Origin of the sequence: Frondihabitans cladoniiphilus (assembly GCF_039544345.1) — a bacterium.
Taxonomy (GTDB): Bacteria; Actinomycetota; Actinomycetes; order Actinomycetales; family Microbacteriaceae; genus Frondihabitans; species Frondihabitans cladoniiphilus.
This window is the reverse complement of sequence record NZ_BAABLM010000001.1, coordinates 1,012,902-1,061,893: the sequence shown is the minus strand read 5'-3', so window position 1 is coordinate 1,061,893 and position 48,992 is coordinate 1,012,902. Positions and strand designations below refer to the sequence as shown.

38 protein-coding genes and 1 tRNA gene (1 of these 39 only partly in view) are annotated in these 48,992 nt (G+C 68.9%); 2 read left to right on the top strand and 37 right to left on the bottom strand.

Going from position 1 to position 48,992, the window contains the following annotated elements; translation table 11 throughout:
* Positions 1–333: 333 nt before the first annotated feature.
* From whiA to polA, 11 genes are all read right to left on the bottom strand, one after another.
* Complete coding sequence (gene whiA / locus ABEA39_RS05005) at positions 334–1,314, bottom strand: DNA-binding protein WhiA (protein WP_345373884.1); 981 nt, start codon at positions 1,312–1,314, stop codon at positions 334–336.
* 99 nt (positions 1,315–1,413) lie between these two features.
* Positions 1,414–2,295: an RNase adapter RapZ gene (gene rapZ, locus ABEA39_RS05000; protein WP_345373882.1), complete on the bottom strand. Its 882-nt coding sequence runs from the start codon at positions 2,293–2,295 to the stop codon at positions 1,414–1,416.
* A gap of 54 nt (positions 2,296–2,349) precedes the next feature.
* A complete protein-coding gene (gene uvrC / locus ABEA39_RS04995; RefSeq protein WP_345373880.1) occupies positions 2,350–4,326 on the bottom strand; it encodes an excinuclease ABC subunit UvrC in 1,977 nt (658 codons plus the stop codon).
* 6 nt (positions 4,327–4,332) lie between these two features.
* Complete coding sequence (uvrA, locus tag ABEA39_RS04990; RefSeq protein WP_345373878.1) at positions 4,333–7,317, bottom strand: excinuclease ABC subunit UvrA; 2,985 nt, start codon at positions 7,315–7,317, stop codon at positions 4,333–4,335.
* Between the two features lie 56 nt (positions 7,318–7,373).
* Positions 7,374–8,336, bottom strand: coding sequence for an SDR family NAD(P)-dependent oxidoreductase (locus tag ABEA39_RS04985; protein ID WP_345373876.1), 963 nt, complete (start codon positions 8,334–8,336; stop codon positions 7,374–7,376).
* A complete protein-coding gene (uvrB, locus tag ABEA39_RS04980; RefSeq protein ID WP_345373874.1) occupies positions 8,326–10,392 on the bottom strand; it encodes an excinuclease ABC subunit UvrB in 2,067 nt (688 codons plus the stop codon). Before uvrB ends, ABEA39_RS04985 begins: the two co-directional genes overlap by 11 nt.
* A 455-nt stretch (positions 10,393–10,847) precedes the next feature.
* Positions 10,848–11,462, bottom strand: coding sequence for a dephospho-CoA kinase (gene coaE / locus ABEA39_RS04975; protein WP_345373870.1), 615 nt, complete (start codon positions 11,460–11,462; stop codon positions 10,848–10,850).
* Between the two features lie 118 nt (positions 11,463–11,580).
* Positions 11,581–13,032, bottom strand: coding sequence for a 30S ribosomal protein S1 (gene rpsA, locus ABEA39_RS04970; protein ID WP_345373867.1), 1,452 nt, complete (start codon positions 13,030–13,032; stop codon positions 11,581–11,583).
* Between the two features lie 214 nt (positions 13,033–13,246).
* Positions 13,247–14,938: a DUF885 domain-containing protein gene (locus tag ABEA39_RS04965; protein ID WP_345373864.1), complete on the bottom strand. Its 1,692-nt coding sequence runs from the start codon at positions 14,936–14,938 to the stop codon at positions 13,247–13,249.
* Positions 14,939–15,030: 92 nt separating this feature from the next.
* Positions 15,031–15,342, bottom strand: a complete 312-nt coding sequence (locus tag ABEA39_RS04960; protein WP_345373861.1) for a PTS lactose transporter subunit IIB — start codon at positions 15,340–15,342, stop codon at positions 15,031–15,033.
* 89 nt (positions 15,343–15,431) lie between these two features.
* The gene (gene polA, locus ABEA39_RS04955) at positions 15,432–18,116 is read right to left on the bottom strand and encodes a DNA polymerase I (protein ID WP_345373859.1); all 2,685 of its coding nucleotides are present in this window, start codon (positions 18,114–18,116) and stop codon (positions 15,432–15,434) included.
* Between the two features lie 127 nt (positions 18,117–18,243).
* Here polA and ABEA39_RS04950 point away from each other — a divergent pair, with 127 nt between their 5' ends.
* Positions 18,244–18,621 carry a PaaI family thioesterase gene (locus ABEA39_RS04950; protein WP_345373956.1) on the top strand — a complete coding sequence of 126 codons (378 nt, stop codon included), beginning with the start codon at positions 18,244–18,246 and terminating at the stop codon, positions 18,619–18,621.
* 94 nt (positions 18,622–18,715) lie between these two features.
* Here ABEA39_RS04950 and ABEA39_RS04945 read toward each other — a convergent pair whose 3' ends face one another.
* Entirely contained in the window at positions 18,716–19,321 is a 606-nt protein-coding gene (locus tag ABEA39_RS04945; RefSeq protein ID WP_345373856.1) for an ANTAR domain-containing response regulator, read from the bottom strand.
* Positions 19,322–19,347: 26 nt separating this feature from the next.
* Positions 19,348–19,429 (bottom strand) — tRNA-Leu (locus tag ABEA39_RS04940).
* A 333-nt stretch (positions 19,430–19,762) separates the two neighbouring features.
* On the opposite strand from ABEA39_RS04940, the gene ABEA39_RS04935 reads away from it, so the two are divergent.
* Positions 19,763–19,966 (top strand): cold-shock protein, encoded by a 204-nt coding sequence (locus ABEA39_RS04935; RefSeq protein WP_123504568.1) that lies wholly within the window; start codon positions 19,763–19,765, stop codon positions 19,964–19,966.
* A gap of 192 nt (positions 19,967–20,158) precedes the next feature.
* Here ABEA39_RS04935 and ABEA39_RS04930 read toward each other — a convergent pair whose 3' ends face one another.
* The 24 genes from ABEA39_RS04930 to carB all read right to left on the bottom strand — a co-directional run.
* Positions 20,159–20,842, bottom strand: a complete 684-nt coding sequence (locus tag ABEA39_RS04930; RefSeq protein ID WP_345373850.1) for a hypothetical protein — start codon at positions 20,840–20,842, stop codon at positions 20,159–20,161.
* Between the two features lie 158 nt (positions 20,843–21,000).
* Complete coding sequence (pyk, locus tag ABEA39_RS04925) at positions 21,001–22,446, bottom strand: pyruvate kinase (RefSeq protein ID WP_345373848.1); 1,446 nt, start codon at positions 22,444–22,446, stop codon at positions 21,001–21,003.
* 147 nt (positions 22,447–22,593) lie between these two features.
* A complete protein-coding gene (locus tag ABEA39_RS04920) occupies positions 22,594–24,057 on the bottom strand; it encodes a glutamate synthase subunit beta (RefSeq protein ID WP_345373846.1) in 1,464 nt (487 codons plus the stop codon).
* 68 nt (positions 24,058–24,125) lie between these two features.
* On the bottom strand, positions 24,126–28,700 hold the full coding sequence (gene gltB, locus ABEA39_RS04915; protein WP_345373844.1) for a glutamate synthase large subunit: 4,575 nt from the start codon (positions 28,698–28,700) through the stop codon (positions 24,126–24,128).
* 282 nt (positions 28,701–28,982) lie between these two features.
* Positions 28,983–29,999 (bottom strand): prolipoprotein diacylglyceryl transferase, encoded by a 1,017-nt coding sequence (gene lgt / locus ABEA39_RS04910; RefSeq protein ID WP_345373842.1) that lies wholly within the window; start codon positions 29,997–29,999, stop codon positions 28,983–28,985.
* A gap of 68 nt (positions 30,000–30,067) precedes the next feature.
* On the bottom strand, positions 30,068–30,892 hold the full coding sequence (gene trpA / locus ABEA39_RS04905; protein ID WP_425556908.1) for a tryptophan synthase subunit alpha: 825 nt from the start codon (positions 30,890–30,892) through the stop codon (positions 30,068–30,070).
* Entirely contained in the window at positions 30,889–32,103 is a 1,215-nt protein-coding gene (gene trpB / locus ABEA39_RS04900) for a tryptophan synthase subunit beta (protein WP_345373840.1), read from the bottom strand. The genes trpA and trpB overlap by 4 nt, the downstream gene beginning before the upstream one ends.
* The gene (trpC, locus tag ABEA39_RS04895) at positions 32,103–32,876 is read right to left on the bottom strand and encodes an indole-3-glycerol phosphate synthase TrpC (RefSeq protein ID WP_345373837.1); all 774 of its coding nucleotides are present in this window, start codon (positions 32,874–32,876) and stop codon (positions 32,103–32,105) included. Before trpC ends, trpB begins: the two co-directional genes overlap by 1 nt.
* The gene (locus ABEA39_RS04890) at positions 32,877–33,125 is read right to left on the bottom strand and encodes a DUF6704 family protein (protein WP_345373949.1); all 249 of its coding nucleotides are present in this window, start codon (positions 33,123–33,125) and stop codon (positions 32,877–32,879) included.
* Positions 33,126–33,267: 142 nt separating this feature from the next.
* Positions 33,268–33,954 (bottom strand): Trp biosynthesis-associated membrane protein, encoded by a 687-nt coding sequence (locus tag ABEA39_RS04885; RefSeq protein ID WP_345373835.1) that lies wholly within the window; start codon positions 33,952–33,954, stop codon positions 33,268–33,270.
* Positions 33,951–35,501 (bottom strand): anthranilate synthase component I, encoded by a 1,551-nt coding sequence (locus ABEA39_RS04880; RefSeq protein ID WP_345373833.1) that lies wholly within the window; start codon positions 35,499–35,501, stop codon positions 33,951–33,953. Before ABEA39_RS04880 ends, ABEA39_RS04885 begins: the two co-directional genes overlap by 4 nt.
* Positions 35,494–35,901, bottom strand: coding sequence for a phosphoribosyl-AMP cyclohydrolase (hisI, locus tag ABEA39_RS04875; RefSeq protein WP_345373831.1), 408 nt, complete (start codon positions 35,899–35,901; stop codon positions 35,494–35,496). The genes ABEA39_RS04880 and hisI overlap by 8 nt, the downstream gene beginning before the upstream one ends.
* A gap of 39 nt (positions 35,902–35,940) precedes the next feature.
* Positions 35,941–36,714: an imidazole glycerol phosphate synthase subunit HisF gene (hisF, locus tag ABEA39_RS04870; RefSeq protein ID WP_345373829.1), complete on the bottom strand. Its 774-nt coding sequence runs from the start codon at positions 36,712–36,714 to the stop codon at positions 35,941–35,943.
* Between the two features lies 1 nt (position 36,715).
* Positions 36,716–37,555, bottom strand: coding sequence for an ATP phosphoribosyltransferase (gene hisG, locus ABEA39_RS04865; RefSeq protein WP_345373827.1), 840 nt, complete (start codon positions 37,553–37,555; stop codon positions 36,716–36,718).
* Between the two features lie 51 nt (positions 37,556–37,606).
* On the bottom strand, positions 37,607–37,870 hold the full coding sequence (locus ABEA39_RS04860) for a phosphoribosyl-ATP diphosphatase (RefSeq protein WP_345373825.1): 264 nt from the start codon (positions 37,868–37,870) through the stop codon (positions 37,607–37,609).
* 5 nt (positions 37,871–37,875) lie between these two features.
* On the bottom strand, positions 37,876–38,544 hold the full coding sequence (gene rpe / locus ABEA39_RS04855; protein WP_345373823.1) for a ribulose-phosphate 3-epimerase: 669 nt from the start codon (positions 38,542–38,544) through the stop codon (positions 37,876–37,878).
* A gap of 108 nt (positions 38,545–38,652) precedes the next feature.
* Complete coding sequence (locus tag ABEA39_RS04850; RefSeq protein WP_345373821.1) at positions 38,653–40,029, bottom strand: RsmB/NOP family class I SAM-dependent RNA methyltransferase; 1,377 nt, start codon at positions 40,027–40,029, stop codon at positions 38,653–38,655.
* The gene (fmt, locus tag ABEA39_RS04845; RefSeq protein ID WP_345373819.1) at positions 40,026–40,988 is read right to left on the bottom strand and encodes a methionyl-tRNA formyltransferase; all 963 of its coding nucleotides are present in this window, start codon (positions 40,986–40,988) and stop codon (positions 40,026–40,028) included. The genes ABEA39_RS04850 and fmt overlap by 4 nt, the downstream gene beginning before the upstream one ends.
* A 15-nt stretch (positions 40,989–41,003) precedes the next feature.
* On the bottom strand, positions 41,004–43,088 hold the full coding sequence (locus ABEA39_RS04840; RefSeq protein WP_345373817.1) for a primosomal protein N' family DNA-binding protein: 2,085 nt from the start codon (positions 43,086–43,088) through the stop codon (positions 41,004–41,006).
* Positions 43,089–43,099: 11 nt separating this feature from the next.
* Positions 43,100–44,314 carry a methionine adenosyltransferase gene (metK, locus tag ABEA39_RS04835; protein WP_345373815.1) on the bottom strand — a complete coding sequence of 405 codons (1,215 nt, stop codon included), beginning with the start codon at positions 44,312–44,314 and terminating at the stop codon, positions 43,100–43,102.
* 153 nt (positions 44,315–44,467) lie between these two features.
* Complete coding sequence (rpoZ, locus tag ABEA39_RS04830; RefSeq protein WP_345373813.1) at positions 44,468–44,734, bottom strand: DNA-directed RNA polymerase subunit omega; 267 nt, start codon at positions 44,732–44,734, stop codon at positions 44,468–44,470.
* 8 nt (positions 44,735–44,742) lie between these two features.
* The gene (gmk, locus tag ABEA39_RS04825) at positions 44,743–45,672 is read right to left on the bottom strand and encodes a guanylate kinase (RefSeq protein WP_345373810.1); all 930 of its coding nucleotides are present in this window, start codon (positions 45,670–45,672) and stop codon (positions 44,743–44,745) included.
* On the bottom strand, positions 45,660–46,583 hold the full coding sequence (gene pyrF / locus ABEA39_RS04820) for an orotidine-5'-phosphate decarboxylase (protein ID WP_345373946.1): 924 nt from the start codon (positions 46,581–46,583) through the stop codon (positions 45,660–45,662). Before pyrF ends, gmk begins: the two co-directional genes overlap by 13 nt.
* 77 nt (positions 46,584–46,660) lie before the next feature.
* Positions 46,661–48,992, bottom strand: partial view of a carbamoyl-phosphate synthase large subunit gene (gene carB / locus ABEA39_RS04815; protein WP_345373808.1) — the 3' portion only. It continues 944 nt past the right edge of the window; 2,332 of the gene's 3,276 nt are visible here — the last part of the coding sequence; the start codon falls outside the window, past its right edge — the gene reads right to left on this strand; the stop codon is at positions 46,661–46,663.

Here is a 48,992-nt window from a genome sequence, read left to right as displayed (position 1 = left end):
TTGCCGCTGATGCTGGGCTCCAAGGCCGAGTAGTCGTACGGAAGTTCGGGAAGGGTGTATTCAGCCATTGTCGCTCTCCTCGCTGACGCGGACCGGGATGATCGGAAGGGCACCACCTCGGGGGGACATGGTCAGTGTAGTGACGGCACAGCGGACTGGGATCGTTCACTTCATCAACGCTCAGGGAACGTCGGTGCCGGAGGTACCGTATTGCGGACGCGAGCCTTTGTTGTGGACCGGTCCGAGCATCCCCCGCTCTCGAAGCCCGCTCTCGAAGCCCGCTCTCGATGCCCACTAACGAACCCGGCTCGAGGGGCCCCGGTCGAGGGCGTGTCAGTCGAGGTCGAGGTCCGCCGGGAGACTGGCCTCGGTGCCGGGGACGCCGAGGTCGGCGGCCTTCTTGTCGGCCATGGCGAGAAGACGGCGGATGCGGCCGGCGACCGCGTCCTTGGTCATCGGCGGGTCGGCGTGGTGGCCGAGTTCGTCGAGGCTGGCGTCGCGGTGCGCGAGACGGAGCTCGCCGGCGTAGCGGAGGTGTTCGGGGATGTCGTCGCCGAGGAGCTCCATGGCGCGGTCCACCCGGGCGCAGGCGGCGACCGCGGCCTGGGCCGAGCGGCGCAGGTTGGCGTCGTCGAAGTTGACCAGGCGGTTGGCGGTCGCGCGGACCTCGCGCCGCTGCCGCATCTCCTCCCAGTCGGTGACGCTCTTCACGGCACCCATCTGCTTGAGCATGGCGCTGATGGCCTCGCCGTCGCGGATGACGACGCGGTGGATGCCGCGCACCTCGCGGGCCTTGGCCGGGATGCCGAGACGCCCGGCGGCGCCGACGAGCGCCATGGCGGCCTCGTTGCCCGGGCAGACGACTTCGAGGGCCGCTGAGCGACCGGGATCGGTGAGCGTGCCCTGGGCGAGGAAGGCGCCGCGCCAGATCGCGGCGAGGTCATCGCGGGAACCCGTGGTGAGACGGTTGGGGAGGCCGCGGACCGGTCGACGCCGTGCGTCCATGAGCCCCGTCTGACGCGCCAGGGTCTCGCCGGCCTCGTGGATGCGGACGAGGTAGTGGTTCGTGCGGCGGAGGCCGGTCGCAGCGATCGCCGAGACGTCGCTGCGGGCGCCGTAGAGCTCGGCCAGGTCTTTGCGGACGCGCCGCGCGAGGACGGCGCTGTCGAGCTCGGCCTCGACGGCGATGCGACCCGAGATGACGTGCAGGCCCCCGGCGAAGCGGAGGATCGTGGCGACCTCGGCGGCCCGGACGGTGGTCTTGGCCACTTCGACGTGGGCTAGTTCTTCTTTGACGTCGGCAGTCTGGGCCAAGACAGTTCCTTTGCGGGTTGAAAACGGTGGAGCGCGGGCTGGTCGGGCGCGCTGTTCAGACGCGCGATCGGCGAAGCGTCACAGCGGGACTCTCGTAAGTCACTCTCGACCGAGGTCGCGATGTTTGACGCTGACGGCCACCCCCGGGAGTCCACGGAGGTGAGCGGCCAATTCGCCGACGAGAGTCACCGAGCGGTGCTTTCCTCCCGTGCAGCCAATGGCGATCGTAGCGTGTCTCTTGTTCTCGCGCTGATAGCCGGCCATCACCGGCTCGAGGGCTGCGCCGAACGCGTCGATGAACTGACGGGCCCCGTTCTGGGCCATCACGTACTCGCTGACGGGGGTGTCGAGACCGTTCTGTGCCCGCAGTTCGGGCACCCAGAACGGGTTCGGCAGGAAGCGCGCGTCGCCCACCATGTCGGCGTCGGCCGGAAGACCGTACTTGAAGCCGAAGCTCAACACCGTGACCTGAACGCCCGCGGTCGAGGGGGCGGAGAACTTCTCGGTGATTGTCGAGGCGAGCTGGTGGATGTTCAGCTCGGACGTGTCGATGATGATGTCGCTGGTCTCGCGCAGCTCTTCCATCCGGCTCCGCTCGACCAGGATGCCGTCGAGAAGCGTGCCCGAGCCCTGCAGCGGATGCGGGCGGCGGACCTGCTCGAACCGTCGCACGAGCGCGGCGTCGGTGGCATCGAGGAAGAGCACGCGGACCTTCGTCGGCATGGACTCTTGAAGGGCGCGGACGGCCTCCTGAGCCTCGGAGAAGAGCCTCCCGCCTCGCACGTCGACGACGGCCGCGATCTTCGGCAGCGAGTCGCCCGCACGTTCGGCCAGGTCGATCAGAGGCCGGAGCATCTGCGCCGGGAGGTTGTCGACCACGTACCAGCCGAGGTCTTCGAGGGCGTTGCCGACCGTCGACCTTCCGGCCCCCGACATGCCCGTGACGATCAGGACGTCTTGCTGTTCGACTACGTCGTTCACGGCCGTCGCCCTCTGCTGTTGGTCATCTGCCCCTGCTCCTCGGCGCAACCGATCCTACTCGGCAGCCGACACGCCCGACGAGAGCGTGGGATGCACGGCCTCGGTCACGACGTCGGCCTCGGCTTCCGCCGCGGCTCCGGCTTCGGGTGCCGTTCCGAGCGTCTCCGTGATGCTGCGGGCCAGGGTCGGACCGATGCCCTTCACTTCGGCGATCTCGGCGGCGGTGGCCTTCTTGAGGCGGGTCACCGAGCCGAAGTGCTTGAGGAGCTCGTTCGTGCGGCTCTTGCCCAGCCCCGGGATGTCGGCGAGCTGAGTGGCGATGTCCCGCTTGCGCTTCTGCCGCTGGAACGTGATCGCGAACCGGTGGGCCTCGTCGCGGATCCGCTGGATCAGGAAGAGGGCGTCGGAGTTGCGCGGAAGGATGACCGGGAAGTCGTCGTCGGGGAGCCAGATCTCCTCGAGGCGCTTGGCGATGCCGCAGAGTTGGATGCCCGTCACGCCGAGGTCGTCCATGGCGCGCTGGGCCGCCGCGACCTGGGGCTGACCGCCGTCGACGATCAGGAGGTTGGGTCGGTAGGCGAAGCGCTTGCGCTGCTCCCCCACCTCCTCGACCGGGGCGAGCTCGTCGTCGAGGCGAGCGAGACGACGGGTCAGCGTCTGGTAGATCGACTCGGTGTCGTCGGTCGAGGCCGGGATGCTGAAGCGGCGGTACTGGTCTTTGCGTGGCAGGCCGTCTTCGAAGACGACCATGGAGGCGACGATGTTGGTGCCCTGGAGGTGCGAGACGTCGTAGCACTCCATGCGGAGGGGAGCCTCGCCCATGCCCAGCGCCTCCTGGATGTCGGCCAGGGCCGTCGAGCGAGTGGCGAAGTCGGCGCTGCGACGGGTCTTGTAGAGCATCAGCGACTGCGAGGCGTTCAGCGTGGCGGTCTGCATGAGATTGGCCTTGTCGCCGCGCTGAGGCGTGTGCAGCTGCACCCGCCCTCGCACGCGGCCGTCCGTGCTTCCGGACGACCGGACGTCGGAGAGCCAGGTCTCGAGGGCGTCGGCGTCGTCGGGCAGCGTGGGGACGACGATCTCTCGCGGCAGTTCGCCCCCGGCGGCGTAGACGTCTTGGATGGCCTGCTCGACGATGTCCCCCGTGGAGATGTCGATCTCCTTGTCGAGGACCCAGCCGCGGGCGCCTCGAACGCGTCCGCCTCGCACCGTGAAAAGTTGCACGGCTGCGGCCAGCTCGTCTTCGACGACGGCGAACAGGTCGAGGTCGACCGAGTCGCGCAGCACCACGGCCGACTTCTCCAGCACCGCCTCGAGAGCGCCGACCTGGTCGCGGTATTTGGCCGCGTCTTCATAGCGGAACTCGTCCGCGGCGACCTTCATCAGCTTCTGACGCTCGGCGATGACCTTGCGGTCGTAGCTGGCCATGAACCGGACGAATTCGTCGACGATCTTGCGGTGTTCCTCGACGGTGACCTTGCCGGAGCACGGCCCGCCGCAGCGCCCGATCTGCCCAGGGAAGCAGGGCTTGCCCGTCTGCATCGCCTTCTTGTAGCTGGAGTCGGAGCAGGTGCGGATCGGGAAGACCTTGATCATCAGGTCTATGGTGTCGTGGACCGCCCAGATCTTCGGGTACGGGCCGAAGTACTTCGCGCCCCGGATCTTCGTGTTGCGCGAGACCATGACGCGGGGTGCCTCGTCGGCGAGCGTGATCGCCATGAAGGGGTAGGTCTTGTCGTCGCGGAACTTGACGTTGAACGGCGGGTCGAATTCTTTGATCCACGTGTATTCGAGTTGCAGGGCCTCGATGTCGGTGCCGACGACCGTCCACTCGACGCTGCGCGCCGTGAGGACCATCCGGCGCGTGCGCTCGTGCAGCGACGGAAGCGGGGCGAAGTAGTTGCTCAGCCGTTGTCGGAGGTTTTTGGCCTTGCCGACGTAGAGCACCCGACCGCGCTCGTCGCGCCAGCGGTACACGCCGGGGTCGGTCGGGATGTCGCCCGCCTTGGGGCGCCAGGAAACGGTGTTGCTCATGGACCGCTACCTGGTCAGGGCTCGGGCCGTGGACTTCTTCGCGGCCGCCTTCTTCTTCGTCGGGCTCGCGGGAACCGCCTGAGCGCCTCGGGGTGCCGAGGGGCGCTTCTGAGCAGGCTTCTGCGCGAGGATCTCGGCGAGGAACAGGCCGGTGTGGCTCTCCGGCACGGTTGCGAGGTGTTCGGGGGTGCCGGTCGCGAGGACCTGCCCTCCCCCGGCACCGCCCTCGGGGCCCATGTCGATCAGCCAGTCGGCCGACTTGATGACGTCGAGGTTGTGCTCGATGACGATGACCGTGTTGCCCTTGTCGACGAGCCCGTTCAGCACCAGGAGGAGCTTGCGGACGTCTTCGAAGTGGAGGCCGGTGGTCGGTTCGTCGAGAACGTAGACGCTCCGGCCGTTCGAGCGCTTCTGCAGCTCGGTGGCGAGCTTGACGCGCTGGGCCTCGCCACCGGAGAGCGTGGTCGCGCTCTGCCCGAGACGGACGTAGCCCAGACCGACCTCGACCAGGGTGGTCATGAACCGGGAGATGGCGCTGATCGGCGCGAAGAACTCGGCCGCTTCGCTGATCGGCATCTCGAGCACCTCGGAGATGTTCTTGCCCTTGTAGTGCACCTGCAGGGTGTCGCGGTTGTAGCGTGCCCCGCCGCAGACCTCACAGGCGACGTAGACGTCGGGGAGGAAGTTCATCTCGATCTTGATCGTGCCGTCGCCGGCGCAGTTCTCGCAGCGACCGCCCTTGACGTTGAAGCTGAAGCGGCCGGGCAGGTACCCCCGGGCCTTCGCCTCGACGGTTTCGGCGAAGAGATTGCGGATCTTGTCGAAGACGCCGGTGTAGGTGGCCGGGTTCGAGCGCGGGGTGCGCCCGATCGGCGCCTGGTCGACGTGCACGACCTTGTCGAGGTTCTCGAGCCCGGTCACGCGCGTGTGCTTGCCGGGGATCTGGCGAGCACCGTTGAGAGTGTTGGCCATGACCTTGTAGAGGATGTCGTTGACGAGGCTCGACTTGCCCGACCCGCTGACGCCCGTCACGGCGACGAAGGCGCCGAGCGGGAAGTCGACCGTGACGTTGTCGAGATTGTTGGCTCGGGCGCCGACGACCGTGATCTTCCGGCTGAGGTCGATCGGGCGCCGTTCGGCCGGCGTCTCGATCGACCGACGACCAGCGAGATAGTCGCCCGTGTAGGACTCGGTGTTGGCGAGCAGCGCCTCGTAGCCCCCGGAGTGCACGACCCGGCCGCCGTTGACGCCGGCGCCGGGGCCGATGTCGACGATCCAGTCGGCGGTGCGGATGGTGTCCTCGTCGTGCTCGACGACGATGAGCGTGTTGCCGAGGTTCTTCAGCTTGACCAGGGTGTCGATCAAGCGTCGGTTGTCGCGCTGGTGAAGACCGATGGACGGCTCGTCGAGCACGTACAGGACACCGGTGAGGCCGGAACCGATCTGGGTCGCGAGGCGGATGCGCTGGGCCTCGCCGCCCGAGAGCGAGCCCGCGGATCGCGACAGGGACAGGTACGTGAGCCCGACCTCGAGAAGGAATTCGAGCCGGACGCGGATCTCGCGGAGCACCTGCGCGGCGATCCGCGCTTCGCGCTCGGTGAGCTCGACGTCGTTCATGAAGTCGAAGGCCTTCGCGAGGCTCAGTTCGGAGACATCGGCGATGCTGTTGCCGTGGATCATCACGGCGAGCACCTCGGGCTTGAGACGCTTGCCCTTGCAGACGACGCAGGGGATTTCGCGCAGATAGCTGGAGTAGCGCTGACGCTGCGTGTCGGTCTCCGCCTCGGCGTACTTGCGTTCGATGTACGGCATCACGCCTTCGAAGCCGGTGGAGTACTTCATCTCGCGGCCGAAGCGGTTCTTGTAGCGGACGGTGACCTCGAAGTCGTTGCCCTCGAGCACCGCCTTCCGGACCTCCGGCGAGAGGTCGCGCCACGGGGTCTTGAGCTTGAAGCCGAGGTCGCCGGCCAGACCTTCGAGAAGCTTCTGGAAGTAGTTGTAGAGGCCCTTACCGGAGTTGGTCCACGGGAGGATCACGCCGTCGGCGAGGCTCAGCTCGTCGTCGCCGAGAAGGAGGTCGCTGTCGACGCTCATCTTGGTGCCGAGGCCCGAGCACTCGGGGCAGGCGCCGAACGGAGCGTTGAACGAGAACGTGCGAGGTTCGATCTCGGTGAGCTGGAGCGGGTGCCCGTTGGGGCAGGAGAGCTTCTCGGAGAACGTGCGGAACGCGGCGGGCCCGGTCTCGTCGACGAAGTTGATGGTGACGAGGCCGTCCGTCAGGCGGAGAGCGGTCTCGAGCGAGTCGGTGAGGCGCGACAGGATGTCGTCGGAGGCGACCAGCCGGTCGATGACCACCGAGATGTCGTGTTTGATCTGCTTCTTGAGCAGCGGCGGCGAACTCAGCTGGATCATCTCGCCGTCGACGATGGCACGCGAATAGCCGGACGCGGCGAGCTCCTTGAAGAGGTCGACGAACTCGCCCTTCTTCTGGGACACCACGGGGCTCAGCACCTGGTAGCGACGACCGGTCTCGAGCTCCATGAGCTGGTCGGCGATCTGCTGGACCGTCTGCTTCATGATCTTCTCGCCGCAGACGGGGCAGTGAGGCACGCCGATGCGCGCCCAGAGCAGACGCATGTAGTCGTAGATCTCGGTGATCGTGCCCACCGTGGACCGCGGGTTGCGGTTCGTCGACTTCTGGTCGATCGAGACGGCCGGGCTCAGGCCCTCGATGAAGTCCACGTCGGGTCGATCCACCTGGCCCAGGAACTGACGGGCATAGGCCGAGAGGGACTCGACGTATCGACGCTGCCCCTCGGCGAAGATCGTGTCGAAGGCCAGCGACGACTTGCCGGAGCCGCTCAGGCCGGTGAAGACGACGAGGGAATCGCGCGGGATCTCGATGTCGACGTTCTGGAGATTGTGCACGCGGGCACCTCGAACGCTGAGCTTCGAAAGGGAGTTGACGGGTGAAATCGACACTCTGTCCATTCTACGGAGAGCAGGACATCGGGATGGGCGACGTCGGTGGGCAAGGAGGCGACCGCCTAGCGGCGGGCCGGGCTGGATTCGATCACGGGTTGGACGCGAGTCAGACGACTGGAGAGGTTCCAGAGGCGGGCAGCGGTCTTGGTGGCACGGGCGTGTTTCTTGGCCTTCACGAGGGCGGGCGCACCGGTCAACTGGAACCAGCCGTCAGGGCCCCAGTATTCCCCGCTCTGTACCTCGGGGGCCGTCGCCGCATAGCTGAGAGGCCTGGCGCCCTGGTCTTTTCCTTGGGAGAAGGTGCGGAGGAAGCCCACGGCGGGCGCCGGCAGCCAGCGACGTCGGACGATGCCGGGCCGCTTCTCGGTCAGGTTCTCGAGAGCGAATCCGGGGTGAGCGACGATGCTTCGGACTCGGGAGCCGCTGGCACGGAGCCGCCGGTCGAGTTCGAAGCCGAAGCTCATCACCGCCAGCTTCGACCTCGAGTACGCGCGATAACTGTGATACCCCGAGACCAGCATCGGATCGTCGAGATCGAGGCGCGCCCAGCGATGGCTGATGCTGCCGAGATGGACGATCCGGCCGGCTTCGGACTCGGTAAGGGCCGGTAGCAGATGCGAGATCAGGGCGAAATGGCCCAGGTGGTTCGTGCCGAACTGCAACTCGAAACCGTCTCGGGTCTTCTGACGCTTGCGGGATCCGACGACCCCGGCGTTCGCCACCAGCCCGTCGACAGGACCGCCCGCAACGATCGCGGCCGAGGCCTCTTCGAGGGAGGAGAGGTCGGCCAGGTCGGCGACGACGATCTCGAGGTCGGCGTTCGGCACACGGGTGCGGATGCTGTCGGCGGCCCGCTCGGCGCGACCGAGGTCGCGACAGGCGAGCACCACACGGATGCCCATGGCAGCGAGCTGTTCGGAGACGAAGTAGCCGAGGCCGGCGTTTGCTCCGGTGACGACGATTCGCTTGCGGGGCGCTCCACCACCGGCACCGCTCGACGTGGTCGGGGTCGCGTCAACGGACATGGCCGGCCGCCTCCATTCCGCGGAGGTCTTTCTTCAACTCGGCCACTTCATCGCGCAAGCGACCGGCGAGCTCGAACTTGAGCTCGGCAGCGGCTTGGAGCATCTGCTCGTTGAGGTCGGCGATGATCGACTCGATTCCGCCAGCGGCCGAGGCGGCCTTGCCCTCACGACGCAGGTTCGGCGTGGGGGCCCGCTTCGAGCCCTGGCGGCCCGCCAAGAGCTCGGCCGTGTCGGCGCCCTCGCGAGCGAGGATCTCGGTGATGTCGGCGATCTTCTTACGAAGCGGCGTCGGATCGATGCCGTGCTCGAGGTTGTAGGCGACCTGCTTCTCGCGACGGCGATCGGTCTCGTCAAGAGCCTGCTTCATGGAGTCGGTCATCTTGTCGGCGTACATGATGACCTGGCCGGAGACGTTGCGCGCCGCACGACCGATGGTCTGGATGAGCGACGTCGAGGACCGCAGGAAGCCCTCCTTGTCGGCGTCGAGGATGGCCACGAGCGACACTTCGGGGAGGTCTAGGCCCTCTCGCAGAAGGTTGATGCCCACCAGGACGTCGTAGACGCCTTGGCGGAGTTCGGTGAGGAGTTCGACTCGGCGCAGGGTGTCGACGTCGGAGTGGAGATAGCGCACCCGGACGCCGGCCTCGGTGAGGAAGTCGGTGAGCTCTTCGGCCATCTTCTTGGTCAGGGTCGTGACGAGGACCCGCTCGTTGCGATCGACCCGCAGGTTGATCTCTTCGAGGAGGTCGTCGATCTGGCCTTCGGACGGCTTGACCACGATCTCGGGGTCGATGAGGCCGGTCGGACGGATGACCTGCTCGACCACGCTGTCGGTGACGCCCAGTTCGTACCGCCCCGGCGTGGCCGAGAGGTAGACCTTCTGGCCGACTCGACCGAGGAACTCCTCCCACTTGAGTGGCCGGTTGTCGAGGGCGCTCGGGAGGCGGAACCCGTGGTCGACGAGTGTGCGCTTGCGCGAGGCGTCGCCCTCGTACATCGCGCCGATCTGCGGCACGGTGACGTGCGATTCGTCGATCACGACGAGGAAGTCGTCGGGGAAGTAGTCGAGGAGGCAGTGAGGCGCCTCACCCGGACTGCGACCGTCGATGTGGGCGGAGTAGTTCTCGATGCCGTTGCAGAAGCCGATCTGCTCCATCATCTCGAGGTCGAAGGTGGTGCGCATGCGGAGTCGCTGGGACTCGAGCAGCTTGCCCTGCTTGTCGAGCTCGTCGAGACGCCCTGCCAGCTCCTCTTTGATGGTGCCGATGGCACGGTGCATGACGTCGGTGCCTGCGACGTAGTGCGAACCGGGGAAGACCGAAACGGCATCGACCTGGCGGACGACGTCGCCGGTGAGCGGGTGAAGGAAGTAGAGGGCCTCGATCTCGTCGCCGAACATCTCGATGCGGATGGCCAACTCTTCGTACATCGGGATGATCTCGATGGTGTCGCCACGCACGCGGAAGTTGCCCCGCGAGAAGTCGATGTCGTTGCGCTGGTACTGCATGGCCACGAAGCGCCGGACCAGCTGGTCGCGCGGGATCTGCATGCCGACCTGGAGGGCGATCATCGCCTCCATGTAACCCTCCGGGGTGCCCAGGCCGTAGATGCACGAGACCGTGGACACCACGATGACGTCGCGTCGACTGAGCAGCGAGTTGGTCGTCGAGTGCCGAAGACGCTCGACCTCGGCGTTGATCGAGCTGTCTTTCTCGATGAAGGTGTCGGTCTGGGGGACGTACGCCTCGGGCTGGTAGTAGTCGTAGTAGGACACGAAGTACTCGACGGCGTTGTTCGGGAAGAGCTCTCGGAACTCGTTGGCGAGCTGAGCCGCGAGGGTCTTGTTGTGCGCCAGGACGAGCGTCGGGCGGTTCACTGCCTCGACGAGCCACGCCGTGGTGGCCGACTTGCCCGTACCGGTCGCGCCCAGCAGGACGACGTCGGTCTCACCGGCGTTGATACGGCCGGCGAGTTCAGCGATCGCAGCGGGCTGGTCGCCACTGGGCTGGTACTCGCTGACCACTTCGAAGGGGCGGACGCTGCGAGTCGGTTCCATAGAACAAGTCTACGAGCGACCACCGACACTGGTCCGGTCGGGGGCGTCGACCGGAGCCGCTAGGAGCGAACATCCCCCTCTTCGAGCCGGACCGCCGGTGGTCTCAGGCGTGCTGGGCCATCAGGTTGGTGACTCGGGCTGCGGGCGTGCGGCACGGACCCTTCCGTGCGGCACAGACCCTCGCGTGCGGCACAGAACCGCGCCGCGGACTAGAGCCCTCGCCGCTTCCGAGGCGCGGCAGTGGATTGGCGGCGCCGATGCGGCACGGGGCTTCCGGGACGGCGGTCGAAGACGACGCGGCGGACGATCAGCAGCCGTCCCTGCAGATGGGTTCGGGACTCAGCGTGGGACACGAGACCTCCTGGCTGACGGCAGAACTCGACAGCTCCATCAAGCCAGGGGGTCCTCCTGTGTCACAAGCCCAGAAGTGCCACCACCGTCACGGCCGAGTACACCTAGGTGTGGGAGCGGGCCCGGAGGCTCAGGTCGTCGTAGAGGCGGTCCGTCTGCGCCAGGGTCGATTCGAGGCTGCCCGACGAGTCGACGATGGCGTCGGCGACAGCGGCTCTCTGGGCGTCGGTCGCCTGCGAGTCGATCCTCCGCTCGGCCTCCTGCGCGTCCATCCCACGGAGGGCGGTGAGACGCTCGAGTCGGATCTCGCGGGGCGCCTGCACGACGACGACGAAGTCGAACTCCCCCACCCCGCGGGCTTCGACGAGGAGGGGGACGTCGTAGACCACCAGGCGGCCAGGATCCTCGGAGACGGCCTCGCGCATCCGACGCTGGGAGAGCTCTTGGACGGCGGGATGCGTGATTGCCTCGAGGTCTTTGCGGGCTGCGGGGTCGGAGAAGACGAGGGCACCGAGGGCGGGCCTGTCGAGACTGCCGTCGGAGCGGAGGATGCCCGTGCCGAAGCGCTCGGCGATGGCGGCGAGACCCGGCGTGCCGGGCTCGACCACCTCGCGGGCGAGTCGATCGGCGTCGATGACCGCCGCACCCCGTTCGGCGAAGCGCCCGGCCACCACTGTCTTGCCGGCCGCGATCCCGCCGGTCAACCCTGTCACGAACACTCCCCCACCCTAGCTGCGCAGCCTCGCTGTGTTGCCGCGCCGGACTGTATGAGCCGTGAACGTCGGAACGGCGGCCCACCCGAAGGGTGAGCCGCCGTTCCTCTTAACGCTGGTGCGACTAGCTGTTGTTGGACAGCTTCTCGCGAAGAGCAGCGAGCGACTCGTCGTCGGCGAGGGTGCCGGCGCCCGAGGCGGACTCGTTGGAGAACGACGAACCGGAGGGAACGTCGAACGTGGTGGGCTCTTCGATGAGAGAAGCAGCGACCTGCTTCTTGTGGGCTTCCCAGCGAGCCTGGGCGGCAGCGTAGTCCTGCTCCCACTTCTCGCGCTGGGACTCGAAGCCCTCGCGCCACTCGTTGGTCTCCGGGTCGAAGCCCTCGGGGTACTTGTAGTTGCCCTGGTCGTCGTACTCGGTGAGCATGCCGTAGAGCGCCGGGTCGAACTCGGTGCCCTCGGGGTCGACACCCTCGTTGGCCTGCTTGAGGCTCAGCGAGATGCGGCGACGCTCGAGGTCGATGTCGATGACCTTGACGAACACCTCGTCGCCGACCGACACGACCTGCTCGGCGAGCTCGACGTGCTTGGCGGACAGCTCGGAGATGTGGACGAGGCCTTCGATGCCGTCGGCGACGCGAACGAACGCACCGAACGGGACCAGCTTCGTGACCTTGCCGGGAGCGACCTGGCCGATGGCGTGCGTCCGCGCGAACACCTGCCACGGGTCTTCCTGAGTGGCCTTGAGGGAGAGCGACACGCGCTCGCGCTCGAGGTCGACCTCGAGGATCTCGACGGTGACCTCCTGGCCCACCTCGACTACCTCGGAGGCGTGCTCGATGTGCTTCCAGGAGAGCTCGGAGACGTGGACGAGACCGTCGACGCCGCCCAGGTCGACGAACGCACCGAAGTTGACGATCGACGACACGATGCCCTTGCGGACCTGGCCCTTGTGGAGGTTGTTGAGGAACGACGTGCGGCTCTCGGACTGCGTCTGCTCGAGGAGAGCGCGACGCGAGAGGACGACGTTGTTGCGGTTCTTGTCGAGCTCGAGGATCTTGGCCTCGATCTCCTGCCCCAGGTAGGGCGTGAGGTCGCGGACACGACGCAGCTCGATGAGCGACGCGGGGAGGAAGCCGCGGAGCCCGATGTCGACGATGAGGCCGCCCTTGACGACCTCGATGACGGTGCCAGTGACGACGCCGTCGGCGTCCTTGATCTTCTCGACGTCGCCCCACGCACGCTCGTACTGAGCACGCTTCTTGGAGAGGATCAGGCGGCCTTCTTTGTCTTCCTTCTGGAGGACGAGGGCTTCGACCGTGTCGCCGACGTTGACGACCTCACTGGGGTCGACGTCGTGCTTGATCGAGAGTTCGCGCGAGGGGATGACGCCCTCGGTCTTGTATCCGACGTCGAGGAGGACCTCGTCGCGGTCGATCTTGACGACGGTGCCCTCGATGAGGTCTCCGTCGTTGAAGAACTTGAGAGTCTTTTCGACCGCGGCAAGGAAGTCTTCAGCAGATCCGATGTCGTTGACGGCGACCTGCTTGGGTGCCTTGGTCGTTACGGTTGTCATGTAGTGGTTGCTCCAGCTGGGCATTTCTCGGGCCGGGATCCGGCCGGACGGGCTCACGATGCATCGCAAGATGTCCGGGTGTTGGGGGATCGCAGCGTACGGATGATTCGACGCAGATTGCGCCAACCGAGTCTAACGGTATGGGCCTGTCACCGACAACCCGTGGCGCTTGTCGTCGCCGTCCTGAAACGACCGACGAGGGGGATGCGCTCGCTCAGGCCAGCAGGGCGCGTCGGAGGGTGTCGAGGCCGACGCCGCCGAGAGTTAGAGCCTCGCTGTGGAAGCGCTTCACGTCGAAGGAGTCGCCCTCGCGCTCGGCGCGTTCGGCCCGCAGTTCCTCCCAGATGCGCTGGCCGACCTTGTACGAGGGGGCCTGGCCGGGCCAGCCGAGGTAGCGGTCGACCTCGAAGCGGACGAACCCCTCCTCCATGTTGACGTTGTTCTTCATGAAGGCGAAGGCGTTCTCGGCGTTCCAGGTACCGCCGGCGGGCACGCCCGGGGTGCCGGGGAACGGCTTGCCGAGGTGGACGCCGATGTCGAGGACGACTCGCGCAGCACGCATGCGCTGCCCGTCGAGCATGCCGAGCCGATCGCCCGGGTCGGAGAGGTAACCGAGCTCCTCCATGAGACGCTCGGCGTAGAGGGCCCAGCCTTCGGCATGACCCGAGGTGCCGGCCAGAGCACGGCGGTACGTGTTGAGCGTCGCCCGGTTGTACACCGCGAGACCGAGCTGGAGGTGGTGGCCCGGAACGCCCTCGTGATAGACGGTGGTCGTTTCGCGCCAGGTGTTGAAGCGCGTGACGCCGACGGGGACGGACCACCACATTCGACCCGGTCGGGAGAAGTCGTCGCTCGGGGCCGAGTAGTAGATGCCGCCCTCTTGCGTCGGAGCGATGCGGCATTCGAGGGTGCGGATGACTTCGGGGATGTCGAAGTGTGTGCGGCCGAGTTCGTCGACGGCCTGGTCGCTCTTGGACTGCATCCAGCGCTGGAGGGCGTCGGTGCCGTCGAGCTGCCGGGCGGGGTCGCCGTCGAGCACCTCGATCGCGCGCGCCACGCTGGCGCCCGGCTCGATGAGGTCGGCCACGGCCTCCTGCTCGGCGGTCATGCGAGCGAGCTCTTCGAGGCCCCACTCGTACGTCTCGTCGAGGTCGACGGTGGCGCCGAGGAACCGCCGGGAATGCAGGGCGTAGGCCTCGCGACCCACACCGTCGGCTTCGGCGGCGACGGGAAGCAGCTCGTCGCGCAAGAAGGCGCCCAGCCAGGAATAGGCGGCGCGGGCGCTGTCGGCGTTCGCGCGGAGTTCGGCCAGCACCGCCCCGGAAAGCTCGGCCCCCTCGGGATTCTCGACGAGCCCGGCGAAGAAACCGTCCTCGGCGGCTTGACGATCGGCCTGCTCCGCAACGGCCCGGACCTGGTGTTTCGCAGGGACGACCCCCTCACGGATGCCGAGACGCAGGGTCTCCACGTAGCCCTCGAGCGCCCCGCGGAGGTTGCCCAGACGCGACGAGATGTCGCGCCAGGCGTCGACGCTGTCGGTCGGCATGAGGTCGATGATGTCGCGCAACTGCTGCGGCGGTGACTCGATGACGTTGAGGTCGCGCAGCTGCAGCTTGAGGGAGTCGGACTCGAGGTCGAGAGCGAGCGTGGACTCGAGATCGTCTTTGGTGACGACGTCGACGGCATCGACGGCCTCGATCGCGCGCAATTCGGCGAGCGTGGCTGTCGCGGCTGCGATGTAGGCGGCATGGCCGGCCGGCGACAGGTCGGCGTACTCGCCGGTCCGGCCCGGGCGGCCCAACCACGTCGCGGTGGCCGGGTCGAGGTCGACCAGGGTGTCGACCCAGCGTTCGGCGATGGCGTCGATGGCGGTCGGGGTGCGGGAGGCTTCGGTGGTGGAACTCATGCAACGACCCTAGCGAGCGTGGGATGCCCGGGCTGGATGTCGGCCCGAGGCTGTGGAGAACTCCCCCCGAACTCCGCCGCCTGTGCACAGGATCAGAAGTCGATGCTGCGCCCCTCCTGGATCGCCTCCACCACCCGCGTCACGGCCGGGTCGCCCAGGAAGAGCTGGAAGGGGATGACGGGGGTGTCGTCGCCGACGACGTCGCGAGCCCTGGCTGCGAGATTGTTCTGGGTGATCACCACGTCGGCGTCCGACGGGATGTCGACGACGGCCGAGTGTTCCACCGAGACGCCCGCCTTCTTGAGTTGCTTCTTGAGCGTGGCGGCGAGCATGAGGCTCGACCCCATGCCGGCGTCGCACGCGACGATGAGCTTCTTGACCGAGGAACCGTCGAGGGTGGGCATGGCGTCTCTCCTTCGTGACCGGACGAACACAAGTGCTTGCACGGCCATCCTGCTCCCCCGCGGAGGCGCGGCGTCTGCCGCACAGGTGCTCAGTGCGCGGCGGCGTCCCAGCTCTCGCCGAGACCGACGGAGACGTCGAGCGGCACGCGGAGGTCGGCCGCGGACCCCATTCGACGCCGGACGATCTCTTCGATCGCGTCGACCTCGCCGCCGGCGACCTCGACGATGAGCTCGTCGTGCACCTGCAGCAGCACGCGCGATTGCAGCTCGCGTTCGTCGATGTCGGCACGGACTCCGAGCATCGCGATCTTCATGATGTCGGCGGCCGAACCCTGGATGGGAGCATTGAGCGCTGCCCGCTCGGCGTTGTCGCGCAGGACCCGATTGGACGAGTTGAGGTCGGCGAAGGGGCGTCGACGCCCGAAGATCGTCTCGGTGTACCCGTCCTCGCGGGCCTGCACCACGACGTTGCGGAGGTAGTCGCGAACAGCGCCGAAGCGGCTGAAGTAGTCGCCCATGAGCTGCTTGGCCTCGGCCGTGTCGATACGGAGCTGCTTGGACAGGCCGAAGGCGCTGAGACCGTAGGCCAGGCCGTAAGACATGGCCTTGACCTTGGTGCGCATGGTCGGCGAGACGTCGGCCGGTTCGACGCCGAAGATCCGGGCACCGACGAAGCGATGCAGGTCTTCGCCCTCGGTGAAGGCCGTGATGAGGCCCTCGTCGCCGGAGAGGTGCGCCATGATGCGCATCTCGATCTGCGAGTAGTCGGCCGTGAGCAGGGTCTCGTAGTCGCGACCATGACGGAAGGCCGCGCGGATCTCGTGGCCGACGCTGGTCTTGACCGGGATGTTCTGCAGGTTGGGGTCGATCGAGGAGATGCGACCCGTGGTGGTGCCGGTCTGGTCGTAGGTGGTGTGGATACGGCCGCCCGCGTCGACCGCCTTGTCGAGCGTGTCGATGATCTGCCGGAGCTTGGTGGCGTCGCGGTGTTTGAGCAGCAGGTCGAGGAAGGGGTGCGGGTGCTTGTCTTGGAGGTCGGCCAGCGACCCGGCGTCGGTCGAGTAGCCCGTCTTCATGGATCGGGTCTTCGGCATCTGCAGTTGCTCGAAGAGGACCTCTTGAAGCTGCTTCGGGGAGCCGAGGTTGACCTCGCGGCCGATGACCTCGAACGCCTGCGCGGCGAGACCGGCGGCCGTGTCACCGAGACGGGCCGACAAGGCCTGGAGTGCGGGCTGGTCGGTCTCGACGCCGGTGAGCTCCATGTCGCCGAGCACGGGCACGAGCGGCATCTCGATCTCGGTGAGGACGCGGCGAGAGCCCTCGTCGAGCTCGCCGAGGAGGTCGTCGGCGACGCGAAGGGTGTACCAGGCGTCGAGCGCGACACCGGAGGCGTCTTCGGCCGGGACGAGTTGATTGGGATCGGCCACGGGCATCCGTTCGCCGAGGTGTTCGTAGACCAGGTCGCCGAGGGCGAACGACGTGCGGCCGGGGCGGAGCAGCCACGCCGCGACGCGCGGATCGCCGGAGAGGCCCGTGAGGGTGAGGCCCACGCGCTTCAGCGCCTTGTAGGCCCGCTTCGCGTCGTGGACCACCTTGGCGGAGTCGTCGTCGAGCCACTCTTCGAGGGCGACGTAGTCGCCGCGGCCCGCTGCCCAGGGGATGTGCACGGCTTCGGTCGCGGTGGCGATGCCCAGCCCCGTCACTCCCCCGGCCGGGTCGTACTCGACGGCGACGCCGACTGGGGCCTTCTCGGCCGACGCGTTGGTACGGAGCCAGTGGGCGAGTTCTTCGTCGATGAGCGTGCGGACGATCGGACCGGTGTGCCCGCCGGCGTCGCTCGAGTCGGCGGACGGCACCGCTGTGCCGGCGGAACCGGTGGGCGATGCCTCGGCCAGTGCGGTGACCCGATCGAGAAGGGTGCGGAACTGGAGTCTGTCGAAGACCTCGGTGACGGCCTCGACGTCGATCGGACGACGCTCGAGATCGTCCGGGCCCACCGGCAACTCGACGTTGGTCACGAGGCGGTTCAGCTTGCGGTTGCGCACGGCGCGGTCGTACTGCTCGCGGAGCTTGTCGCCGACGACGCCCTTGATCTCGTCGCGGTGCTCGATGATGGCGTCGAGCGAGCCGAACTGGTTGATCCATTTGACGGCGGTCTTCTCGCCGACCTTGTCGATGCCGATGAGATTGTCGCTGGTCTCGCCCACGAGAGCGGCCACCTCGGGGTATTGCGGGGGCTCGATGCCGTAGCGCTCGAAGACCTTGTCGCGGTCGTAGCGGGTGAGGTCGGTGACGCCCCGCGCCGAGGGGTAGAGGAGCGTGACGTCGTCGTTGACCATCTGGATCGCGTCGCGGTCGCCCGAGACGACGAAGACCTTGTAACCCCCGGCCGAGCCGCGAGCGGCGAGGGTCGCGAGGATGTCGTCGGCCTCGAAGTCTTCTTTGGTGATCGTGGTGATGCCCATGGCGTGCAGAGCCTCTTGAAGGAGGGGGATCTGCCCGACGAACTCGTGGGGGGTCTCGGACCGCGTGCCCTTGTACTCCGGGTACTCGCGCGTGCGGAACGAGTAGCGCGAGATGTCGAAGGCGACGGCGAGGTGGCTCGGCTTCTCGGCCTTGAGGAGGTTGAGCAACATCGAGATGAAGCCGTGGATGGCGTTGGTGTGCTGCCCTTCGCGGTTGACGAAACTGTCGACCGGGAGGGCGTAGAACGCCCGGAATGCGAGCGAATGGCCGTCGATGACGAGGAGGGTAGGCTTTGCTGGGTCCGACACCCCGTCAGCCTAGCGGCCCCCTCCGACACTCGGCCTCGACGGTGGAGCACCCCGAGGAGACAGTGTGTCCGAGTCCACCACCGCCCCGTTCAGCGACGACGCCCGCGAGTTCTACGACCGCCGTGGCATGGGTGAGCTGGCCGAGAAGATGGGCTTCGAAGTGCTCGAACTCAGTGCCGAGCGAGCCGTCGCGACGATGCCCGTCGAGGGCAACCGTCAGCCGGTCGGCATCCTGCACGGAGGCGCCCACGTCGTCCTCGCCGAGTCCCTCGGTTCCATGGCCGCGAGCGTGCACGCCGGGCCCGGTCGCATCGCCATGGGCATCGAGCTCAATGCGAGCCACAGCCGCTCCATCGCCTCGGGAGTCGTCACCGGAACCTGCACGGCGATCCACCTGGGGCGCACCCTCACCACGCACGAGATCGTGCTCACCGACGAGCAGGGCCGACGCCTCTCGACGGTCCGCATCACCAACATCCTCCGCGACGCGCCCGGCGCTCCCTGAAACGGTGGGATGCACGGCCTACCCCGCACGGGCGGGCCGACGACGAAGCGGCCGACCCGAGGGGCCGACCGCTTCTCGTAGAGAGGTGTGGAACCTACTTCTTGACGCTGAGCTGCTCGATGATGGCCTGCGCCACGTCGTGCATGGTGAGTCGGCGGTCCATCGACGCCTTCTGGATCCAGCGGAAGGCCTCGGGCTCGGTCAGGCCCATCTTCTCGTTGAGGAGGCCCTTGGCCCGGTCGACGAGCTTGCGCGTCTCGAACCGCTCGACCAGGTCGGCGACCTCGGCCTCGAGGGTGATGATCTGCGTGTAGCGCGAGAGAGCGATCTCGATCGCGGGCAGGAGGTCGTTCGGGGTGAAGGGCTTGACCACGTAGGCCAGGGCGCCGGCCTCGCTGGCGCGCTCGACCAGCTCTTTCTGGCTGAAGGCCGTCAGGAGGACGACGGGAGCGATGTGGTTCTTGCTGAGCGTCTCGGCAGCCGAGATGCCGTCGAGCTTGGGCATCTTGACGTCCATGATGACCAGGTCGGGTCGCAGCTCGGTCGCCAGGGCGACCGCGGCCTCGCCGTCACCCGCTTCGCCCACCACTTCGAAACCGTTGTCTCGGAGGATCTCGACGATGTCGAGACGGATCAGGGACTCGTCCTCGGCTACGACGACTCGACGGGGCGCTGCTGGCGTTGCTTCTTGGTCACTCACGGAGGCAAGCCTAATGGATTGTGAAGTACGAATGGCGGGACTCGAACCCGCAAGCCTTTCGGCAGAGCATTTTGAGTGCCCCGTGTATGCCAATTCCACCACATTCGCGCGCAGGACAGCATAGCCGACAGTCGTGCTGCCGGAGGAACGAGTCGGGCCGCGTGAAGCAGGCGAACGGCTGTGACTCCGCGAGGCGTTTGCCTGCGCTTCACGCAACATTGGCCACTTCTCCCCATCCGCCCCCGTATGTGGGCTAGTGTGAGCGGCACTGGTTGTTGTGTTACGCATTTGTACTTCGCGGCACGGGTCAGCAGGGGCACGATCGAGAGGTCGGGTTCTCGCCTACCCGTCGCCGTTCTTAGAGGGAGCGGACCAAGTAAGCACCGCGACGAGAGATCTCGACTGACGAGATCGGACACCTCTGATTGAAGGAATAGAAAAATGGCAACAGGCACCGTGAAGTGGTTCAACTCCGAAAAGGGCTTCGGCTTCATCACCCCCGACGACGGATCCACTGACGTGTTCGCGCACTTCTCCGCGATCGCCGGCGATGGCTACCGCAACCTCGAAGAGAACCAGAAGGTCGAATTCGAGACCGCTCAGGGCAACAAGGGCCTCCAGGCCGAGAACATCCGCGTTCTCTAGTCCTCTCGGCCATGCGGTGCTCGTTTCGAGCATCGTCTGAGCCGATACCGAACGGCCCCGATCAGCGCAAGCTGACCGGGGCCGTTCTGCGTCTGCCCTCCGGGCGACGCTGTGGCCCTGCCCTCCGGGCGACGCCATGGCCCTGCCCTCCGGGCGACGCTGTGGCCCTGCCCTCCGGGAGCCGCCATCGCCTCAGTCGGCCAGGGGCAGCCCGAGCAGAAGGGCGACCGGCTCGAAGTCGTGCCGAGCGGTGACGTACGCGATCTCGGCCAGGGCGCTCGACGAATCGGCCGAGAGGGTGCCCGCGCCGGCTCGGGATCGCTGACCAGGAGCCTCGTCGGAGTCGCGACCCTCGGCATCCCACGTTTCTGCGCTCTCGATCGGGTCGATCGTGTTCGCCTGCTCGTAGGGCAGGTTCGCCAGGGCCGCTTGCGCGGCTCGAAAACGCTGGGTGAGGATGCTCCACAGCACGAGTTCGTCGGCCGTGGCGTCGTCGGGCGAGAGTCGAGCCACATCGCCGGGAATCTGAACGGCGGGCAGCCGCACGACGACGGCCTGCGCCGCCCTGGGCTGCTGACGCCCGAGGCCGATGGCGACGACGAAGCCGACCACTCCCCCGAAGAAGAACAACACGATCAGCGATCCGACGTCGCGGAGGCCCGCACCCAAGACGGCCTCGCCCACGAGGAACAGGCCACCGAGGACGCCGCCCACGATGCTGCGGCGGGTCATCGACGGGTGGGATCCACGCGTCAGACGGGCGGCGTCGTCGTAGCTGGCGGCCGTCTGCTCGACGGTGAAACCGGAATCGGACGGCACCGCGTAGAGCTTCGTCGCGTGGACGAAGCAACCGGGGTGTGTTCCGTCGACGGCCATTGTTCGATCATAGGATCGGGAGGCCGGGGACGGTCGGGCACTCAGCAGGATCACGGCTGGGTGGACCCGAATCGGACTCCAGTCGTTAACACCGCGAGGCCGGCGCCACCCGAGGGTGACACCGGCCTGGCGCGGAGCGAGCGACTTCGTCGTTCGGGCTACGAACGGACGTAGGCCGGGGCCGCCTCGTTGTGGGCGTCGCCGACGCGGTGCACCCGCAGGTCGTTCGTTGAGCCGGCGATGCCGGGAGGGGAACCCGAGATGACGACGACGCGGTCGCCGTGCGAAGCCAGACCATTGCCGAGGAGGACGTCGTCGACCTGGGCGAACATGGCGTCGGTGTGGGTGACCGGGTCGACGATGTACGACTGGGCACCCCAGCTCATGGCCATGCGGCGACGGATCGCCTCGTCGGTCGTGAAGGCGATGATCGGAATCGCGTGACGGAGGCGCGACATGCGGCGGACCGTGTCGCCGCCCTCGGTGAAGACGCAGACGTACTTCGCCTCGACGAACTCGGCGACGTCGGCTGCGGCCAGCGTGATCGCGCCGGGCATGGTGCGGGGCTTGGTGCCGAGGGCGGGGATGCGCTCGAGACCGTGGTCTTCGGTCGACTGGACGATCCGGGCCATGGTCGCGACGGTGATCGTCGGGTACTCGCCGACGCTCGTCTCGCCGCTCAGCATGACCGCGTCGGTACCGTCGAGGACCGCGTTCGCGACGTCGGACGTCTCGGCGCGGGTCGGGATCGGACTGGAGATCATGGACTCGAGCATCTGCGTCGCGACGATGACCGGCTTCGCCATGCGGCGCGAGAGCTCGATGGCGTGCTTCTGGACGATCGGCACGGCCTCGAGGGGCAGTTCGACGCCGAGGTCGCCGCGAGCGACCATGATGCCGTCGAACGCGTCGATGATGGCCTCGAGGTTGTCGACGGCCTGAGGCTTCTCGATCTTGGCGTAGACGGGGACCTTGCGGCCCACCTCGGCCATGATCTCGTGGACCCGGTCGATGTCGTCGGCGTTGCGGACGAAGGAGAGCGCGATGAAGTCGGCACCCAGATTCAGGCCCCAGCGGAGGTCGGCCTCGTCTTTGTCGGAGAGAGCGGGCACGTTGACCGCGACGCCGGGAAGGTTGATGCCCTTGTTGTTGGAGACCGTGCCGGCCACCACGACCTCGGTGGTGACGACCGTGCCGTCGGTCTCGAGGACGCGGAGCTTGACCTTGCCGTCGTCGATCAGCAGCGGATCGCCGGTCTTGACGTCTTGGGGCAGGCCCTTGAACGTGGTGCCGCAGATCTCTTTGGTGCCGAGGATGTCCTCGACGGTGATCTTGAAGATGTCGCCGACCGCGAGGTCGTGCGGGCCGTCGGAGAACTTGCCCAGACGGATCTTGGGGCCCTGCAGGTCGACCAGCACGGCGACTGCGCGACCGGAGTCGGCGGCGGCCTTGCGGACGTTGTCGTACACCCCCTGGTGCACGTCGTAGGTGCCGTGGCTGAGGTTCATCCGGGCGACGTCGACCCCCGCGTCGATGATGGACCGGATGTCTTCATAGCTCGACGTCGCGGGCCCGAGGGTCGCGACGATCTTTGCTCGTCTCATGTGTTCCTTCGTTGAAGTGGATTCACTGCGGACGCCCCTTCGCGTCACCCCAGCCTATTCCCGTCCGCCGACCCGCCACTGACGCGCAGGCGACAAGGGCGGAAACGGCGGGCGGAAACGGGCTAAACCGGAAGGAGACGGCGGAACTCAGAACGAGACGGAGATCGGACGGTCGGTCGGCTTGACCGGGAAGGGCAGCGAGGTCGTGCCCTCCAGGTACTTGTCGACCGCCGACGCCGTGGCTCGTCCTTCGGCGATGGCCCAGACGATGAGCGACTGGCCGCGACCGGCGTCGCCCGTCACGAAGACGCCGGGCTGCGAGGTCTCGTAGGACGCGTCGCGCTCGATGGCACCGCGCTGGTCGAACGGAACCGACAGCTGCTCCTCGAGGTGCTCGCGCTCCGGGCCGGTGAACCCCAGGGCCAGAAGGACCAGGTCGGCCGGGATCTCGCGCTCGGTGCCGGACTTCGGCACGCGCCTGCCGTCGACGAACTCGGTCTCGGCCACGCGGATCGCGCGGACCTCTCCGACCTCGTTGGAGAGGAACTCCACCGTCGACGCGAGGAAGACGCGCTCACCGCCCTCCTCGTGGGCACTGGACACCTCGAACAGGGTCGGCGCCATGGGCCACGGCTGGTGAGCCGGACGCTCCTCCGGCGGCTGCTGGCCGATCGCGAGGTTCGTGACGCTCAGGGCTCCCTGACGGTGCGAGGTGCCGATGCAGTCCGCGCCGGTGTCGCCGCCGCCGAGGACGACGACGTGCTTGCCCTCGGCCGTGATCTGATCGGCGATGGTGTCGCCCGCCCCGGCCTTGTTCTGCTGGACCAGGTACTCCATGGCGAAGTGCACGCCGGCGAGGTCGCGACCCGGGATCGGGAGGTCCCGCGGCACGGTCGCGCCGGTGGCCACGATGACGGCGTCGTAGCGCGCGCGCAGGTCGTCCCACGCGATGTCCTTGCCGATCTCGACGCCGGCGCGGAAGCGGGTGCCCTCGGCCTGCATCTGCGCGAGACGCTGCTCGATCTGCTTCTTCTCCATCTTGAAGTCGGGGATGCCGTAGCGCAGCAGGCCCCCGATGCGGTCGTCGCGCTCGTAGACGGCGACGGTGTGACCGGCGCGCGTGAGCTGCTGGGCGGCTGCGAGACCGGCGGGGCCCGATCCGACCACGGCGACGGTCTTGCCGGTGAGGCGCTCCGGCGGGTGCGGCGTGACCCAGCCGTTCGCGAAGGCCTGATCGATGATCGAGACCTCGACCTGCTTGATGGTCACCGGCGGCTGGTTGATGCCGAGGACGCACGAGGCCTCGCAGGGCGCGGGGCACAGTCGACCGGTGAACTCGGGGAAGTTGTTGGTCGAGTGCAGACGCTCGATGGCCTGTCGACCCTCGTCGCGCCAGGTGAGGTCGTTCCACTCCGGGATCAGGTTTCCGAGCGGGCAGCCCTGGTGGCAGAACGGCACGCCGCAATCCATGCAACGGCCGGCCTGGCGACGGAGCTCACCGCTCTCCTGCTGCTCGTAGACCTCTTTCCAGTCCATGAGACGGACGGCGACGGGACGACGCTTGGGAAGCTCGCGCTTCTGGACCTTCAGGAAGCCTTTGGGGTCAGCCACGGGCCACCTCCTTGCTGTGGATCGAGAGAGAAAGGGATGCGCGGGGTCGGCTCGAAGGAGCGGTGACGTCAGCCACCGGTCACCTCGAGGATCCTGTTCCAGACTTCGTCGCCGTCGGGGTCGAGTCCCTCGTCGGCGGCGGTGGCGCGCGTCTGCTGCACGGCCGCGTAGTCGCGGGGCAGGACCTTCACGAAGTCGGCCATGCTGGTCTCGATGTCGGTGAGGAGCTTTTCGGCGACCACCGAACCCGTCTCCTTCAGGTGCTGCCGGAGGAGGTCGCTCACGATCTCGACGTCGGCACTCCCGAGCTCCTGGAGGAGGAGCTCGCCGGTGGCCAGGGCGTCGTCGTTCACGTTCTCGCGCTGCAGCTTGTGCACATAGGCCGTGCCGCCCGACATGCCCGCGCCGAGGTTCCGGCCCGTGGCGCCGAGGATGACGGCGAGACCGCCGGTCATGTACTCGAGCGCGTGGTCGCCCACGCCCTCGACGACGGCGCTCGCCCCGGAGTTGCGGACCAGGAAGCGCTCCCCCACGATTCCGCGGATGAAGAGGCTGCCCTGGGTCGCGCCGTAGCCGATGACGTTTCCGGCGATGACGTTGTCCTCGGCCGGGAAGGTCGACGACGCGTCGGGACGCACGGTGATGACACCGCCCGAGAGCCCCTTGCCGACGTAGTCGTTGCTGTCGCCCTCGAGGCGGAGCGTGATGCCCGCCGGGAGGAAGGCGCCGAGCGACTGCCCTGCGGACCCCTTGAGGGTGATGTCGATGCTGCCGGCCGGAAGACCGTTCTCGCCACGGCGGACCGTGACCTCGTGGCCGAGCATGGTGCCGACGGCGCGCTCGGTGTTGCGGATGGGCAGAGTCATCTCGAGGCGCTCGGACCGGCCCTCGATGACGTCGGCGGCGGCCGCGATGAGCTGGTTGTCGAAGTGCTTCTCGAGCTCGTGGTCTTGCGACACGCGGTTGCGGCGAGGCTCGTCGTCGTCGAACGCCGGGCCCACGAGAACGGGCTCGAGGTCGAGACCGGAGGCCTTCCAGTGCTCGACGGCGCGGTCGACCCCGAGCAACTCGTTGTGACCGATGGCCTCGTCGAGGCTGCGGAAGCCGAGCTCCGAGAGGTACTCGCGGACCTCCTGGGCGAGGAACTCGAAGAAGTTGACGACGTACTCCGCCTTGCCCGAGAAGCGTGCGCGCAGCTCGGGGTTCTGCGTGGCGACGCCCACGGGGCAGGTGTCGAGGTGACACACCCGCATGAGGATGCACCCCGAGACGACGAGAGGAGCGGTCGCGAAACCGAACTCCTCGCCTCCCAGGAGAGCGGCGACGATGACGTCGCGCCCCGTCTTCATCTGGCCGTCGACCTGGACGACGACGCGATCGCGCATCCCGTTCAGCATCAGGGTCTGCTGGGTCTCGGCGAGGCCGATCTCCCAGGGCGTGCCCGCGTGCTTGAGCGAGTTGAGCGGGCTCGCGCCGGTGCCGCCGTCGTGGCCGGACACCAGCACGACGTCGGCCAGGGCCTTGGTCACGCCGGCGGCCACAGCGCCGATCCCGGACTGGGAGACGAGCTTCACGTGGACCCGAGCAGTCGGGTTCGCCCGCTTGACGTCGAAGATCAGCTGTTTGAGGTCTTCGATGGAGTAGATGTCGTGGTGCGGCGGCGGCGAGATGAGGCCCACGCCGGGAGTCGCGTGGCGCGTCCGGGCCACCCACGGGTAGACCTTGGACGGCGGCAGCTGCCCGCCCTCGCCCGGCTTGGCGCCCTGCGCCATCTTCAGCTGGATGTCGGTCGCGTGCGTCAGGTACATGCTCGTGACGCCGAAGCGGCCCGAGGCGACCTGCTTGACGGCGCTGCGACGCTCCGGGTCGAGGAGGCGGTCGGTGTCTTCGCCGCCCTCGCCGGTGTTGGACTTGCCGCCGAGGCGGTTCATGGCGATCGCGAGGGTCTCGTGCGCCTCTTTCGAGATCGAGCCGTAGCTCATCGCGCCGGTGGAGAACCGCTTCACGATGGACTCGACCGATTCGACCTCGTCGATCGGGACGACCGGTCGGATGCCCGTGCGCAGCGTGAACAGACCCCGGAGCGTCATGAGGTTCTCGGCCTGGTCGTCGACCATCTTCGTGTACTCGCGGAAGATGTCGTACCGCTTGGTGCGCGTCGCGTGCTGCAGACGGAACACCGTCTCGGGGTTGAACAGGTGGGGCGGACCCTCGCGGCGCCACTGGTACTCGCCACCGGTCTGGAGTCGCTCGTGAGGCGTCGTGGAGCCGTCCGCGGGGTAGGCGCTGAGATGACGCTCGGCGTTCTCGGCCGCGATGACGTCGATGCCCACGCCGCCGAGGCGCGTCGACGTGCCGGTGAAGTAGGTGTCGACGAACTCCTGGCTGAGTCCGACGGCCTCGAACGCCTGCGCCGCCGCGTACGACGACACGGTGGAGATGCCCATCTTGGACATGATCTTGAGCACGCCCTTGCCGAGCGCCTTGATCAGGTTCTTCGTCGCCTGCTCGGTCGTGAGCCCGGTGAGCATGCCGCTGCGCACGAGGTTCTCGCAGGTCTCCATCGCCAGGTACGGGTTGACGGCGGACGCGCCGTAGCCGATCAGCGTGGCCACGTGGTGGACCTCGCGGACATCGCCGGCCTCGACGATCAGGCCGACCTTCATGCGGTTCTCGGTGCGGATCAGGTGGTGGTGGACGGCAGCGATCATCAGCAACGACGGCACCGGCGCGAAGTCGGTCGTCGAGTCGCGGTCGGACAGCACGATGAACTGCGACCCGTTCGCGATCGCCTCGTCGACCTCGTTGCACATCGCCGCGATGCGCTTCTCCATCGCCTTCGGACCCTTGTCGACCCGGTACAGGCCCTTGACGGTCGCCGTGATGCGGGAGCCCGGTCGCGGGTCGATGTGCTGGATCTTGGCGAGCTCGTCGTTGTCGATCACCGGGAAGTCGAGGATGACCTGACGGGCGTGCTCGGGCGTCGCGGCGAGGAGGTTGCGCTCCGGGCCGAGGCCGAGCTTGAGCGAGGTCACGACGGACTCGCGGATCGAGTCGAGCGGCGGGTTGGTCACCTGAGCGAACTGCTGGGTGAAGTAGTCGAACAGCAGCCGCGGACGGTCGCTGAGGACGGCGATCGGGGTGTCGCTGCCCATGGCGCCGAGGGGCTCGGCGCCGGCCTTCGCCATCGGCGAGAGGAGGATGCGCACCTCTTCTTCGGTGTAGCCGAACGTGCGCTGGCGGCGTGTGACCGAGGCGGGAGTGTGCACGATGTGCTCGCGGTCGGGCAGGTCCTTGAGGTGGATGCGGCCCATCTCGAGCCACTCGCCGTACTCCTCGGACGAGGCGAGCTGCTGCTTGATCTCGTCGTCCTCGATGATGCGTCCGGCCTCGGTGTCGACCAGGAACATCTTGCCGGGGCGGAGACGGCCCTTGCGGACGATCTTGGCCTGGTCGATGTCCGGCAGGACGCCGATCTCGCTCGCGAGCACGACGAGGCCGTCGTCGGTCACGAGGTAGCGACCGGGGCGGAGGCCGTTGCGGTCGAGGGTGGCGCCGGCGAGCGAACCGTCGGTGAACGTGATGGCGGCGGGGCCGTCCCACGCCTCCATGAGCATCGAGTGGTACTCGTAGAAGTTGCGGAGCACGGGGTCGATGCCGACCTGGTTCTCCCACGCCTCGGGCACCATCATCATGATGGCGTGCGGGAGCGAGCGCCCGGTGAGGCTGAGCAGCTCGACGACCTCGTCGAAGGAGGCCGAGTCGCTGGCGCCGGGGCTGACGATCGGGAGCAGGGGTTTGATGTCGCCGATCAACTCGGACTCGAGCTGGGACTGCCGAGCGCGCATCCAGTTGCGGTTGCCTCGCACGGTGTTGATCTCGCCGTTGTGCGCGATCATGCGGAACGGCTGGGCGAGGGGCCACGACGGGAACGTGTTCGTCGAGTAGCGCGAGTGGACGATGGCGAGCTTGGAGGCGACGCGCTCGTCGGAGAGGTCGGGGTAGAACGGCTCGAGCTGGAGCGTCGTGACCATGCCTTTGTAGACCATGGTGCGGCTCGACAGGGACGTGAAGTACGAGCCCAGCTCGCGCTCGGCGCGCTTGCGCAGCCGGAAGGCGAGGCGGTCGAGCTCCACTCCCCCGACGGCGGTCTCGGCGTGAGCGGACGCGATGAAGAGCTGCTCGAAGGCGGGCATCGCCTTTCGCGCCAGGTTGCCGAGCTCGTCGGCGCGGACCGGGACGACACGCCAGCCGAGCACGCGCAGGGACTCGGCGATGGCGATGGCCTCGATGGCTGCCTTCATCTCCGCGCGCTCCTCGTCGTCGACGGGGAGGAAGCCGATGCCGACGGCGTAGTGGCCTTCGGCGGGCAGCTCGAACTCGACGACCTCGCGGAAGAAGGCGTCGGGCACCTGCATGAGGATGCCCGCGCCGTCACCGGTTCCGGCGTCGGACCCGACGGCCCCGCGGTGTTCGAGGTTGCGCAGCGCGCCGAGGGCGGCGTCGATGATGTCGTGGCCGGGCGTGCCGCGGAGGGTCGCCACCATGGCGAGGCCACAGGCGTCCTTCTCCTCGGCGGGGTCGTAGAGACCCTGCTTGACCGGAATGCTGCTGAAGGTCTGGTGCGCTGGCGTGAGAGCCATGTCGATCCGTCCTCACGAGTTAGGACTAGTGCTGAAACGACTAGAAGAGGAAACCTAGTGCGGGGCGGGGCGTCGATGGCCCGATTCGCATTCCGCTCGGTGGAGAACCGAACGGTGTGGCAGTCACCAGCGGGTCACGGTAGTGCCGTTCGGTGTGGATGCTCGCCCTCGCCATTGTGTGGGCGGGAGCGGTGGTGCGGGGTGTCGTGCTGGGGTGCTTCGGTACGGAGCTGTTTCGGTACGGGGAGCGGTGCTGTGGAGCAGTCGGAGCTGTGGCCGGAGTCAGGCCGTGGCGGTGCTGCTGCGGGCGACGACCGGTTTGTCGGCGGCGTCGGAGGCGGATGCCCCGTCTGCCGAGTCTAGCTCAGGGTGGTCGACCTCTCCGGTGATGACGGGCTGGAACCCCTCGTCGTTCGGACCGCGGCCCGGACGGTAGGCGCTCGGCACGCCGCCGGTGTGGTTGCGCGTCTGCCACCAGAAGACGAAGACGCCGATGCCGACGGCCAGGAACGCGGCCCAGACGTTGGTGCGGAAGCCCCAGAAGACCTCGCTGTAGTCGGTGCGGATGGACTCGAACCACATGCGGCCCGCGCCGTACCAGATGAGGTACAGGGCGAAGGTCTTGCCCCACTCCAGCTTCACGTTGCGGTTGATCAGGAGGATGACCGCCATGCCGAAGAGGTTCCAGAGGATCTCGTAGGCGAAGGTCGGGTGGAAGAGGGTGCCGGCCGGGAGCCCCACCGGGTACGCCGCGTTGGACGTCTCGATCTGGAGCCCCCACGGCAGCGTCGTGGGTGTGCCGAAGAGCTCGTGGTTGAAGTAGTTGCCGAGACGGCCGAAAGCCTGCGCCAGCATGAGACCGGGAGCGAGCGCGTCGACGAAGACGGAGACCCGGAGGCCGGTCTGGCGGCAGCCGAGCCACATGCCGAGCGCGCCGAACGAAAGGGCGCCGAAGATGGCGAGCCCGCCCTCCCAGACCGCGAAGACGTGCCAGAGGGCCTGCCCGGCGAAGTAGTCGTTGGGGTGGGTGATCACGTGGAAGAACCGGCCGCCGACGATGCCGAAGGGCACGCACCAGATGGCCATGTCGATGATGATCCAGCGCTCGGCGCCGCGACGGTTCAGGCGTGCGTTGGTCACCAGCACGGCGGCGATGATGCCGACGAGGATGCACACGGCGTACATGTGGATGCGCAGGCTGAAGTCGATGTCGGTGTGGAACAGGCCGTTGAACCAGGCGATCACGTCGAAGTACTGCCACGCAGCGGAAGGGCTGGGGATGCTCAGGGGCAGGGACACGAACGAGGGCCTTTCGGTGACGGACAGGTGGTCGGCGAGCCGACCACCGAGAACTCTAGCGGGTGGGGCTACGCCGGCTGATCTGCGGCGGGGCGGCTGCCCGAGGCGAGGTCGCGGGAGACCTCGGCCAGACGGGCGACGCCGCCCTCGGCCAGCGCCCGGACGAACGCGGAGCCGATGATCGCGCCGTCGGCGTAGGCGAGCACTTCGCGCACCTGCTCAGCGGTCGAGATGCCGAGGCCGACACAGGCGTTCTCGACGCCGACTTCGCGGAGCCGGGCGACGAGGGTGGATGCGGCGGAGTCGACGTCGGAGCGGGCGCCGGTGATACCCATGGTCGACACGGTGTAGACGAATCCACGACTGGCCTCGACGGCCTGCCGCAGACGGGCTTCGCTCGACGAGGGAGCGGCGAGGAAGACGCGGTCGAGGTCGGCGGCGTCGGCTGCGGCGATCCACTCCGCGGCCTCGTCGGGGATGAGGTCGGGCGTGATCAGTCCGGCGCCGCCGGCGGCGGCCAGATCGTCGGCGAAGCGCTGGGCGCCGTACTGCGTGACGGGGTTCCAGTAGGTCATGACGACGACGGGTGACGACACCTGAGACACGATCTCGCGGACCGCCGGGAAGATCTCGCGGATGCGGAAGCCTTCGGCCAGGGCGCGCTGGGTGGCGGCCTGGATGACCGGGCCGTCCATCACGGGATCGCTGTAGGGCAGCCCGAGCTCGATCACGTCGATGCCGTTGTTCGCCATGGCGACCGCGGCCTCGATCGAGGTCGACACGTCGGGGAAGCCGACGGGGAGGTAGCCGATGACGGCGCCGCTTCCGGCGTCTTTCCGGGCACGGATCGCCGTTCCGACCTTGCTGGTGCCGCGGGGCGTGGTGGTGGTCACAGCTGCTGCGCCTCCTCGTCGAGGATGCCGAAGTAGCGGCTCGCCGTGGCCACGTCCTTGTCGCCGCGACCCGAGAGGGAGACGAGGATGGTCGTGTCGGGGCCGCGGTCGAGGCCGAGTCGCAGGGCGCCCGCGAGGGCGTGGGACGACTCGATGGCCGGGATGATGCCCTCGGTGCGGGTGAGGAGGCGGAAGGCCTCCATCGCCTCCTTGTCGGTGACCGGCTCGTAGGTGGCCCGGCCGATGCTGGCGAGCCAGGCGTGCTCGGGGCCGACGGCCGGGTAGTCGAGCCCGGCGGAGATGGAGTGGCTCTCGACGGTCTGACCGTCTTCGTCCTGCATGAGGAACGATTTGGCGCCCTGGAGGACGCCGGTCCGGCCGAGCGTGATCGAGGCGGCGTGGCGACCGGTCTCGATGCCGTCGCCGCCGGCCTCGAAGCCGTAGAGCTCGACGCCCGGGTCGTCGAGGAAGGCGTTGAAGATGCCCATGGCGTTGGAACCGCCGCCGATGCACGCGGTGACGATGTCGGGCAGCTTGCCGGTGAGGTCGAGGACCTGCTGCCGCGCCTCCTCGCCGATGATCTTGTGGAAGTCGCGCACCATGGTCGGGAACGGGTGCGGACCGGCAACGGTGCCGAGGACGTAGTGGGTCTTCTCGACGCTGGAGACCCAGTCGCGGAGGGCGTCGTTGATGGCGTCTTTCAGCGTGCGCGAGCCGGTTGCGACGGAGACGACCTCGGCACCGAGCAGACGCATTCTCGCGACGTTGAGCGCCTGGCGCTCGGTGTCGACCTCGCCCATGTAGACGACGCATTCCATGCCGAAGAGCGCTGCCGCGGTCGCGGTGGCCACGCCGTGCTGGCCGGCACCGGTCTCGGCGATCAGACGTGTCTTGCCGAGGTTGCGGGCGAGCAGCGCCTGACCCAGGACGTTGTTGATCTTGTGCGAGCCGGTGTGGTTCAGGTCTTCGCGCTTCAGGATGATGCGCGCACCCCCGGCGTGCTCCGCGAACCGGGGCACCTCGGTGATGATCGAGGGGCGCCCGGTGTAGGTGGCGTGCAGCTTCGCCAGCTCGGCCTGGAAGACCGGGTCGACGGCGGCGGCTCGATAGGCCTCGTCGAGCTCGTCGAGGGCGGCGACGAGGGACTCGGGGACGAAGCGCCCGCCGAAGTCTCCGAAGTAGGGACCGACTGCGTCAGCCAGGGCGGTCATCAGACCTCCAGGAAGGTGTTGAGAGCGTCGACCGGGTCGCCGTGGACGACGAGGGCCTCGCCGACGAGGACGACGTCGGCTCCGGCGCGGCGGTAGTGGGCGACGTCGGCGGGGTGCTTCACGGCCGACTCGGCCACACGGACGACGCCGGACGGGATGCTGTCGGCCAGGGACCCGAAGAGGTCCTGGTCGAGTTCGAAGGTGCTGAGGTTGCGCGCGTTCACGCCGAGCACGGTGGCACCCGCGTCGAGGCCGCGCACGACCTCGTCGGCGGAATGCGTCTCGATCAGGGCGGTCATGCCGAGGTCGAGGACGAGCTGGTGGAGCTCGACGAGCTTTTTCTGCTCGAGACCCGCGACGATGAGCAACGCGAGGTCGGCCCCTGCGGCACGGGCTTCGAACACCTGGTACGGCTCGGCGATGAAGTCTTTGCGGAGGACCGGAACCGACACGACGTCTCGGACGGCCTCGAGGTCGCGGAGCGACCCCTTGAACTTGCGCTGCTCGGTCAGGACGCTGATGGCGCTGGCGCCGCCGGTCTGGTACGAGAGGGCGAGGGATGCGGGGTCGGCGATCTCGGAGAGGGCGCCACGGGACGGGCTCGCGCGCTTCACCTCGGCGATGATCTTGACCTTGTCGGCCGGCTGGAGGGCCAGGCGGGCGTCGAGGGCGGCGGGCCGGGCCAGCGCTTCGCGCTCGACCTCGGCCAGGGACTTGCTTTCGCGGCGTGCCTCGGCGTCGGCCAGGGCACCCGCGTAGAGATCGTCGAGCACCTAGTTGTGCGCCTTCGGGACGTAGCGGTGGCCGCCGACGCCGTAGCCCAGGCGCTTGAGGATCTGGCCCACGATGAGGCCGACGATGAGGAGGCCGAGGGACGCCCAGACGACGACGGGCACGTTGAACATGAAGGCGACGGTGCCGACCGCGAAGGCGACGAGCATGATGACCACGGCGGTCCACGCCGCGATGGAGTTGCCCTCGGAGTCGTGCTCCTCTTCGTGAGAGGACTGCCCGTGGTTCACGGACGTGCTGGGCTCGACCGCACGGGTGTCGACGGTGTTGTCGTCGGCTCGGTTCGAATCGGTCTGCGTGCTCACGGTGCTCCTTGGAAAATGCTCGGCCAGTGGTGGTCCGAGTCTACCGGGTGTGGTGCGGCGGGGGCGGCTACGCGCGGGAGCGGCCCCGTGCATCCTCGTCGCCGTCGTCGTCTCGACTGCCGGCGGCCGCGGTCGGGTCCGCCCCGAGGGTCAGGGTGTCCCACGCTACGACGGGGTCGGTCGGGGCGTCCGGGTCGATGATGCGGACGGCCTGGTATCGACGACTGCCGGCCGGCCAGCGGCGGGAGGTGGCGAGCACGACGACGCCGACGAAGGCCATGGCGAGGCCGAAGACCAGGGCCACCCAGGGCCAGGCGGTGACGGAGTGACTGAGGATGATCCCCCGGACGCTCTCTCTGCCGTCGACACCCGTCACCTTCGTGATGGCGGTGCGGGCGGCGCCGGTCGGGTTCGTGACCACGGTGAGGGCGGAGGCGACGACGCCGGCGCCCAGGAGCACTTCGAGGGCGCCGAGGACGATCCGGATGACGTGGCCGGCGATCGTCATCGCCCCGAAGAGGGCCAGCCCGGCGAACGCGAGGGCGGACAGGGCCGGTGCGGCCGCGCTGCCGGCGGCGGTGACGGCGAGGGTGCCGCCCTGCGGCGAGGAGACGCGAGTGTGGACCCAGCTCTGCGTGTAGGCGAGGAGGACGAGGCCCGAGAGGGCGAGGCCGGCGAGGATCAGGTACGTCTTGACCTTGCGGGGGGTGCGCTGAGGGGTGCCACCGGCTGTGACGGCTCCGGCGGCGCTCATCGCGACACCTTCACGAGTGCGTTCGCCACGGCGACGGCTCGCAGGGGCGCGGCGGCCTTGTTGCGCGCCTCCTGGTTCTCGGTGGCCGGATCGGAGTCGGCGACGAGGCCGGCGCCGGCCTGCACCCGGGCGACCCCCGGTTGCAGCAGGACGGTGCGGATGGCGATGGCGACGTCGGCGCTGCCGGCGAAGTCGAAGTAGCCGACCACTCCCCCGTAGACGCCGCGCTGGGCCGGCTCCAGCTCGTCGATGATCTCGAGGGCGCGCGGCTTGGGCGCCCCGGACAGGGTGCCGGCCGGGAAGGTGGCCCGGAAGGCGTCGATGGCGTTCCTGCCGGGGGCGAGGTCGCCCTCGACGCTCGAGACCAGGTGCATGATGTGGCTGAAACGCTCGACGTGCATGAACTCGGTCACCTCGACGCTGCCGGGCAGGCAGACCTTGAGCAGGTCGTTGCGGGCCAGGTCGACGAGCATCAGGTGTTCAGCGCGCTCTTTCTCGTCGTGCTCCAGGGCGGCGGCGAGGGCGAGATCTTCTTCGGGCGTCGCCCCCCGCGGCTTCGATCCGGCGATCGGGTGCGAGTACACGCGGGTGCCGTCGACCTTGACCAGGGCCTCGGGCGAGGATCCCACGATCCAGAACGGCTCGCCGTCGACGTCTTCGAGGCTGACCAGATACATGTAGGGGCTCGGGTTGAGCGTGCGGAGCACCCGGTAGACGTCGATCGGCTCGGAGGTGAACTCGTGGTCGAAGCGCTGCGAGATGACGACCTGGAACACGTCGCCGTCGTGGATGTGCTCTTTCGAGCGGCGGATGGCCTCGGCGTACTCGGCGTCGGTGGAACGGCGGCGCGGCTCGGGCTCGATCGACAGGTCGATCGTCGCGAGGTGCGCTTCGCTCGGCCCGGCGAGGGTCGACTGCAGGGCGTCGAGCTGGCGCTGAGCGGCCTCCCACAGCGTGTCGGCGTCGTCTTCGCCGTCGTTCAGGGCAGTGGCGACGAGCAGGGCCGTGCCGGTGCGGTGGTCGATCACGACGAGCTCGGAGACGAAGCTCAAAGCCTGGCCGGGCACGTCGAACTCGACGGGCGGCGCCTTCGGCAGGTGTTCGAGCTGGCGCACGGCCTCCCAGCCGATGAAGCCCACGAGGCCGCCGGTGAGCGGCGGGTGGCCTGCGATCGTCGGGGTCTTCCAGCGCTCGTGCAGGGCGGACAGCACGTCGAGGGGGGCTCCGGTCGCGCCGCCCAGGGCGCGTTCGGCGTTCATGCCGTAGTCGATCCAGGCCGCGTCGCCGTCGGCGCCCGTGGTGAGGACGCCGAACGACGAGACCCCGACGAACGAGTAGCGGGACCAGATGCCGCCCTGCTCCGCCGACTCCAGGAGGAAGGTGCCGGGCCGGCCGTTCGCGAGCTTGCGGTAGATGCCGACGGGCGTCTCGCCGTCGGCGTAGAGGCTGCGGACGACGGGCACGACGCGGTGCCCGTCGAGCAGCTCGTCGAAGTGGGCGCGCGTGGTGGTGTCGGCGCTGCCGGGTGCGGTACGGGTGTCACTCATCAGAACTGCCGTTCGTCGACGTGCCGCTCGAGGAGTGGCCGATGGTGGGGGTGAGGGGGTCGACGTCGAAGCAGGCGTGCTCGCCGGTGTGGCAGGCGGCCCCGATCTGCTCGACCGTCACCAGGAGGGTGTCGCCGTCGCAGTCGAGGGCGGCGCCCTTGACGTACTGACGGTGGCCGGAGGTGTCGCCCTTCCGCCAGTACTCCTGGCGCGAGCGCGACCAGAACGTGACCCGGCCCTCGGTGAGGGTGCGTCGCAGCGCCTCCTCGTCCATCCATCCCATCATCAGCACGTCTTTCGTGTCGTGCTGCTGGATGATCGCGGGAAGCAGCCCGACGGAGTCGAACTGCGCCCGGGCGACCACGGGCTCGACGGTGTCGCGGGTGAGCTGGTCGGTCATGGGGTTCCCTTGAGAGATGGTGGATGCGCGGGGCGGGCGTCAGCGGACGATGGCACCCGATTCGGCGAGCCGTTTCTTCACGTCGCCGATCGTCAGCTCTCCATTGTGGAACACCGATGCTGCGAGCACGGCGTCGGCCCCGGCCTGGATCGCCGGGGCGAAGTCGTCCACCGAGCCGGCGCCGCCGGAGGCGATCACGGGCACCGAGCTGTGTGCCCGCATCAGCGCCACGAGTTCGAGGTCGTAGCCGTTCTTCGTGCCGTCGGCGTCGATGGAGTTGACGAGGAGCTCGCCGGCGCCGCGCTCGACCGCCTCGCGCGCCCAGGCGACGGCGTCGAGGTCCGTCTCGGTGCGACCGCCGTGGGTCGTGACCACGAACCCGCTCGGGGTCCTCTCCGAGCGCTTGATGTCGAGGCTGAGCACGAGCGCCTGAGCGCCGAAGCGGTCGGCGATCTCGCCGAGCAGCTCGGGTCGCGCGATCGCCGCGGAGTTCACCCCGATCTTGTCGGCGCCGGCGGCCTGCAGGCGGGCGACGTCGTCGGTGGAGCGGACTCCCCCGCCGACGGTCAGCGGGATGAAGACCTGCTCGGCCGTGGCGCGCACCACGTCGTACATCGTGGCCCGGCCCTCGACCGTGGCCGTCACGTCGAGGAACGTGACCTCGTCGGCGCCCTGTTCGTAGTAGGTGCGGGCGAGTTCGACGGGGTCGCCGGCGTCGCGGAGGTTCAAGAAGTTCACGCCCTTGACCACGCGCCCGGCGGCCACGTCGAGGCACGGGATGACTCGGACGGCGAGGGTGCTGTCGCCTGCCACGTCAGAGCCTCGCGGCGTGGATCGGGGTGACGATGATCGCGCGCGCCCCGAGGTCGTACAGGGCGTCCATGATCTGGTTTGTGTCGTGCCGCGAGACCATCACCCGAATGGCGGCCCACTCGGGGTCGTGCAGCGGCGAGACGGTCGGCGACTCGAATCCGGGGGCGATCTTCGTCGCCTCGTCGAGGAGACGCAGCGGGAGGTCGTAGTCCATGAGCACGTACTGGCGGGCGACGAGCACGCCCTGCAGGCGCCTCTGCAACACCTCGAGGCCGGGGATGCTCGGGTCGGCTGCGATCAGGACGGCGGTCGACTGCAGGATGACCGGCCCGAAGATCTCGAGCCCGGCGGCTCGCAGGGTGGTGCCCGTCTCGACGACGTCGGCGATCGCGTCGGCGACCCCGAGCTGCACGGCGCTCTCGACGGCCCCGTCGAGGGAGACGAGCTCGGCCGTGACTCCCCGTGCCTTCAGGAAGTCGCCGACCAGGCCGGCGTAGCTCGTGGCGACCCGGACGCCCTGGAGGTCTTCGAGGGTGGAGTACTTGCCGGCCGGGCCCGCGAAGCGGAAGGTCGACGAGCCGAAGTCGAGCGGGGCGACCTCGCCGGCGGTGGAGCCGGAGTCGAGCAGGAGGTCGCGGCCGGTGATGCCGACGTCGAGAGCGCCCGAACCGACGTAGGTGGCGATGTCGCGAGGGCGGAGATAGAAGAACTCGACCCCGTTGCGCTCGTCGGCGAGGTAGAGCGACTTCGGGTCGCGGCGGCCGGAGTAGCCGGCCTCGGTGAGCATCTGGCTTGCGGTCTCGCTGAGGGAACCCTTGTTGGGGACTGCTACGCGGAGCATGTGTGGTCTGTCGATTCTGTTGTGAGTGGCGGGGGCGCTTCTACTGCCGAGTCACAGATGTCGGTAGATGTCGGCCGGGGTGAGGCCCTTGGCCAGCATGAGGACCTGCACGTGGTAGATCAGCTGACTGATCTCTTCGGCGGTCGCGACGTCGCCCTCGTACTCGGCCGCCATCCAGACCTCGGCGGCCTCTTCGACGATCTTCTTGCCGATGGTGTGGACGCCGCCGTCGAACTCGGTGACGGTGCCGGAGCCCTCGGGGCGGTCGCGCACCTTGGCGGTGAGCTCGGTGAACAGGTCGTCGAAGGATTTCACGTCGACTACGCTACCGGGCCCGCGGCACGGCGAAGTGCCGCGATGCGCTCGTTCGGGGTCGGGCCGTCGGCCTTCCCGTACACGGCACTGCCGGCAACGAGGGTGTCGGCGCCGTTCCGCACGGCCGTGACGATGGTCTGCTCGTTGATGCCGCCGTCGACCTCGAGCCAGACGTCGAGACCGGACGCGTCGACGGCCCGCCGTGCAGCGGCGAGCTTGGGCATGGCGGCTTCGATGAACGACTGGCCGCCGAAGCCGGGCTCGACCGTCATGACGAGGATCATGTCGAGGTCGTCGAGCATGTCGAGCCAGGGCTCGATCGCGGTGCCGGGCTTGACGGCGACGGCGACGCGGGAGCCGGTGCTGCGGATGTCGCGCGCGAGCTTCTTCGGATCGGCGGCCGCCTCGGCCGAGAAGGTCACGCTGAACGCGCCCGTCTCGGCGTACTTCGGCGCCCACGTGTCGGGGTCGTCGATCATCAGGTGGACGTCGAGGGGAAGCGCGCTCACCTCTTGAATGCGCTGCACGATCGGCAGGCCGAGGGTGAGGTTCGGCACGAAATGGTTGTCCATCACGTCGACGTGGACGAGGTCGGCGTCGGAGATGCGGCCGAGGTCGCGCTCGAGGTTGACGAAGTCGGCCGACAGGATGCTGGGGCTGATGCGTACGGACACGGCTTCAGTCTATTGGGGGCGGGTGGTGCATCCCCCGCCCCTGCTCGTCGGCCGGTCGGGCCTGCTTGGCTCGTCGGCCGATCATGCCCGCCCGGGTGGCGCGGGCGGTTAGGGCTGCTTGCGCAGCAGCGCGACGAACATCGCGTCGGTGCCGTGCCGGTGCGGCCAGAGCTGTGCGAACGGTCCGGGCCCGAGGTCGAGGGGCGCGGTGGCGACGGACTGCAGGACGCCGGGTGCATCGAGCAGCTCGATGCCGTCGCCGTGCCGTTTCAGCCCCGACTCGACGACGGCGCGGGTCTCGGCGGTGTGCGGCGAGCAGGTGACGTAGGCGAGCGTGCCGCCGGGGGCGAGGGCGGCCAGGGCCGAGGCGAACAGCTTCGCCTGCAGCCGGGTGAGTTCGGCGACGTCGCGCGGCTGCTTGCGCCAGCGTGCCTCGGGCCGACGACGCAGCGCGCCGAGGCCGGTGCAGGGGGCGTCGAGGAGGATGCGGTCGTAGCGTTCGGGTTCGGCCTCGCCGAGGAGGGTGGCGTCGCCCTGGCGCACCTCGACGGTGACCGGGAGGGCCTGGAGCGCCTGCCGGACCAGGCCGACGCGGGCCGGGACGAGCTCGTTCGCGACGAGCGTGGCGCCGCCCACCCCCGCCTCCGCCGCGAGGAGGGCCGCCTTGCCGCCGGGGCCGGCGCACATGTCGAGCCAGCGTTCTCCGGCGACGACCGGCGCGACGCGGGACAGGGCCAGCGCGGCGAGCTGCGAACCTTCATCCTGGACTCGAACCTTGCCCTGCTCGACGAGGGGCAGCCGGGCGGGGTCGCCCGCGGGGGCCGTCAGCGCGACCGGCGAGTAGCGCCCGGCGTCGGAGCCGGTGGCCTTCACGGCGTCGGCGGTGACGGCGAGGCCGGGCAGGGCGACCAGGCTGACGCGGGGAGGCTCGTTGTCGGCTTCGAGCAGACCGGCGAGCTCGTCGGCCCGGCCCTCGACCGCCAGGGCCCCGCGGAACGCTCGGACGACCCACTCCGGGTGCGAGAACTCGGCCGACAGACGGTCGTCGACGCTCGTCGTCTCGGCGAGGACGCGCTCGCGCCACTCGTCGGGTGTGGAGCGGGTGAGGGTGCGGAGGACCCCGTTGACGAAGCCGGTGCCGGAGCGGCTGCCCACCTCTCGAGCCTGGTTGACGGCTTCGTGGACGGCCGCGTGGACGGCCACGCGCATCCCCAGGATCTGATGCGCTCCGAGGCGAAGGACGTCGAGCAGGGCGGGGTCGATCTTGTCGGGGGTGCGACGGGCGGCGAGGGTGAGGACGCGATCGTAGTAGCCGAGCATGCGGAGGGTGCCGTAGGTGAGCTCGGTGGCGAGACCGGCGTCTTGAGGCGACAGGCGGGCTGCGGCGATGCGCTTCGGCAGCAGGAGGTTGGCGTAGGCGTCGTCGTGCTCGACGGCGCGGATCACGTCGAAGGCGACGCGACGGGCGGGCTGGATGCCGCTCATGCGTGGCTCCCGTCGGACGGAGCGACCTGCACGGCCGCGTCGACCGTCAGACCCTCCCGGTCGGAGACTCCTCGCAGCCAGTCGGCGGCCGCCATCGGCTTCTTGCCCGCCGGCTGCACCACGAGCAGTTCGAGCGGGCTCGTGGCCGTGCCGACGAGCACGCGTCGACCGTCGAGGACGATGCGTCCGGCAGGCATCGCCGACGACGCGAGATCGGCGAGCCGAGCCTCGAGGACCTTCAGTCGGCCGCCGCCGACGCTCGTGAAGGCACCGGGTTCGGGTGAGACGCCGCGGTAGCGGTCGTGCAGCGTCGAGGCGGGCAGCGCGAAGTCGAGGAGACCGTCGTCGAGAGTCAGCTTCGGAGCGAGCGTGACCTCGCCCTCCTGAGCGACGCCGACGGCGATTCCGGCAGCGAGGTCGTCGACGACCTGCTCGAGCAGGAGGGCGCCGGTGCGGGAGAGCTCGCGGAGGAGGTCGCCGGCGGTCTCGTCGCCGCCCAGCTCGCGCGGGATCGTGCCGTAGACGACACCGGCGTCGAGTTCGGGCACGAGCTGGAACACCGCGGCCCCCGTGATCTCGTCGCCCGCGATGAGGGCCCGTTGCACCGGAGCGGCACCGCGCCACCGCGGCAGCAGGGAGAAGTGCAGGTTGATCCAGCCGAGGCGGGGTGTGGACAGCAGCGGTTCGCGCAGCAGCGCTCCGTAGGCGACGATGACGCCGAGGTCGGGCTCGAGAGCCGAGATCTCGGCCGTCACCTCGTCGGTGATGCGCCGGGTCTTGATGACGGGGATACCCAGCTCGTCGGCTGCGGACGCGACCGGCGTGGGTGTGAGCACCCGCTTCCGGCCCTGCGGCGTGTCGTCGCGCGTCAGCACGCCGACCACCTCGTGCTCGCTCTCGGCGAGGGTGTGGAGGGACGGGACAGCGGCAGCGGGGCTGCCGGCGAAGACGAGACGCACGACGGGGCTTTCGGTTCAGTCGGAGAACGGCTCGACGTCGTCGAACCGCACCTTGAGTGTAGGGACGGTCTTCCGGGCGCTCGAACCGCGAGGGTCGCCGGGGATGCGCCGCCGATCCGTCGCGGCCCGGATCACCTGCCCCCGCAGCACGGTCGCGACCTCGTGGCCGTGGGCGAAGTCGAAGCGGACGATGGCGCGGACCGTTCCGCCCTCGACGTCGACCGGCCCCAGAGTCTCTTTCGCGATCTCGGGCGGCAACGCGGCCAGAGCCTTCTCGACCGTCTCGGTGCGGCCCGTGACGGTGGCGACCCGGATGGCGGGCGGAAATCTCAGATGACGCCGATCGGCCAACTCGCCCGAAGCGAAGCGGGCCAGGTTCCAGGTGGCGAGCGACGACGCCAGGGCTCCCCCGACGCCGACGAGGAACACGGGCGCACGCCGGGCCGCGAGTGCGGTCGCGTTGGCCCACCACCGCAGGCAGTCTTCCGCCACGCGCAGGCTCTCGCGAGCGAGCATGCGCTCGCCGTCGAGCAGCAGGACGGCACGGTAGCCGCCCGGGGCGATCGGCTCGGCCCCGCGGGTGGCGACGACGATGGCGGGCTCGTCGTCGACGTGAGTGATCGGACGCGTTCCGTCGGAGACGATCACGCGCACGCCGGGGAAGGCCCGCCCGAGCTCGTCGGCCGTGCGCCCCGCCCCGGTGCCGACCGACCGGAACGTCGTTCCCTCGCACGTCGCGCAGCGCCACCCGACGGCCAGCGCGCCGCACCAGTTGCACGACGGCACCGCGTTCGCGCTCTTCTTCTGCAGGGGGCCGCTGCAGCGCAGGCAGCGAGCCGTGTCGCCGCACTCGGCGCAGGCCAGACGCGGCGCGTAGCCGGGATGCGCGACCTGCACCAGCACGGGCCCGAACTCCACGCCGGCCTTCGCCTCGATCCACGCCGCCGACGGGATCCGCGCGTTGGCGGCGAAGCCCTCGCGAGACCCCTGCTGCGTCGTCGGGATGACCCGGGGCTGATAGCGGGGATCGGGCGTGACCTCGGCGAGCCAGCCGATCTCGACCAGCCGCTGCACGTCGGTGCTCCGGGCGTGCCCGGCGAAGACGAGAGCCGGCTTCTGCTGTTCGCACCGGACCAGCGCCGTGTCACGGGCGTGGACATACGGGCTGAGCGGTTCGGAGAACAGAGGGTCGCCGTCGTCCCACACGGCGATGAGACCCAGGCGCTCCGACGGGGCGAGCAGCACCGATCGGTTGCCCACCAGGACCAGGGCGTCGTCGCCCCGCGCTCGCAGCATCGCTCGATACCGGTCGGGATTCGATTGCTTGGAATCGAGGCGCACGATGCGTTCGGGAGGCACGACGGCCTCCAACGCCGACACGAGCTGCTGTTGGTCGCGGTAGTCGGGCACGGCGAGGATCGCGTTGTCGCCGTCGCTGAGCGCTACCGAGGCGAGTTGAGCCAGCGTGACGGCCCATTGGCCGACCCAGCCGCCGTCGCCCGGAAGCTCGACGAGCAGGGGCACGGCGTCGAGCGCGAGGCGACCCCGGGCGCGGACCGCGGCCGCCAGATCGGTCGACCGGTAGCCGTCGACGGCCACCTCGGTCACCTCGGCGGGCCCGGTAGCGGGCCCGGTACCGGGCGAGGCCGAGAGCGTGGGATGCACCCCCTCCGCGTCTCCCCCGGCGCTCGCGTCTGCGGCGGCGGCCCGCACGCCGGCCTCCTCGGCTGCCGCACGCGCGGCGAGCCAGGCCTTCTCGACCCGTACCTGCCTCGTGGGTACCGCCAGTCGGAGCACGTCGCTGGCCGAGCCCCCGGCCCGATCGGAGACCGCCCGGGCGAGCCGCCAGACTTCGGGTGCCAGCACCGGCACCGGCGAGATGAGGTCTTCGATCTCGCTGAGCGACCCTTCGTGTTCGGAGGTCGACGCCAGCTCGACGACGAAGGCGTCGGCCATGCGACCGGCCGAGCGGAGCGGGACCTTGACGCGCATCCCCGGCCCGACCTGGCCTTCGAGGCGCGCCGGAACGGCGTAGTCGAACAGCCGGTCGAGCTGCGGGAGCGGGGTGTCGACCAGCACCCGCGCGATCGACCGGGGCACTCGCGGCCTGCTTAGAGGCCCGCTGCGGCCTTGAGGGCGTCGACGCGGTCGAGCGCCTCCCAGGTGAACTCGGGCAGCTCGCGGCCGAAGTGGCCGTAGGTGGCGGTCTGGCCGTAGATCGGGCGCAGGAGGTCGAGGTCGCGGATGATCGCAGCGGGCCGAAGGTCGAAGACCGCCTTGACGGCCTCGATGATCGCGTCGTCGGGGATGTGGCCCGTGCCGAAGGTCTCGACGTAGAGGCCGACCGGTGCCGAGCGGCCGATCGCGTAGGCGATCTGGAGTTCGAGGCGCTCGGCGAAGCCGGCTGCGACGGCGTTCTTCGCGACCCAGCGCATCGCGTAGGCGGCCGACCGGTCGACCTTCGACGGGTCTTTGCCCGAGAAGGCGCCGCCGCCGTGGCGTGAGGCCCCGCCGTAGGTGTCGACGATGATCTTGCGGCCGGTGAGGCCGGCGTCGCCCTGCGGGCCGCCGATCTCGAAGCGACCGGTCGGGTTGATGATGAACTTCGTCTCGCTGGTGTCGAGGCCGGGCGCCTCGGACGCCAGGACCGGACGGATGACGTGCTCGATGACGTCGGCCGCGAGGACGTCCATCGTGACGTTGGGCGAGTGCTGTGTCGACAGGACGACCGTGTCGACGGTGACCGGGGTGTAGCCGTCGTAGCCGATGGTGACCTGCGTCTTGCCGTCGGGCCGCAGGTAGGTAAGGAGGCCGTCTTTGCGGACTGCGGAGAGGCGCTCGGCGAGACGGTGCGCGAGCCACACCGGGAGGGGCATGAGCTGCGGGGTCTCGGTCGTGGCGAAGCCGAACATGATGCCCTGGTCGCCGGCGCCCTGCGCGTCGAGGTGGTCCTCGGCCGAGAGCTGGCCGGTGCGCACCTCGAGGGCGTTGTCGACGCCCTGGGCGATGTCGGGCGACTGCGCCCCGATCGAGACCTCGACGCCGCAGGTACGGCCGTCGAAGCTGACCGACGAGTCGTTGTAGCCGATGCCCGTGATCAGGTCGCGGACGATGGTCGGGATGTCGACGTAGCCCGTGGTGGTGACCTCGCCGGCCACGTGGACGAGCCCGGTCGTGACGAGGGTCTCGACCGCGACGCGGCTGTGCGGGTCGACCTCGAGGAGCGCGTCGAGGATGCGATCGGAGATCTGGTCGCAGATCTTGTCGGGGTGCCCCTCGGTGACGGATTCGGACGTGAAGAGGCGCAGCTCGCGTGAAAAGGTCACAGGGTTCCCAAAAGGTGTCGCAGACGGTGGAGAGAGCCGGTGAAAACGGCCTCCCCAACCATAGCCCGCACCCTCTGACACTCTCCGGGCCGTTACGCCGAAGGGCGGGCCCGACCGAAGTCGGACCCGCCCTGTGGAGAAGACGACGCGCTGTTACTCGGGGACGACCTCGAGCGGCTTGGCGGTCAGCTTGTCTTCGTTGATCTCGTGCATCGCGACGGAGAGCGGCTTGTCGTCGATGGTGGAGTCGACGAGAGGGCCGACGTTGTCGAAGAGCGAGCCCTCGTGCAGGTCGGCGTAGTAGTCGTTGATCTGACGAGCGCGCTTGGACGCGAAGATGACGAGTGCGTACTTCGACTCGACCTTCGAGAGCAGGTCGTCGATGGGCGGGTCGATGATGCCCTTGTTCCTGTCGGCCATGGTGCCTCCTACTGAAGTCGTGACCCGCTGGGGCGCGAAGGCGCGGCGGGCAATGTCATCAAGTCTACGACTTCTCGAGCCGCTTCGCTGACCTCGGTGTTGACGACCTTGACGTCGAACTCGTCCTGGGCGGCGAGCTCGACCTTCGCGGTCTCGAGGCGGCGCTGCTGCTCGGCCGTGTCTTCGGTGCCGCGGCCGATCAGGCGGCGCACCAGCTCCTCCCACGTCGGCGGGAGCAGGAACACCAGGACGGCCTCGGGCATGACGGCCCGCACCTGGCGGGCACCCTGGAGGTCGATCTCGAGGAGCACGCTGCGGCCCTTGTCGAGGGCGGCGTCGATCGGCGGACGCGGCGTGCCGTAGCGCGACTGGTTGTGCACGGTCGCGTACTCGAGCAGCTCACGGTCGCGGATCATGCGGTCGAACTCGTCGTCGTCGACGAAGTAGTAGTGCACGCCGTCGACCTCGCCGGGCCGAGGCTTGCGTGTCGTCGCGGAGACGGACAGGTGCACGTCGGGGTAGTTCTCGCGGATGAAGGTCGAGACGGTGCCCTTGCCGACGGCGGTGGGCCCGGCGAGCACGACGAGGCGGGACTTGACGCGCCCGCGGGCCTCGCGCTGTGACAGCCAGTCGCCGAGGATCACTCTCTGACGGACGCCGAGCCCGCCGACGCGCTTGGAGTCGGCGATGCCGAGCTGCTCCATGATGCGCGCCACGCGCGTGGGGCCGATTCCGGGGATGCTCGTCAACAGTTCGCGGACGCGCAGAGTGGCCTCGGGTGCCGTGGGTTCGCTCGCCCACCCGGCTTCGGCCACCTCGAGTGCAGTGCGGCGTCGCTCGGCGACGTCGCGTTTGACGGTGGCTCGGGCTCGGCGTGCCGCCACCGCGGCCTTGGCGGCGGCGGCGCGGTCGACCGGCGGCGGGGTCATGCGAGGCATGTGCGCACCTCCTCGGTGGCCTGGCGTGCGGCGGCGGCGACGCCGGAACGACCGGCCGCGACCATGGAACGCGAGGCGGAGACGAGGACGCTGCCGGCGGCCTCGCCGTAGAGGCGGGCCACGTCGGAGTAGAGGGCCCCCTGGGCTCCGAAGCCGGGCGCCAGGATCGGCGTCGACGTGAGGTCTCGGGTGCGGATGCCGTAGTCGTCGAGGTCGACGGTCGCGCCGAGGACGAGCCCGATCGAGTCGAGGGAGCGGGCGCGAGTCGCAGCACCGGGGTGACCGGACGAAACATCCTGGTCAGCGGCAGCATCGTTGTCGTGGAGCACGTCGTCGACGATACCGGCTGCGACGGTCTTTCCGGCGCGCGGGCCGGAGTCGATCCGGGCGAGTTGCGTGTCTCGGGCCTCCGGGTTCGAGGTGGCCGCGAGGACGAAGACGCCGCCGCCGGTCTCGCGGGCCGTGCGGAGGAAGCCGGCGTTCGCTCCGAGACCCTGGTAGGCGGCGACCGTGACGGCGTCGGCTCGCAGGGGGGACGACTCGTCGAACCAGGCCTGGGCGTAGCTGTCCATGGTGGTGCCGATGTCGCCGCGTTTGGCGTCCGCGATCACGAGGAGGCGTGCATCCCGCGCTGCTTGGATGACGTCTTCGAGAGCCGCGAATCCCTTCGAGCCGTAGCGCTCGAAGAAGGCGACCTGAGGTTTGACGATCGGCACCAGCCCGGCGACGGCCTCGACGACCGCGAGGCCGAACGACCGCGCCCCCTCGGCCGAGACCGGGAGGCCCCAGTCGCCGAGCAGGTACGGGTGCGGGTCGATGCCGACGCAGAGCTGCCCGAACTCGTCGAACGCTCGCGCGAGGCGCGACCCGAACGACGGTCGCGCCCCCGACGGCGCGACCTCCCCCGACATCGCGACCGCCCCCGTGGGTGCGGCCTCCGCCGATGGTGCGGCCGAGTCGTCAGACGGGGCCGCACCGGGGCCGGTCGTCACAGCTTGGCCTCGCGCTCCCGGGCGTAGTCCTGCAGGCTCGTCACGTCGTAGCCGGTGTGGATCGTCTCGATCGACGCGACCGCAGCGGCGAGCTGGGCCATCGTGGTGAACAGGGCCTTGTCGGCCGCCACCGTCGCCGCGCGGATCTCGTAACCGTCGGCGCGACCGCTCGAACCGGACGGCGTGTTGATCACCAGGTCGACCTCGTCGCGGTTGATCAGGTCGACCACGCTCTCGCCGCCCTCGGAGTACTTGCCGACGATTCGCGTCGGGATGCCGTTGCGGGTGAGGACCGTCGCCGTGCCCTCGGTCGCGATGATCTCGAAACCGAGCTGCTGGAGGCGCAGCACCGGCAGGACGATCGCGCGCTTGTCGCGGTCGGCGACGCTCACGAACGCCACGCCGCCGGTGGGAAGCCCGCCGTACGCCGCCGTCTGGCTCTTGGCGAACGCCCGCGGGAAGTCGCGGTCGATGCCCATGACCTCGCCGGTCGAGCGCATCTCGGGGCTGAGGACGCTGTCGACGACCTGGCCGTCCTTCGTGCGGAACCGCTTGAACGGCAGCACGGCCTCCTTCACCGAGATCGGCGAGTCGAGGGGGACGTCGGACCCGTCGACGGCGGGAAGGAGACCCGAAGCGACGAGATCGCGGATGCTCGACCCGACCATGATGAGCGACGCGGCCTTGGCCAAGGGGATGCCGAGGGCCTTCGAGACGAAGGGCACCGTGCGGCTGGCACGCGGGTTCGCCTCGAGGACGTAGAGCACACCGGCCGCGATCGCGAACTGCACGTTCAGGAGGCCGGAGACGCCGATGCCCTCGGCGATCTTGAGGGTCGCCTCGCGCACGCGGTCGATCTCGCCCTTGCCGAGCGTGACCGGGGGCAGGGTGCAGCTCGAGTCGCCGGAGTGGATGCCGGCCTCCTCGATGTGCTCCATGATGCCGCCGACGTAGAGCTCCGTGCCGTCGTAGAGGGCGTCGACGTCGATCTCCACCGCGTCGTCGAGGAACCGGTCGACGAGCAGCGGCTGGCCGGCGCCGATGATGGCCTGGTCTTTCACCCGCTCGAAGTAGTCGGCCAACAGCTCGGACGAGTACACGATCTCCATGCCGCGGCCGCCGAGCACGTAGGAGGGGCGGACCAGGACGGGGTAGCCGATCTCCTCGGCGACGGCGACGGCCGACTCGAAGTCGGTGCCGGTGCCGTTGCGCGGAGCGAGCAGACCGCCCTGGTCGAGGATCTGCGAGAACAGGCCGCGCTCCTCGGCGGAGTCGATCGCGTCGGGCGACGTGCCGAGGATGGGCACCCCTGCCGCCTCGAGGCCGCTCGCCAGACCGAGGGCCGTCTGGCCGCCGAGCTGCACGACGACGCCCACGAGCTCGCCGGAGGCGCTCTCGGCGTGGACGACCTCAAGCACGTCCTCGAGCGTCAGCGGCTCGAAGTACAGGCGGTCGCTGGTGTCGTAGTCGGTCGAGACCGTCTCGGGGTTGCAGTTGATCATGATGGTCTCGAAGCCGGCGTCCGACAGGGCGAACGAGGCGTGCACGCAGGAGTAGTCGAACTCGACGCCCTGACCGATACGGTTCGGTCCGGAGCCCAGGATGATGACCTTGCGGCGCTCGGACGGGACGACCTCGGTCTCGAAGTCGTAGCTCGAGTAGTGGTACGGCGTGAGCGCCGGGAACTCGCCCGCACAGGTGTCGACCGTCTTGTAGATCGGGCGGACGCCGAGGTAGATGCGGTGGTCGCGGATGTCGTGCTCGAGTCGGCCCCGGAGCTGAGCGATCTGGATGTCGCTGAATCCGTGGTCCTTCGCCTCGACCATGGTGTCGTAGTCGAGCTCCTCGGCGTTCTTGATGCGGTCCGCGACCTCGTTGATCAGCACGATCTGGTCGATGAACCACGGGTCGATCTTGGTCGCGTCGAAGACCTGCTCGGCCGTGGCACCGGCCCGCAGGGCCTGCTGCACCGTGACGATGCGGCCGTCGGTGGGAACGGCCGACAGGGCCAGCAGCTCGTCGACGTCGCCGGGGCGCCCCTCCCAGTGGAAGCTCGACCCGCGCTTCTCCAGCGAGCGGAGCGCCTTCTGCAGCGCCTGGGTGAAGTTGCGACCGATGGCCATGGCCTCGCCGACGCTCTTCATGGTCGTCGTCAGCGTCGTGTCGGCCGCCGGGAACTTCTCGAACGCGAAGCGGGGCACCTTCACCACGACGTAGTCGAGGGTCGGCTCGAAGGAGGCCGGCGTGACCTTCGTGATGTCGTTCTGGATCTCGTCCAGGCGGTAGCCGATGGCGAGCTTGGCGGCGATCTTCGCGATCGGGAAGCCG

Excerpts from the sequence above, each read along its gene's own strand:
- ABEA39_RS04935 (WP_123504568.1), top strand. The coding sequence starts at position 19,763 with ATGGCAACAGGCACCGTGAAGTGGTTCAACTCCGAAAAGGGCTTCGGC.
- ABEA39_RS04885 (WP_345373835.1), bottom strand. The coding sequence starts at position 33,954 with ATGAGCGCCGCCGGAGCCGTCACAGCCGGTGGCACCCCTCAGCGCACC.
- trpB (WP_345373840.1), bottom strand. The coding sequence starts at position 32,103 with ATGACCGCCCTGGCTGACGCAGTCGGTCCCTACTTCGGAGACTTCGGC.
- uvrB (WP_345373874.1), bottom strand. The coding sequence starts at position 10,392 with ATGGAACCGACTCGCAGCGTCCGCCCCTTCGAAGTGGTCAGCGAGTAC.
- ABEA39_RS04985 (WP_345373876.1), bottom strand. The coding sequence starts at position 8,336 with ATGTCCGTTGACGCGACCCCGACCACGTCGAGCGGTGCCGGTGGTGGA.
- rpsA (WP_345373867.1), bottom strand. The coding sequence starts at position 13,032 with ATGACAACCGTAACGACCAAGGCACCCAAGCAGGTCGCCGTCAACGAC.
- ABEA39_RS04950 (WP_345373956.1), top strand. The coding sequence starts at position 18,244 with ATGGGTGAGCTGGCCGAGAAGATGGGCTTCGAAGTGCTCGAACTCAGT.
- ABEA39_RS04930 (WP_345373850.1), bottom strand. The coding sequence starts at position 20,842 with ATGGCCGTCGACGGAACACACCCCGGTTGCTTCGTCCACGCGACGAAG.
- pyk (WP_345373848.1), bottom strand. The coding sequence starts at position 22,446 with ATGAGACGAGCAAAGATCGTCGCGACCCTCGGGCCCGCGACGTCGAGC.
- gltB (WP_345373844.1), bottom strand. The coding sequence starts at position 28,700 with ATGGCTCTCACGCCAGCGCACCAGACCTTCAGCAGCATTCCGGTCAAG.
- pyrF (WP_345373946.1), bottom strand. The coding sequence starts at position 46,583 with ATGTCGGGGGAGGTCGCGCCGTCGGGGGCGCGACCGTCGTTCGGGTCG.
- hisG (WP_345373827.1), bottom strand. The coding sequence starts at position 37,555 with ATGCTCCGCGTAGCAGTCCCCAACAAGGGTTCCCTCAGCGAGACCGCA.
- hisI (WP_345373831.1), bottom strand. The coding sequence starts at position 35,901 with ATGACCGACCAGCTCACCCGCGACACCGTCGAGCCCGTGGTCGCCCGG.
- gmk (WP_345373810.1), bottom strand. The coding sequence starts at position 45,672 with ATGCCTCGCATGACCCCGCCGCCGGTCGACCGCGCCGCCGCCGCCAAG.
- ABEA39_RS04880 (WP_345373833.1), bottom strand. The coding sequence starts at position 35,501 with ATGAGTGACACCCGTACCGCACCCGGCAGCGCCGACACCACCACGCGC.
- uvrA (WP_345373878.1), bottom strand. The coding sequence starts at position 7,317 with ATGGACAGAGTGTCGATTTCACCCGTCAACTCCCTTTCGAAGCTCAGC.
- ABEA39_RS04960 (WP_345373861.1), bottom strand. The coding sequence starts at position 15,342 with ATGCCCACCCTCGACGGTTCCTCGGTCAAGAAGCTCATCGTCGCGTGC.
- ABEA39_RS04965 (WP_345373864.1), bottom strand. The coding sequence starts at position 14,938 with ATGAGTTCCACCACCGAAGCCTCCCGCACCCCGACCGCCATCGACGCC.
- ABEA39_RS04850 (WP_345373821.1), bottom strand. The coding sequence starts at position 40,029 with ATGAGCGGCATCCAGCCCGCCCGTCGCGTCGCCTTCGACGTGATCCGC.
- rpoZ (WP_345373813.1), bottom strand. The coding sequence starts at position 44,734 with ATGGCCGACAGGAACAAGGGCATCATCGACCCGCCCATCGACGACCTG.
- uvrC (WP_345373880.1), bottom strand. The coding sequence starts at position 4,326 with ATGAGCAACACCGTTTCCTGGCGCCCCAAGGCGGGCGACATCCCGACC.